Source organism: Enterobacter sp. SA187, assembly GCF_001888805.2.
Taxonomy (GTDB): Bacteria; Pseudomonadota; Gammaproteobacteria; order Enterobacterales; family Enterobacteriaceae; genus Enterobacter_D.
This window is the reverse complement of sequence record NZ_CP019113.1, coordinates 2,471,700-2,527,550: the sequence shown is the minus strand read 5'-3', so window position 1 is coordinate 2,527,550 and position 55,851 is coordinate 2,471,700. Positions and strand designations below refer to the sequence as shown.

The 55,851-nt window shown below is 57.9% G+C and carries 59 protein-coding genes (1 of these 59 cut by a window edge); 23 read left to right on the top strand and 36 right to left on the bottom strand.

The window, feature by feature from the left end:
- A protein-coding gene (gene potE / locus BMF08_RS12090) for a putrescine-ornithine antiporter (RefSeq protein WP_072567820.1) crosses the window boundary here: on the top strand, positions 1-967 show its 3' portion. It extends 347 nt beyond the left edge of the window; only the last 967 of its 1,314 coding nucleotides appear in the window; the start codon falls outside the window, past its left edge; its stop codon occupies positions 965-967.
- Between the two features lie 170 nt (positions 968-1,137).
- On the opposite strand, the gene pgm is transcribed toward potE, so the two are convergent.
- Both pgm and seqA read right to left on the bottom strand, forming a co-directional pair.
- Positions 1,138-2,778 (bottom strand): phosphoglucomutase (alpha-D-glucose-1,6-bisphosphate-dependent), encoded by a 1,641-nt coding sequence (gene pgm / locus BMF08_RS12085; protein WP_072567819.1) that lies wholly within the window; start codon positions 2,776-2,778, stop codon positions 1,138-1,140.
- A 24-nt stretch (positions 2,779-2,802) separates the two neighbouring features.
- On the bottom strand, positions 2,803-3,348 hold the full coding sequence (seqA, locus tag BMF08_RS12080; RefSeq protein ID WP_072567818.1) for a replication initiation negative regulator SeqA: 546 nt from the start codon (positions 3,346-3,348) through the stop codon (positions 2,803-2,805).
- A 183-nt stretch (positions 3,349-3,531) separates the two neighbouring features.
- Here seqA and ybfF point away from each other — a divergent pair, with 183 nt between their 5' ends.
- The 4 genes from ybfF (at position 3,532) to fur (ending at position 6,150) form a co-directional block, all read left to right on the top strand.
- Positions 3,532-4,305 carry an esterase gene (gene ybfF, locus BMF08_RS12075; protein WP_072567817.1) on the top strand — a complete coding sequence of 258 codons (774 nt, stop codon included), beginning with the start codon at positions 3,532-3,534 and terminating at the stop codon, positions 4,303-4,305.
- A gap of 133 nt (positions 4,306-4,438) precedes the next feature.
- A complete protein-coding gene (ybfE, locus tag BMF08_RS12070) occupies positions 4,439-4,732 on the top strand; it encodes a LexA regulated protein (RefSeq protein ID WP_072567816.1) in 294 nt (97 codons plus the stop codon).
- 150 nt (positions 4,733-4,882) lie between these two features.
- On the top strand, positions 4,883-5,413 hold the full coding sequence (fldA, locus tag BMF08_RS12065) for a flavodoxin FldA (RefSeq protein ID WP_181683537.1): 531 nt from the start codon (positions 4,883-4,885) through the stop codon (positions 5,411-5,413).
- A gap of 287 nt (positions 5,414-5,700) precedes the next feature.
- A complete protein-coding gene (gene fur, locus BMF08_RS12060) occupies positions 5,701-6,150 on the top strand; it encodes a ferric iron uptake transcriptional regulator (protein ID WP_072567814.1) in 450 nt (149 codons plus the stop codon).
- A gap of 95 nt (positions 6,151-6,245) precedes the next feature.
- Here fur and acuI read toward each other — a convergent pair whose 3' ends face one another.
- The gene (acuI, locus tag BMF08_RS12055) at positions 6,246-7,226 is read right to left on the bottom strand and encodes an acrylyl-CoA reductase (NADPH) (protein WP_072567813.1); all 981 of its coding nucleotides are present in this window, start codon (positions 7,224-7,226) and stop codon (positions 6,246-6,248) included.
- Between the two features lie 274 nt (positions 7,227-7,500).
- Here acuI and BMF08_RS12050 point away from each other — a divergent pair, with 274 nt between their 5' ends.
- Both BMF08_RS12050 and BMF08_RS12045 read left to right on the top strand, forming a co-directional pair.
- Entirely contained in the window at positions 7,501-8,373 is an 873-nt protein-coding gene (locus BMF08_RS12050) for a winged helix-turn-helix domain-containing protein (protein WP_072567812.1), read from the top strand.
- The gene (locus BMF08_RS12045; protein WP_072567811.1) at positions 8,351-8,824 is read left to right on the top strand and encodes a hypothetical protein; all 474 of its coding nucleotides are present in this window, start codon (positions 8,351-8,353) and stop codon (positions 8,822-8,824) included. The genes BMF08_RS12050 and BMF08_RS12045 overlap by 23 nt, the downstream gene beginning before the upstream one ends.
- On the opposite strand, the gene BMF08_RS12040 is transcribed toward BMF08_RS12045, so the two are convergent.
- The 12 genes from BMF08_RS12040 to BMF08_RS11985 all read right to left on the bottom strand — a co-directional run bounded on the left by BMF08_RS12040 (position 8,821) and on the right by BMF08_RS11985 (position 18,625).
- Entirely contained in the window at positions 8,821-9,780 is a 960-nt protein-coding gene (locus tag BMF08_RS12040; protein WP_072567810.1) for a hypothetical protein, read from the bottom strand. The two genes, BMF08_RS12045 and BMF08_RS12040, sit on opposite strands and share 4 nt — an antisense overlap.
- A 23-nt stretch (positions 9,781-9,803) precedes the next feature.
- Positions 9,804-10,727, bottom strand: coding sequence for a flagellar hook-associated protein FlgL (flgL, locus tag BMF08_RS12035; protein WP_072567809.1), 924 nt, complete (start codon positions 10,725-10,727; stop codon positions 9,804-9,806).
- Positions 10,728-10,747: 20 nt separating this feature from the next.
- On the bottom strand, positions 10,748-12,121 hold the full coding sequence (gene flgK, locus BMF08_RS12030) for a flagellar hook-associated protein FlgK (protein ID WP_072567808.1): 1,374 nt from the start codon (positions 12,119-12,121) through the stop codon (positions 10,748-10,750).
- A gap of 82 nt (positions 12,122-12,203) precedes the next feature.
- Positions 12,204-12,512, bottom strand: a complete 309-nt coding sequence (locus tag BMF08_RS12025; RefSeq protein ID WP_072567807.1) for a rod-binding protein — start codon at positions 12,510-12,512, stop codon at positions 12,204-12,206.
- A complete protein-coding gene (locus BMF08_RS12020) occupies positions 12,513-13,577 on the bottom strand; it encodes a flagellar basal body P-ring protein FlgI (protein WP_234007228.1) in 1,065 nt (354 codons plus the stop codon). It lies immediately after the preceding gene.
- 64 nt (positions 13,578-13,641) lie between these two features.
- Complete coding sequence (flgH, locus tag BMF08_RS12015; RefSeq protein WP_072567805.1) at positions 13,642-14,307, bottom strand: flagellar basal body L-ring protein FlgH; 666 nt, start codon at positions 14,305-14,307, stop codon at positions 13,642-13,644.
- Between the two features lie 48 nt (positions 14,308-14,355).
- A complete protein-coding gene (gene flgG / locus BMF08_RS12010) occupies positions 14,356-15,141 on the bottom strand; it encodes a flagellar basal-body rod protein FlgG (protein ID WP_072567804.1) in 786 nt (261 codons plus the stop codon).
- A 24-nt stretch (positions 15,142-15,165) separates the two neighbouring features.
- Positions 15,166-15,903 carry a flagellar basal body rod protein FlgF gene (locus tag BMF08_RS12005; RefSeq protein WP_072567803.1) on the bottom strand — a complete coding sequence of 246 codons (738 nt, stop codon included), beginning with the start codon at positions 15,901-15,903 and terminating at the stop codon, positions 15,166-15,168.
- 3 nt (positions 15,904-15,906) lie between these two features.
- A complete protein-coding gene (gene flgE / locus BMF08_RS12000; protein ID WP_072567802.1) occupies positions 15,907-17,100 on the bottom strand; it encodes a flagellar hook protein FlgE in 1,194 nt (397 codons plus the stop codon).
- Between the two features lie 27 nt (positions 17,101-17,127).
- A complete protein-coding gene (locus BMF08_RS11995; protein ID WP_072567801.1) occupies positions 17,128-17,847 on the bottom strand; it encodes a flagellar hook capping FlgD N-terminal domain-containing protein in 720 nt (239 codons plus the stop codon).
- Positions 17,844-18,275 (bottom strand): flagellar basal body rod protein FlgC, encoded by a 432-nt coding sequence (gene flgC, locus BMF08_RS11990; protein WP_072567800.1) that lies wholly within the window; start codon positions 18,273-18,275, stop codon positions 17,844-17,846. Before flgC ends, BMF08_RS11995 begins: the two co-directional genes overlap by 4 nt.
- Positions 18,276-18,277: 2 nt before the next feature.
- The gene (locus BMF08_RS11985) at positions 18,278-18,625 is read right to left on the bottom strand and encodes a flagellar basal body protein (protein ID WP_072567799.1); all 348 of its coding nucleotides are present in this window, start codon (positions 18,623-18,625) and stop codon (positions 18,278-18,280) included.
- Between the two features lie 93 nt (positions 18,626-18,718).
- On the opposite strand from BMF08_RS11985, the gene flgA reads away from it, so the two are divergent.
- The 5 genes from flgA (at position 18,719) to BMF08_RS11955 (ending at position 24,570) form a co-directional block, all read left to right on the top strand.
- Positions 18,719-19,483: a flagellar basal body P-ring formation chaperone FlgA gene (gene flgA / locus BMF08_RS11980; RefSeq protein ID WP_083580902.1), complete on the top strand. Its 765-nt coding sequence runs from the start codon at positions 18,719-18,721 to the stop codon at positions 19,481-19,483.
- Positions 19,484-20,291: 808 nt separating this feature from the next.
- Positions 20,292-20,594 (top strand): flagellar biosynthesis anti-sigma factor FlgM, encoded by a 303-nt coding sequence (locus tag BMF08_RS11970; protein WP_072567797.1) that lies wholly within the window; start codon positions 20,292-20,294, stop codon positions 20,592-20,594.
- 11 nt (positions 20,595-20,605) lie between these two features.
- A complete protein-coding gene (gene flgN, locus BMF08_RS11965) occupies positions 20,606-21,034 on the top strand; it encodes a flagellar protein FlgN (protein ID WP_072567796.1) in 429 nt (142 codons plus the stop codon).
- 22 nt (positions 21,035-21,056) lie between these two features.
- Complete coding sequence (locus tag BMF08_RS11960; protein ID WP_072567795.1) at positions 21,057-22,001, top strand: hypothetical protein; 945 nt, start codon at positions 21,057-21,059, stop codon at positions 21,999-22,001.
- 7 nt (positions 22,002-22,008) lie between these two features.
- Entirely contained in the window at positions 22,009-24,570 is a 2,562-nt protein-coding gene (locus tag BMF08_RS11955; RefSeq protein WP_072567794.1) for a glycosyltransferase, read from the top strand.
- Here the strand turns inward: BMF08_RS11955 and BMF08_RS11950 are convergent.
- The 8 genes from BMF08_RS11950 to BMF08_RS11915 all read right to left on the bottom strand — a co-directional run bounded on the left by BMF08_RS11950 (position 24,567) and on the right by BMF08_RS11915 (position 31,486).
- Entirely contained in the window at positions 24,567-24,971 is a 405-nt protein-coding gene (locus BMF08_RS11950; protein WP_072567793.1) for an adenylyltransferase/cytidyltransferase family protein, read from the bottom strand. The two genes, BMF08_RS11955 and BMF08_RS11950, sit on opposite strands and share 4 nt — an antisense overlap.
- A gap of 4 nt (positions 24,972-24,975) precedes the next feature.
- Positions 24,976-25,419: a flagellar FliJ family protein gene (locus tag BMF08_RS11945; protein ID WP_072567792.1), complete on the bottom strand. Its 444-nt coding sequence runs from the start codon at positions 25,417-25,419 to the stop codon at positions 24,976-24,978.
- The gene (gene fliI, locus BMF08_RS11940) at positions 25,416-26,759 is read right to left on the bottom strand and encodes a flagellar protein export ATPase FliI (protein WP_072567791.1); all 1,344 of its coding nucleotides are present in this window, start codon (positions 26,757-26,759) and stop codon (positions 25,416-25,418) included. The genes BMF08_RS11945 and fliI overlap by 4 nt, the downstream gene beginning before the upstream one ends.
- Positions 26,752-27,456 (bottom strand): flagellar assembly protein FliH, encoded by a 705-nt coding sequence (gene fliH, locus BMF08_RS11935; protein ID WP_072567790.1) that lies wholly within the window; start codon positions 27,454-27,456, stop codon positions 26,752-26,754. The genes fliI and fliH overlap by 8 nt, the downstream gene beginning before the upstream one ends.
- Before the next feature lie 11 nt (positions 27,457-27,467).
- A complete protein-coding gene (locus BMF08_RS11930; RefSeq protein ID WP_072567789.1) occupies positions 27,468-28,487 on the bottom strand; it encodes a flagellar motor switch protein FliG in 1,020 nt (339 codons plus the stop codon).
- The gene (fliF, locus tag BMF08_RS11925) at positions 28,465-30,060 is read right to left on the bottom strand and encodes a flagellar basal-body MS-ring/collar protein FliF (RefSeq protein WP_234007227.1); all 1,596 of its coding nucleotides are present in this window, start codon (positions 30,058-30,060) and stop codon (positions 28,465-28,467) included. The genes BMF08_RS11930 and fliF overlap by 23 nt, the downstream gene beginning before the upstream one ends.
- A gap of 61 nt (positions 30,061-30,121) precedes the next feature.
- Positions 30,122-30,466 carry a flagellar hook-basal body complex protein FliE gene (locus BMF08_RS11920; protein ID WP_072567787.1) on the bottom strand — a complete coding sequence of 115 codons (345 nt, stop codon included), beginning with the start codon at positions 30,464-30,466 and terminating at the stop codon, positions 30,122-30,124.
- 39 nt (positions 30,467-30,505) lie between these two features.
- A complete protein-coding gene (locus BMF08_RS11915; protein WP_072567786.1) occupies positions 30,506-31,486 on the bottom strand; it encodes a sigma-54 interaction domain-containing protein in 981 nt (326 codons plus the stop codon).
- Positions 31,487-31,899: 413 nt separating this feature from the next.
- Between BMF08_RS11915 and BMF08_RS11910 the strand changes: the two genes are divergently transcribed.
- The 8 genes from BMF08_RS11910 (at position 31,900) to BMF08_RS11875 (ending at position 38,450) form a co-directional block, all read left to right on the top strand.
- The gene (locus tag BMF08_RS11910; protein WP_072567785.1) at positions 31,900-32,760 is read left to right on the top strand and encodes a FliM/FliN family flagellar motor switch protein; all 861 of its coding nucleotides are present in this window, start codon (positions 31,900-31,902) and stop codon (positions 32,758-32,760) included.
- On the top strand, positions 32,753-33,109 hold the full coding sequence (locus tag BMF08_RS11905) for a FliM/FliN family flagellar motor switch protein (protein ID WP_072567784.1): 357 nt from the start codon (positions 32,753-32,755) through the stop codon (positions 33,107-33,109). The genes BMF08_RS11910 and BMF08_RS11905 overlap by 8 nt, the downstream gene beginning before the upstream one ends.
- Positions 33,106-33,855: a flagellar type III secretion system pore protein FliP gene (gene fliP, locus BMF08_RS11900; RefSeq protein ID WP_072567783.1), complete on the top strand. Its 750-nt coding sequence runs from the start codon at positions 33,106-33,108 to the stop codon at positions 33,853-33,855. Before BMF08_RS11905 ends, fliP begins: the two co-directional genes overlap by 4 nt.
- Before the next feature lie 2 nt (positions 33,856-33,857).
- Positions 33,858-34,130, top strand: coding sequence for a flagellar biosynthetic protein FliQ (locus BMF08_RS11895; protein WP_072567782.1), 273 nt, complete (start codon positions 33,858-33,860; stop codon positions 34,128-34,130).
- A 1-nt stretch (position 34,131) separates the two neighbouring features.
- Positions 34,132-34,911 carry a flagellar biosynthetic protein FliR gene (gene fliR / locus BMF08_RS11890; protein ID WP_072567781.1) on the top strand — a complete coding sequence of 260 codons (780 nt, stop codon included), beginning with the start codon at positions 34,132-34,134 and terminating at the stop codon, positions 34,909-34,911.
- A complete protein-coding gene (gene flhB / locus BMF08_RS11885) occupies positions 34,904-36,043 on the top strand; it encodes a flagellar biosynthesis protein FlhB (protein ID WP_072567780.1) in 1,140 nt (379 codons plus the stop codon). Before fliR ends, flhB begins: the two co-directional genes overlap by 8 nt.
- Positions 36,027-38,120 (top strand): flagellar biosynthesis protein FlhA, encoded by a 2,094-nt coding sequence (locus BMF08_RS11880; protein ID WP_072567779.1) that lies wholly within the window; start codon positions 36,027-36,029, stop codon positions 38,118-38,120. Before flhB ends, BMF08_RS11880 begins: the two co-directional genes overlap by 17 nt.
- Before the next feature lie 105 nt (positions 38,121-38,225).
- Entirely contained in the window at positions 38,226-38,450 is a 225-nt protein-coding gene (locus BMF08_RS11875; protein WP_072567778.1) for a hypothetical protein, read from the top strand.
- A 4-nt stretch (positions 38,451-38,454) separates the two neighbouring features.
- On the opposite strand, the gene BMF08_RS11870 is transcribed toward BMF08_RS11875, so the two are convergent.
- From BMF08_RS11870 to nagE, 13 genes are all read right to left on the bottom strand, one after another.
- A complete protein-coding gene (locus tag BMF08_RS11870; RefSeq protein ID WP_072567777.1) occupies positions 38,455-39,180 on the bottom strand; it encodes a C40 family peptidase in 726 nt (241 codons plus the stop codon).
- Between the two features lie 19 nt (positions 39,181-39,199).
- Entirely contained in the window at positions 39,200-40,138 is a 939-nt protein-coding gene (gene lafU, locus BMF08_RS11865; RefSeq protein WP_072567776.1) for a putative lateral flagellar export/assembly protein LafU, read from the bottom strand.
- Complete coding sequence (motA, locus tag BMF08_RS11860; protein WP_072567775.1) at positions 40,138-41,004, bottom strand: flagellar motor stator protein MotA; 867 nt, start codon at positions 41,002-41,004, stop codon at positions 40,138-40,140. Before motA ends, lafU begins: the two co-directional genes overlap by 1 nt.
- Positions 41,005-41,052: 48 nt before the next feature.
- Entirely contained in the window at positions 41,053-41,766 is a 714-nt protein-coding gene (locus BMF08_RS11855; RefSeq protein ID WP_072567774.1) for a FliA/WhiG family RNA polymerase sigma factor, read from the bottom strand.
- Positions 41,767-41,793: 27 nt separating this feature from the next.
- Positions 41,794-42,273: a flagellar basal body-associated FliL family protein gene (locus BMF08_RS11850; RefSeq protein ID WP_072567773.1), complete on the bottom strand. Its 480-nt coding sequence runs from the start codon at positions 42,271-42,273 to the stop codon at positions 41,794-41,796.
- 6 nt (positions 42,274-42,279) lie between these two features.
- The gene (locus tag BMF08_RS11845; protein WP_072567772.1) at positions 42,280-43,323 is read right to left on the bottom strand and encodes a flagellar hook-length control protein FliK; all 1,044 of its coding nucleotides are present in this window, start codon (positions 43,321-43,323) and stop codon (positions 42,280-42,282) included.
- The gene (locus BMF08_RS11840; RefSeq protein WP_072567771.1) at positions 43,320-43,640 is read right to left on the bottom strand and encodes a flagellar protein FliT; all 321 of its coding nucleotides are present in this window, start codon (positions 43,638-43,640) and stop codon (positions 43,320-43,322) included. Before BMF08_RS11840 ends, BMF08_RS11845 begins: the two co-directional genes overlap by 4 nt.
- Positions 43,641-43,643: 3 nt before the next feature.
- Positions 43,644-44,036 carry a flagellar export chaperone FliS gene (gene fliS, locus BMF08_RS11835; protein ID WP_072567770.1) on the bottom strand — a complete coding sequence of 131 codons (393 nt, stop codon included), beginning with the start codon at positions 44,034-44,036 and terminating at the stop codon, positions 43,644-43,646.
- A gap of 28 nt (positions 44,037-44,064) precedes the next feature.
- On the bottom strand, positions 44,065-45,381 hold the full coding sequence (fliD, locus tag BMF08_RS11830) for a flagellar filament capping protein FliD (protein ID WP_072567769.1): 1,317 nt from the start codon (positions 45,379-45,381) through the stop codon (positions 44,065-44,067).
- A gap of 197 nt (positions 45,382-45,578) precedes the next feature.
- On the bottom strand, positions 45,579-46,484 hold the full coding sequence (gene lafA / locus BMF08_RS11825) for a lateral flagellin LafA (RefSeq protein WP_072567768.1): 906 nt from the start codon (positions 46,482-46,484) through the stop codon (positions 45,579-45,581).
- A 143-nt stretch (positions 46,485-46,627) separates the two neighbouring features.
- Positions 46,628-48,025: a chitoporin ChiP gene (gene chiP / locus BMF08_RS11820; protein ID WP_072567767.1), complete on the bottom strand. Its 1,398-nt coding sequence runs from the start codon at positions 48,023-48,025 to the stop codon at positions 46,628-46,630.
- 383 nt (positions 48,026-48,408) lie between these two features.
- Positions 48,409-50,076 (bottom strand): glutamine--tRNA ligase, encoded by a 1,668-nt coding sequence (gene glnS / locus BMF08_RS11815; RefSeq protein WP_072567766.1) that lies wholly within the window; start codon positions 50,074-50,076, stop codon positions 48,409-48,411.
- Between the two features lie 159 nt (positions 50,077-50,235).
- Positions 50,236-52,272, bottom strand: a complete 2,037-nt coding sequence (nagE, locus tag BMF08_RS11810; protein ID WP_072567765.1) for an N-acetylglucosamine-specific PTS transporter subunit IIBC — start codon at positions 52,270-52,272, stop codon at positions 50,236-50,238.
- A gap of 331 nt (positions 52,273-52,603) precedes the next feature.
- Between nagE and nagB the strand changes: the two genes are divergently transcribed.
- The 3 genes from nagB to nagC all read left to right on the top strand — a co-directional run bounded on the left by nagB (position 52,604) and on the right by nagC (position 55,846).
- Positions 52,604-53,404 (top strand): glucosamine-6-phosphate deaminase, encoded by an 801-nt coding sequence (gene nagB, locus BMF08_RS11800; RefSeq protein ID WP_072567764.1) that lies wholly within the window; start codon positions 52,604-52,606, stop codon positions 53,402-53,404.
- A gap of 64 nt (positions 53,405-53,468) precedes the next feature.
- On the top strand, positions 53,469-54,617 hold the full coding sequence (gene nagA, locus BMF08_RS11795) for an N-acetylglucosamine-6-phosphate deacetylase (RefSeq protein WP_072567763.1): 1,149 nt from the start codon (positions 53,469-53,471) through the stop codon (positions 54,615-54,617).
- 8 nt (positions 54,618-54,625) lie between these two features.
- Positions 54,626-55,846: a DNA-binding transcriptional regulator NagC gene (gene nagC, locus BMF08_RS11790; protein ID WP_072567762.1), complete on the top strand. Its 1,221-nt coding sequence runs from the start codon at positions 54,626-54,628 to the stop codon at positions 55,844-55,846.
- Positions 55,847-55,851 lie beyond the last annotated feature (5 nt).

The following is a 55,851-nucleotide window of genomic DNA, read 5'->3' as shown; positions in this document are numbered from 1 at the left end:
GCTCAGCCCGGTGCAGATCGGTATCGCCACTATTTGCGTGCTGTGGATCTGCACGGTGGCGAACTTTGGCGGCGCGCGCATTACCGGGCAGCTCAGCAGTATCACCATCTGGGGAGTGATCATTCCGGTGATCGGCCTGTCGGTGATCGGCTGGTTCTGGTTCAGCCCGGAGATGTACGCTCAGTCCTGGAACCCGCATCAGGTGCCGTTCTTTGATGCTGTGGGGTCGTCCATTGCCATGACGCTGTGGGCTTTTCTGGGGCTGGAATCCGCCTGCGCCAATACCGAGGTGGTGGAAAATCCGGAGCGCAACGTGCCCATCGCGGTGATGGGCGGCACCCTGGGGGCGGCGGTGATTTATGTCGTCTCCACCAACGTTATCGCGGGAATTGTGCCGAATATGGATCTGGCAAACTCCACTGCCCCGTTCGGGCTGGCTTTTTCGCAGATGTTCACGCCCGGCGTCGGGAAAGTGATCATGGGGCTGATGGTGATGTCCTGCTGCGGTTCGCTGCTTGGCTGGCAGTTCACTATCGCGCAGGTGTTCAAATCTTCCGCTGATGAAGGCTACTTCCCGAAAATCTTCTCGAAGGTGAGTAAAGCGGATGCGCCGGTAAAAGGAATGCTGACCATTGTCATTATTCAGAGTGGACTGTCGCTGATGACCATCAGCCCGTCGCTGAACAAACAGTTCAACGTGCTGGTGAATCTGGCGGTGGTGACCAACATCATTCCGTATATTCTATCGATGGCGGCGCTGGTGATCATTCAGAAGGTCGCGAAGGTGGAACCGCGTAAAGCGAAGGCGGCTAACGTGGTGGCGCTGATGGGCGCGCTCTACAGCTTCTATGCGCTCTACTCCTCCGGGCCGGAAGCCATGCTGTATGGCGCGATCGTGACCTTCATGGGCTGGACGCTGTACGGGCTGGTGTCGCCGCGCTTTGAGCTCAAAGATAAGCACGGCTGAAAAAAAGCCTCCCGGTAAAGGGAGGCTTTGGTGTTTTTCGCCCGGCGGCGCAGGCTTGCCGGGCCTACAGGTCATGTAGGCCGGGTAAGGCGAAGCCGCCACCCGGCAACAAGATCACGCGTTTTTCAGCCATGTAGGCCGGGTAAGCGCAGCGCCACCCGGCAACAGGATCACGCGTTTTTCAGAACTTCGCTGACAATCTCTACCGCTTCTTTCTCGATCAGCTTACGGTGCTCTTCACCGAGGAAGCTTTCGCAGTAAATCTTGTACGCATCTTCCGTACCGGACGGACGCGCCGCAAACCAGCCGTTTTCGGTCATCACTTTCAGCCCGCCGATGGACGCGCCGTTACCCGGCGCCGCCGTCAGACGTGCGGTGATCGGATCGCCTGCCAGGGTGTCGGCGCTGACCATTTCCGGCGACAGCTTCGACAGCGCCGCTTTTTGCGCTGAAGAGGCAGACGCCTGTAAACGGTTGTAGCTCGGCGCACCAAAGCGCGCGGCCAGCTCGTCATAATGCTGCTGCGGGTTTTTACCCGTTACCGCGGTGATTTCCGCCGCCAGCAGGCACATGATGATGCCGTCTTTATCGGTGGACCACGGGGTGCCGTCGAAACGCAGGAAGGACGCGCCCGCGCTCTCTTCGCCGCCGAAGCCGAAGCTGCCGTCGTACAGACCATCCACGAACCACTTAAAGCCCACCGGCACTTCCACCAGCTTACGGCCCAGCGCGTTCACCACGCGGTCGATCATCGCCGAGGACACCAGGGTTTTACCCACTGCGACATCCTGGCCCCACTGCGGACGGTGCTGGAACAGATAGTTGATGGCGACCGCCAGATAGTGGTTCGGATTCATCAGGCCGGCTGGCGTGACGATACCGTGACGGTCATAGTCCGGGTCATTGGCAAACGCCAGATCGAACTTATCGCGCAGGGCCAGCAAGCCCGCCATCGCGCACTCAGAGGAGCAGTCCATACGGATCGCGCCGTCTTTATCAAGGTGCATAAAGCGGAAGGTCTGATCGACCTGATCGTTCACGATGGTCAGGTTCAGATTGTAGTGGCTGGCGATGCGTTTCCAGTATTCGATACCGGAGCCGCCCAGCGGATCGACGCCCAGCGTCAGGCCCGCTTTCTGGATCGCCGCCATATCCACGATCTCCGCCAGCCCTTCGATAAACGGCTGCACCAGATCCTGTTCTTTAATATGACCGGACGCCATCGCGGCATCCAGCGACAGGCGCTTCACGTCTTTCAGGCCATCGGCCAGCAGCTGGTTGGCGCGATCTTCCACCACTTTGGTGACGTTGGTATCGGCCGGGCCACCGTTAGGCGGATTGTATTTGATGCCGCCATCTTCCGGCGGGTTGTGCGACGGGGTGATGACGATGCCGTCGGCCTGAGCGCCACCCTTTTTGTTATGCTCCAGGATCGCATTGGATACGGCAGGCGTCGGCGTATAGCCGTTATTTTCCTGCACCACCACGTCCACGCCGTTGGCTGCCAGCACTTCCAGCACGGAGTTAAACGCAGGCTCTGACAGCGCGTGGGTATCTTTACCCACATAGCAGGGACCGGTAATGCCGTTTTTCGCGCGGTTTTCCGCAATCGCCTGGGCGATAGCCAGAATGTGCGGCTCGTTAAAGCTGTGACGGGCAGCGCTGCCACGGTGGCCTGATGTGCCGAATTTGACCGCATGTTCTGCATGACCCACTTCCGGTTTCAGCACATAGTACTGAGAGGTAAGTTGGGCGACGTTAATCAGATCGCTCTGCTGTGCAGGTTGTCCTGCACGGGGGTGGTTAGCCATTGCCTGGTCCTTCTTATGCAAGGATTAAATTGTGCCGCAAACCTTTTCGATCAATTCCGCCGGGAACTGCATCGACTGCATGATGTGTTCGATCATGCCGCATTTACGGCCCGTATTAGTGTTGGTGATCACCCAGTAAGGTGTGCCTGGCACTTCTTTGGGTTTGGTCTGGTTTCCGCTTTGCAGCAGTGTTTTCGCATCTGCGGCAAAGTAGACGCGCGTACGGCCATGTAATGACTCGGTGGCGTCGGCGAAACCTTTTGCATCCAGTGAATACAGTGTAGACAGCACCAGCATAAAACGATTAACCGCGCGCTTCTGATCGGCATATTCGTCAGACAGCAGCAGTTCACGCATGGCGCGGACTTTATCTTTTACCGGGTTGGATACGACATCAGGGGCAGGGCTGACAGCGGCAGCCGGCGCGGCTTTGGTCACAGGGGCCGCAGACTGCGCGGCGGCAGAAAACTTCAGCATGCGCCTTAAAATGTCGGATGCACTCTCGCCAATGTGTTTCGTGTGGCTGGCAATGTAGGTGTAGAGTTCATCATCAACTTCGATCGTTTTCATCTTAATCCAGTGAGGTCACTTTTCTGAATACAAGTCATTGAGATTATAGGGGCAAATCTCAACAGCGGATAGCGGCCAGGCTTTTCTGACGCAAAAGTCAGATAAAGATGATCCCTTGCAGCCGGGCGGCAGAATGGTCAACATGATACCCTAACCTGAGAGAGCGAAAAAAAGAACTTTGCCATGAAATTGAATACCCGCGCGCAAACTGCACAACAATCGCACAACAATTCTCCCATCGTCCTTGTTCACGGTCTGTTTGGCAGCCTGGACAACCTCGGGATCTTAGCCCGCGACCTGATTAACGACCACGATGTGGTACAGGTGGATATGCGCAACCACGGTCTTTCCCCGCGTTCGCCTGAAATGACCTACCCGGCGATGGCGCAGGATCTGCTGGATACCCTTGACGAATCAGGGATCGAAAAAGCCACCTTTATTGGTCACTCCATGGGCGGTAAAGCGGTGATGGCGCTGACCGCGCTGGCCCCCGAACGCATCGACAGGCTGGTGGCGATTGATATGGCGCCGGTCGCTTATCCGGTGCGCCGCCACGACGAGATTTTTACCGCCATCAATGCCGTTACCGATGCCGGGGTGAGCACCCGCCAGCAGGCCGCCGCCGTGATGCGCGAGCATCTGGACGAAGAAGGCGTGATCCAGTTTCTGCTTAAATCCTGGGCCGACGGCGGGTGGCGCTTTAACGTGCCGGTACTCTGGGATCAGTATGAGAACATCATCGGCTGGAAAACCGTCCCCGCCTTCGATAAACCGGCCCTGTTTATTCGCGGCGGCAACTCCCCTTACGTGACCGATGCGTACCGTGATGCGCTGCTGGCGCAATTCCCGCAGGCGCGGGCGCATGTGGTCGCCGGTGCCGGGCACTGGGTGCATGCGGAAAAACCCGATGCCGTACTGCGGGCGATCCGTCGCTATCTTGCTGATAATGCCAGTTGATTAAAAACCCGGCGACCGAGCGCCGCGACGCGCCCGGTCGTTGGCGTGCCCCTCTCCCTGATGTATGATGGCGCGCTAATTGCGCAGGGCCTCCACCAGGCAGCTTGTTTTTCCCCCGACGTCACTCAAAATCATGGCTAAAGAACAAACGGACCGCACGACACTCGATCTGTTCGCGAATGATCGTCGCCCAGGACGACCGAAAACGAATCCGCATTCGCGTGACGAACAGTTGCGCATTAATAAGCGGAATCAGCTGAAACGCGATAAGGTTCGTGGCCTCAAACGCGTCGAGCTAAAACTAAACGCGGACGCCGTCGAAGCCTTAAATGAACTGGCCGAGGATCGTGACATCAGCCGTAGCGAACTGATTGAGGAGCTTTTAATGGCTCAGCTCGCGCTGCTGCGCGGCCAGGGGATAGTCTGAAAATCCCGCTAAATATCACTTTCATGTAGCACAGAGTGCAGTCTGAGGCGTTTGCAGTTTCCGCGTCCTTCTCTGTTCTGCTATGATTGCCCTTATCCGTGGGCATTGCGCCACCACCATATCATTAAGTTTCAAGAGGTTATTTTACTCATGGCAATCACAGGCATTTTTTTCGGCAGCGACACGGGTAATACCGAAAATATCGCGAAAATGATCCAAAAGCAGCTTGGTAAAGATGTTGCGGACGTGCATGACATCGCCAAAAGCAGCAAAGAAGATCTCGAAGGTTACGATATTCTGCTGCTGGGCATCCCGACCTGGTACTATGGTGAAGCGCAGTGCGACTGGGACGATTTCTTCCCGACGCTGGAAGAGGTCGATTTCAACGGCAAATTAGTCGCCCTGTTCGGCTGTGGCGACCAGGAAGACTACGCGGAATATTTCTGCGATGCGCTGGGCACCATCCGCGACATCATCGAGCCGCGCGGCGCGACTATCGTCGGTCACTGGCCGACCGCGGGCTACCATTTCGAAGCCTCCAAAGGTCTGGCGGACGACGACCACTTCGTCGGTCTGGCCATTGATGAAGACCGCCAGCCGGAACTGACCGCTGAGCGCGTGGAAAAATGGGTGAAGCAGATTTCTGAAGAACTTCATTTAGATGAGATCATCAACGCCTGATTTTTGTGCGGCGTAACCTGTTGGCTGCGCCGCATTAATAGATATAACCAATCAAAATAATTGCTACAATTTTTTAACTTTCGCACGCATACCTGTACAATATCCCCTGATTGAACGTGATTGCTTACGGGTTTGTTAGTGACACCACGTTTTATACGCATACTTTGCTTGAGGACTTGCAGTTTTCATTTAGACATGGCAGTTCTATAATGAGACGCATTAACTCAACGTCATTCTCATTAACTTCCATTTGGAAGTGAATCGTTTAGCTACAGGACAGATTCCGCATGACTGACAATAACACCGCACTAAAGAAGGCTGGCCTGAAAGTCACGCTTCCTCGGTTAAAGATCCTTGAGGTACTCCAGGGACCTGACAACCACCATGTCAGTGCGGAAGATTTATACAAACGACTGATCGACATGGGCGAAGAGATTGGCCTGGCGACGGTCTACCGTGTACTTAACCAGTTCGATGACGCCGGTATTGTGACCCGTCATAATTTCGAAGGCGGTAAATCTGTTTTTGAACTGACGCAGCAGCATCACCACGATCACCTGATCTGCCTCGACTGCGGCAAGGTTATTGAGTTCAGCGATGACTCCATTGAATTACGTCAGCGTGAAATCGCCGCTCAGCACGGGATCCGCCTGACCAACCACAGCCTTTACCTCTACGGCCACTGCGCCGAAGGCGATTGCCGCGAAAACGACACCGCGCACGATATTCGCAAATAACGTTGCTGCAAATTGCCCGGCGGCGCAAGCTTGCCGGGCCTACGTTATATTGTAGGCCGGGTAAGCGTCAGCGCCACCCGGCAACCCCGCCAGAATTAAATCTCAATCACCGCACGGCCACGGATCTGCCCGTTCAGCAGTTTTTCCGCCACGTCAATGGCATCGCTCAGCGGATAAGTAGCGCTCAGTTTTTCCAGCGCCGCAGGCGTTAAATACTGACAGGCTTTCTCCCAGATCGCCGGACGTTTTTCGCTGCTCACCATCACGCTGTCGATACCGCGCAGCGTGACGCCGCGCAGGATGAAAGGCGCCACTGTCGCCGGGAGATCCATGCCCTGCGCCATGCCGCACGCCGCGACTATGCCGTCATAACGGACGCTGGCGCAGACGTTGCTCAGCGTATGGCTGCCGACGGTATCAATCGCCGCCGCCCAGCGCTCTTTCTGCAGGGGTTTACCCGGCGCGCTCAGCTCATCACGGTTAATAATGTCGCTGGCCCCCAGCTGTTCGCGCATCCATCCGGCTTCCTGCGGACGCCCGGTCGACGCCACCACCTGATAGCCCATGGCAGACAGAATGATCACCGCGCAGCTGCCCACGCCGCCGCCCGCGCCGGTCACCAGCACCGGGCCGTCTTCCGGCTTCACGCCGTGATCCAGTACCGCCTGCACGCACAGCATGGCGGTAAAGCCCGCCGTACCGATAGCCATCACCTGTTTTGCATCCGCGCCGGACGGCATTTTCGTCAGCCATTCGCTTTTGACCCGCGCCTTGCCTGCCAGTCCGCCCCAGTGACGCTCGCCCACGCCCCAGCCGGTCAGCAGCACGCGGTCGCCCACGGCAAACGCCGCGCTGTCGCTGGCGATTACGGTACCGGCGAAATCAATACCCGGCACCATAGGGAACTGGCGCACAATCGGGCCGCGACCGGTAATAGCCAGCGCATCTTTATAGTTAATGGAGGAGTATTCCACCGCGACGGTGACGTCCCCGTCCGGCAACGCCTGCTCGTCCAGCTCCACCAGGGATGCCGAATACTGTCCTTCCGCTTTATCGATCTGAATGGCTTTAAACATGATGACCTCATTACATTAATCAAACTTGCCAGTCGCGACGGCCTTTGCGGGCCGATCGTCTACAATTACCAGCGACGTTAATACCCCCAGGCGCTGACGGCAAGCTTTATCAATCCGTTAGCTTAGAAATTAATTAATTATTAATTTATGAGTTAAGACTATTCTTAGATTGATGGGGTGATAATCATCCGATACATTTACCCTCCCTGCGGCTAAGTGGAATCTTACGTTGTGAAAAATAAATTATTACTCACCAATTTATTAACAGATTACTATGCAGATCATTGTTAATAACTGGAAAGTTGAACCGTCGTTAAACGGTCTGGTACACCGGGAAACGGGGGAGATCCGCCGCCTCGGCGAATTCCATTTTATTATGCTCGAAACGCTGGTTAATCATGCCGGGGAGGTGGTGTCGCGTGATTTTCTGATGAGCGAGGTATGGAAAAACCGCGTCGTCGGAAATAACAGCCTGCTGACCGCTGTCTATGCTCTGCGGGTGGCGCTGGGGGACGATGGCCGGGTACAGGAGATCATCAAAACCATCCCGAAAAAAGGCTATCTGCTGAACAAAGACTTTATCGTCCTGTTACCGGATGAGCCGCTCCCTGCGCCCCAGCCCCTGACTCAGCCCAATCCTGAACCGGTTGCCGACGTGACGGATGCCCCGCCCGCCAGCGCGCCTGCGCCGCGCAATAAACCCCGCCTGATCGCCCTGGCGGCGCTGTTGCTGCTGCTTGGCTGCGGGCTTATCTGGCTGATTTATCCCGGGGGGCAGAATTCTGCGCCGCTTGCCACTTCCCGTCTGTCGATTAAAGAAGAGCTGTCGCCGCAAAATGACAAAATTAAATTATTTCGACTGCACCGCACGGGGGTGAATACATCAGGCGCGGTATTGTCGTCGCATATTGCGGAGTCGCTGGAAGGCATCAATATGCTGCTTACGGCGCATAAGGCAACGCTGACGATTTATTATTACGGGGCGGTACAAAAAATGTCGGTGATCCTGCTGGTGCAAAATCAGTGCGGTAAAGAATATCAGTTGTTAATGGAAATTCGCAGCTGGCAACAGGATGTTAAAAAACTGGGTCAATTAATTCACAAGGAAACGGAGCGCACGCTTAATGAAATGCCTGCCTGTTCGTAATGTTATCGCGGGTCTGCTGCTCGCCGGTCTCGCCGGTAGCCTTCAGGCCGCGCCCGTTATTGCCCGCACCCAGGTCGGGATTTACGATCTGGCAACGGCTGAACACGCGGTTTATAACCTGACCACCGCCCCCGCGGAGCGGGGAGCGCGCCTGGTCCTGACCCGGCCAGGGGATGAGGCTTTTGCCCTGCAGATGCAGCTGATCGCCTGTACCGCCCCCGGCGGCGAGCAGAGCGGCGAATCGTTTTTACGTCTGCAGAATGCTCATGTCACCGGCACGGACGCCACGCTGTTCCCGGTGCTGGGCTTTATCAATGATAACGATCTGCAAAGTGTGAGCGTGCCGCTGGGCGACGCTCGCCAGCTGCTGTTTAATCAGGACAGCGCCACCATGTTGATCACCGAAAAAGGCCTGCTGCAACCTGACGGGCAGCCCTGCCCGAAACGTTAATCCAGCAGGCTGCGCACCGTCAGCTTCGACAGATTCGCCTGGCCGTTAATCGCCTGCGCCAGCACCTCATAATTATGGCTGGCCGCATCCAGGGTTCCCGCCAGCCGCGCGGAGGCCTCCACCGCACTCTGCGACTGCGCAAAACGCGACATATCATCAATACGCTGGCGGACTTTCTCCTGCTGGAGCGCCAGCTGCTGACGCTGTGCGCTTACCTGACTGAGCGTCTCCTGCACCACGCGCTGCGCCTGCTGCCCGCTGGGGAGCGCGGCGGCAAGGGTTTCCGTCTGCGCCGGATGCGCCGCCACCGCAATGGCGATTTTCTGCCCCGCCCCTTCCCGCTGCACGGCGAAGCTGTTTTGCAGCTGCGCCCAGTGCTGCTCACTGGCAGTAAAGCCCTCCTGTCCTTTCAGGGGCTGCACGCCGACGCGGCGTAATGCGGTGCTGATTTTCGTCGCCCGCTGCCCGGCATCGCCGTCGCCGTTAATATTTAGCCCGGACAGCAGGGTTTTCCGCCCGTGCTGTACGCTGAACAGCAGTTTCTGCGGGCCATCCGCCGCCAGCGCCTGGCTCAGCTGCGGCGCATGAAAGCGCACCTGCGCCTGCCCCTGTAGCACCGGTTGCAGTTCCCGGTCCACCGCGCCGCCGGTCAGCGCCAGACGACCGTCGAGCAGCGACTGCACGGTCGCCGGATCCCGCTGCCCGCCGTGGCGATAATCCACCAGCGCGCGCTCCAGTTGCCCCAGCCAGTGATCCGCCTGCTGTAACGTGGTGAGCTGATCGTTAAGCTGTACGCTGTAGCGCTGCGGACGGGTGGCGATGAGCGGCGACGCCGGGTAGTCGCCAGACGGCGCTTTATCGCTGACGGGCGCGGTGCGCACGACGCCCGGCTGACGAACGGCAGACGTCAGTCCGCCGGTACGGGTATGCGTTGAAGTTTGTAAACCAACCTGCATGATGATCCTGGGCGTGGAAGTCGTTAAATAACGCTAAAAAGGTTCAGCTCACTCACTTTCGAGTAAGTCTTCATGGTGGCTTCCATGGCCATTTCCAGTCCGGTAAAGGTGATGCTGGCCGGGCCGTAATCCAGATCGCCAAGCTGACCAATCAAATCGGCATTGGCATCGGAAATGCCGGTCTGGGCGTCGCTCAGCATACTCATAGTGTTCTGCCGCTCGCCGAGGCTGGCGATGGCGGTGTTCAGCGAGTCGGCGCTTTCATCAATCACGTTGATAGCATGGGAAATATCATCCTGCATCGCCACGGGATCGACCGTGGGATCCTGCATCTCCTTCGCGAGGTCATCAAGGGTGTTGAAAAGCGCCAGCCCCTGACCAAAAATCTCCCCCACCGAGACGTTAGTGTCCATCACCACGCCGTTCGAGACGGTGGCGGTGCGGTGATTCATATTGCCGTGATAGACGTATTCATCCCCTTCCCCGTCGCCATCGGTATCGTCATAGGTGATGGGCGGGGTGTCGTTCACCGTGCCGCCAAAAATATAGTGACCGTCTTCATCCTGATAGTTGAGCGCCGCCACCATAGATTCGGTCAGCGACTGGATCTCCTGGCCGTAACCCGCCAGGGATTCGGCGGTATTGGTGCCGTTGGCCGCTGCCAGCAAGTCATCGCGGATCGCCAGCAGGCTGTTGTTGACGCCGTCCAGCACGCTCTCCTGCTGGCTCATACTGGCTGAGACGCTGTTGATATTGCTCTGATACTGTTCGATGGCCGCCTGCTGGCGATCGAGCTGGGTGATCCTTGCTGCGGCAATGGGGTCATCTGACGGCAATATAATGCGTTGCCCGGTGGCCATCTGCGTCACCACATGCTCCAGCTGCGCCGACAGGTTAGTGAAGCGGGTGGTCATGGTGCTGTAGGATTGTTGAGTGCTTACGCGCATAGTCTGTCGTTTCCGGTTGCTCAGAACATCTCAAGTACGGAATCAAAAATCTCCGCACCGGTAGAAATCACTTTCAGGTTGGCCTGATAAATCTGGGTATAGGTGATGAGGTTAACGGCCTCCTCATCCATGCTGACGCCGCTGACGCTCATCTGCTGGTTCTGCGCTTCGTTGTAAACGTTGCCGGCAGACTGCGCCTCCGTCTGGTTCTGGCGGCTGTAAATACCGATATTGCTGATCAGCGTCGAGCAGGCGTTGCCGACGGTAACGTTGCCGAGACCCTCAATCTCCATAGGCTCGGTGGAGATGTTAATCAGCGCCTGTAAGTTGTCGCTGTTGCCGGATTCATCCGGTGAACTGGAAAACGCCAGTTCGTCTTCGCTGATGTCCGGGTTAACCAGCAGCGGGCCGTCCGGATCGGTGGGATCGTAAATAAACAGCGGCGCGCCGGGATTGCCATTCAGATCGTAACCCGCCGCCAGCTGGCTGTTGACCGCGCTGGTAAACTGTTCGGCGATGCTGTTGATGGTGGCGGTCAGCGGATCCAGCACGTCGCTCTGGTAGGTAAAAAGCGCCCCCAGCGAGCCGCCGGTGTCTTCCGTCATGCTGTAGGTCGTCCCGGCGAAGGTCAGTTCCATGCACGGTGTGCCGTCTGCGTTGCTGCTCATCGCAATGGTCGAGCAGTCCTGGCCGCTGACCAGCGGCTGGCCGTTCGGCAGAGAGATGTTGTAATTACCGCGATCGTCTATCTGCACCTGCACGTCCACCAGGCCGCTCAACTGCTGCACCATCTGGTCACGGGCGTCATAGAGCGCGGAGGCGTTATCGCCATTAGCTTCTGCTTCGGCGATCTGCTGGTTATAGCCCGCGATGCCGGAGGTCAGGCTGTTGATCTGCGCGATGGTCGCCTGCTCCTGACTGAGCAGTTCATCGCTCTGGGACTGAATGTAGTCGCAGGTATTGTTAAAGCGCAGCGCCAGCGCGTTCGCTTCGCTGATCACCTGCTGACGCAGGGCGGAGTCGTCCGGGTTGGCGGACGCCTCATTAAGCGCGGCAAAAAAGTTATCGAATCCGGCGCTCAGGCTGCTGTTCGGATCGCTTAACACGGTTTCCAGCTGCGTCAGGTACTGCTGCTGGGTGCTGTAAAAGCCGTTGTCGCTGGCGGCATACCAGACCTGATTGACCAGATACTGATTCGACACGCGGCAGATGCTGTCCACCTGCACGCCATTGCCCGCGCTGTTTACCGCGCCGCCGCTTGCGCCAATGGTGCTGGTCATCGCCACCTGCCGGGTATAGCCCGGCGTCATGGCGTTGGCGGTGTTCTGCGCCGTGACGTTCAGCTGCACCTGAGCGGCGGATGCCCCGCTGTAACCGATATTTATCATGTCCATCTGGTACTCCTCGTCGGGCCAGGCCCGGCTAAAAATTCGCGTTTGCTACCTAAAGCGACCGGACCGCGCCCGTTCTTAAACCTTAATCGTGACGCTGTGCAGACAGCTGCTTTACCAGCATCTCCGCGATGCCGATCCCCTGGTGTTTAGCCAGTTCGTCGCACAGGGCGTCGTCGTAAAAACCCTGCATGGTGCGCACCGCATCGCTGTTAAACGGGTTGTCTTTCGAGTCGAACAGCGCATTAACCTTGCGCATCTCTTTCATCAGGCTGCGCATGAAAATCGCTTCAAACTGGGCTGATGCTTCTTTTATGTCATGGTCACGCACCGCCGCCGCGTCGGGGCTGTCAGGGGCGCGCAGGGCGTGGGTAATGGCGTTAAGGTTTTCCATTTAAATCACCTCCAGATCGGCATCCAGCGCGCCCGCCTCATGCAGCGCCTGCAAAATCGACATCACATCGTCCGGCGAGGCGCCCAGACCGTTCAGCACGCTGACCAGGGTTTTCAGGCTGGTGGACTCCGGCAGCGCCACCATTTGCGGACGCGCATGATCGACGTTGACGTTGCTGTCCGGCGACGCCACGGTGCGGCCACGGGACATGGCGTTCGGCTGGCTGACGCGGGTGGTTTCGGAGATCGACACCGTCAGATTGCCATGAGACACCGCCGCCGCATGCAGCGCCACGCCGTCACCCATCACCACCGTGCCGGTACGGGCGTTAAACACCACTTTCGCCCGTACCCGCTCCGCCTGCACCTGCACATCCTCCAGCTGCGACATAAAGGCCACGCGCGCACCGGCGTCGGTGGGGGCGATCACTTCGACGTTAGTGGAACTTTTCGCCGTCGCCAGGCCACCGCCAAAGGCGCGGTTGATGGCCGCCGCAATGTTATTGGCATCCTTAAAGCTCGGACGCTTGAGGTTAAGCATCACCGCATTGCTCATGCCGAAGTCGCTGGGAATTTCCCGCTCCACCGACGCGCCGTTAGGGATGCGCCCGCTGGTGGGCGTGTTGACCGTGACGCTGGAGCCGCTGGCCCCGCTGGCGTTCATGCCGCCGACCACCACGTTACCCTGCGCCAGCGCGTAAACTTCGCCATCCGCGCCGTGCAACTGCGTCAGCAGCAGCGTGCCGCCGCGCAGGCTTTTTGCATCGCCAATGGACGACACCGTCACATCAATATTCTGTCCGCGGGCGTACATCGGCGGCAGCGTGGCGCTCACCGCCACGGCGGCGACGTTTTTCACCTTCGGATCGATTTTCGATGGCAGCTGCACGCCGAACTGACGCAGCATATTGGTGATGGTCTGGTTGGTGAACTTCACCTGATTTTTATCGCCGGTGCCGTCAAGACCGACCACCAGGCTGTAGCCGATGAGCTGGTTGCCGCGCACGCCCTGAATATCCACCAGCGACTCCAGCGACTGAGCATGGACGGTAAACAGCGTCAGCATCAGGGTAATGAGCAGCAGCCAGCGCCCCTGTGGACATGTAAAACACTTCATAAACAACTCCGGGTTACAGCGGGAACAGAGGATGGTTGAACAGCCGCGTCAGCCAGCCTGCGGCATTGGCGTCGCTGAGCGCCCCGCGCCCGGCGTAGGAAATACGCGCATTGCCGATCCGCTGCGAGGAAACGGTATTGTCGTTCTGCACATCGTCGGCACGCACCAGCCCGCTCAGGCGGATATATTCATCCCCCTGATTAAGGGTCAGCCACTTCTCGCCGCGGATCTCCATCACGCCATTTGGCAAAACCTGATGAACCGACACGGTAATCGAGCCGTGAAGACTGTTTTGCTGCTGTGAGCTGGCCCCGCCATCAAAGCTGCGGTCAGCGTCAGCAGAGCTTTCCAGTTTGTCTTTGGTTTTGCCAAAAATCGTGGGGGCGGCGATATCCAGACTGCTGCTCTTGTCGAAATTGGTTTTCGCCTGTTTGCTGGACTGGGTGGATTCATCGAGGATCACCGTCAGAATATCGCCCACGCGATAGGCACGGCGATCCGCGGTAAGCGACCAGTTATAGCCCGCCTGAAAGACCCCGCCCGCGCGCCCTTCCGGCGTCGGCGCTACCGCCGCGTCAGGCGGCGCAAAGGCGGCGTCGTCTTTGCTGACCAGCATCGCCTGCGACTCGCAGCCGCTTAACAGCGGCAATGCCATGATTAACCACAAATATTTTTTCACTTTCGTTCCTGTTACTTCAGACGGGCCGCGCGCAGGCGGCCCTTAGCCCTACATGTTCTGATTGATGTACTGCAACATCTCGTCGGCGGCGGAGACCATTTTGGCGTTCATCTCATAGGCCCGCTGGACGGTGATCATCGCCACCATTTCGTTAACGATGTCGACGTTAGAGCCTTCCAGCGCCCCGGCCTTCAGGGTGCCCAGCGCGTCCTCGCCCGGCGTGCCTTCCGTCGGCTGGCCGCTGGCGGCGGTTTCCAGATAAAGGTTGTCCCCTTCCGCCATCAGCCCCGCCGGGTTGGTAAAGTTCACCAGCGTGATCTGCCCCAGTTCAGTCGGCTCGGCTTCGCCCGGCATCATCGCCATCACCGTGCCGTCTTCAGCGATGGTGATGTCAGTGGCGTTGGCGGGCACGTCGATTTCCGGCTGGATGGGCAACCCCTGGGCGTTGGTCAGAACGCCGTCGGCGTTAACCTGCAAATTGCCGTCGCGACTGTAGGCGCTGTCGCCGTTGGCTTTCTGCACCTGAAAAAAGCCCTGCCCCATAATGGCGACGTCCAGCGGGTTCTCGGTGGTCTGGATATTGCCTTCGGTGAAGGTTTTCTGCGTGCCGACCACGCGCACGCCGGTGCCGTACTGAATGCCGGTGGGCGCAATGTTGTTCTGATCGAGCATTGCCCCCGGCGCACGCTGATTCTGATAAAACAGATCCTGAAACATCACCCGGTCACGCTTGAAGCCGTTGGTGTTGACGTTGGCGATGTTGTTGGCGATAGCGCTCATTTCGGAGTCTTCCGCCGCCAGACCGGTTTTACTGATCCATAAAGCTGCGTTCATTTTTTATCCTGATCACGCGGCCCCTCAGGAGCCACGAAGTAAACGGTTACCGGATTCGCTCAGTTCTTCCGCCGCCTTCATCATTTTGATCTGCGCTTCGAACTGGCGGTTTAAGGAAATGGAGGCCAGCATTTCCGCGACGGCGGAGACGTTGCTGCCCTCCAGAAAGCCGCCGCTGACCCTGACGTTTTCATCGGGCTGCGCGGGCTGGCCGTCGCGGGTGATCATCATGCCGCGCTCATTTTTGCTGAGGTTGTTTTGCGCAATGGTCACCAGCTTCAGGCGGTCGATATCCATGGTGGCGGTAACATCGCCGTCGTCCGGAGTGATGGACAGGGTGCCGTCGCTGCCAAAGGAGGCGATGGCGTTCGGCGGCAGCACAATGGGGCCGCCGTCGCCGAGCACCGGATGTCCGTCGATGGTCAGCTCGCCCTGGTCGTTCTGCTGGATATTGCCGTTGCGGGTGTAGACCTCCTGGCCGTCGTCATCCAGCACGGCGATGTAACCATCGCCCTGAATGGCCACGTCCAGCGGCCGCCCGGTTTCCTGAGCATCGGCAGTGGCGCTGTTCACCCCGCCGGGCGTCTGTTGGCTCATCACGCGAGTGGCGAAACCGTTGCCGTTCACCGGCAGGCTTTGCGACAGCGCCAGATCGGCGCGAAAACCTGTGGTACTGGCGTTCGCCAGGTTATTGGCGCTGATCGCCTGCCCCTGCAACGCATGGGTCGCTCCGCTCATGGCGGTAAAAAGTAAACGGTCCATGTCTTACATCGCCTGGAACAGCGCCTGATCCAGCTGGGTGCTGGTGGAGATCACTTTGGTGTTGGCCTGATAATTACGCTGCGCCGACATCAGCGCCACCAGCTCGCCGGTAATATCGACGTTCGAGCCTTCCAGCATGCCGGTGCTCAGCGTGCCGCAGGCCCCGGATCCGGGCACGCCCAGCAGCGGGGTGCCGGATTCGCCGGTCTGTACCCATGAGGTACCGCTCACCGCTTCAAGGCCGTTTTCGTTCGGGAAGGTCGCCAGCACCACCTGCCCCTGCAACATGCGCTCGCCGTTGCTGTAGGTGGCATAAACTTTGCCGTCGCTGTCCACCTGCACGCCGTTCTGCTCCGCCGAGGCGTAACCGTTGGCGCTGTTGGTACTGACAGCGAATTCCGAACCGAACTGGGTGCAGGTGCCGTAATCCATGGTCAGGGTCAGCGGATCCGCTCCCGGCACGTCAAAGCTCAGTGCCACAGGCGTGGTCGGGCTGGTGAGCTTACCGGCGCTGTCGAAGACCAGTTCGGTGGTGGTGCTTTGCGTTTCGCCATCAAAGCTGTAATGCACCTGCCAGGTGTTATCCGCCGTTTTGGTGAAGTACTGGCTGACGGTGTGCTCGTTGCCCAGCGAGTCGTAAACCGTGGTGGTGTAGGTGTCGTTGTAAGACGCGGCATTGGTGGCATCAAAGGGCACCGCGGCGGTGTCGATGGCCTCGTCGCTGGCGTCGAAGTTGGCGCCGAAGCTCACGCTGTCGGTAGCTTTCGCCGGAATATTGCCGGTCTGGATTTGCAGATCGGTTACCGTACCGGTTTGCAGCGTACCGCTGTCATCCACCGGATAGCCCTGCAAATAGTCGCCGGAGGTGTTGACGATATAGCCGTCTTTATCGGTGGTAAATGAACCGGAGCGGGTGTAACAGACGTTGCCCGCGCTGTCGCAGGTGACGAAAAAGCCGTCGTTGTTAATCGCCAGATCCAGCGCATTGCCGGTGGAGACCATTGAACCGCCGCGGGAGATGCTCTGCGCCGTGCCGCTGACGCTGACGCCCATCGCCTGGCTGCCGGCATACATCGCCGAGAACTCGGTGGTCATGGATTTGTAGCCCACCGTCCCGGCGTTGGCGATATTGTTACTGATGCCGTCCAGCTGTTCGTTAACTGCGTTCAGCCCGGTTGCTGCAATTTCATAACTCATAAAATAATCCTGTGTTCCTTGTAAGGGTTAAACCAAAACGTCATCGGCAGGCGCGACATCATCCGGCACGCCGAACTGGCTGATCATGGTGAAAGGCACCTCGCCGATGCCGCTGACGTTGAGCACCGGCGTGCTGCCGTCCAGCGGAATGCGCACGTCGTTGACCACGCCCGCCACCTCAACCGGTACTTCTTCTTCCCCGGTGTTGGTCACCACCGACACTTCGTAATCACCGGGGGGAATGCCGTAATCCGCCGGATCGATATCGAAGCTCACCTGGCCCGGCGACTGCGTGCCCAGCGGCACCACGTAGTCGTTACCGGCTTCGTCGGTGAAGTGGAGATCGACGGTGGTACAGGCATCATCAATGGTTACGCGACCGTGAATGGCGCTGTCGTCAACGCTCAGCGTGGAGGTCTGCACCATGATCGGATCGCCCACCAGATTGCCGAGGGCCATCACCTGGATGTTGCTCATCAGCACCGCGTTAGTATTCATCTGCACCGACATCTCCTCCGCCATCGCCACCTGCGCCATCGACGACAGCTGGGTGATGTATTCCGTCGGGTCGGTCGGATTGGTCGGATCCTGGTTCTGGATCTCCGCCACCAGCAGGGTCAGAAAGGTGTCCGCCATCGAGCTGCTGGTGGAGGTGGTGGTCTGGTCACCAGGGTTACTGCTCACCGTTGCAGCACTTTCCTGCGTCGTTGCGCCCGGCTGGGTGCTGTTTACTGCCGTGGCGCTCATGCGTTTTCTCCCAGCCGCAGCAGGCTTTGCTGCATACTTTTCACGTTATTGAGCACATCGACGTTGGTTTCGAAATCCCGCGACGCGGACATCATGTCGGCCATCTGTTCGACGACGTTCACGTCCGGATACCAGACGTAGCCGTTCTCATCCGCCATCGGATGATGCGGCTCGTAGCGACGCACGGCGGTGCCGGTTTCCACCACATCCTCCAGCCGCACGCTGGCGCCGGTCATCTCATGATGCCCCGCCGCCGCCAGGCTGCTGTGGTACTCCGCCGCAAACACCGGGCTGCGGGCTTTGTAGGTGGCGGCCTCGCTGGCGGCAGGCGAATCGGCGTTGGCGATATTGCTGGCGACGGTATTCAGACGCACCGTCTGGGCGCTCATCGCCGAACCCGAAATCTGATAAATGTCAGCAAAAGACATGGTTACTTCCCTTCAATAGCGGCGCGCAGGCCGCTGATTTGCAGATTTAAAAACGTCAGGCTGCTCTGATAATCCATACTGTTTTGCGAAAACCGCGCCTGCTCCGCGTCCAGATCGACGGTATTACCGTCCTGACTCGGTTGCAGGGGCACGCGGTACATCGCCACCGCCTTTGCCGCAGGCTGGTGAAAATTTGCCCGTTGCATCTCGGCGGCAAAATCAATATCTTTAGCCTTGAAATTTGGCGTATCCACGTTTGCCAGGTTGGCGGTGATTAGCTCGGTCCTCTCAAGACGTAACGCCACTGCCTGCGGATGTACACCAAATGCTTGCTGAAAACTGATGCCCATTCTTCTGCAACTCTCCTTCACTAAATTCTGACTGGCTGGCCCTTTAAGCAATTGGCGTGCCAATTTTTTAATTTATTGAAAGGTAAAGTTTTTATGAAGAATACCCCGTCGCCGCGGAAAGCCTTTTTCCGCCTTCCTTTTCCGCTGGCGGAAGCCCTGACGGCGGCCCTGCTGCTGCTGACATTCCCCGCCTGCGCGGTGATAACCGACAGCGCGCGACAGCAAATTAACCAGGGCGCGATCCAGCTTGCTGAGCAGACGGTAAAGAACCTGGCCGCGCAAAAGCAGTGGCCCGATTACCATTCCCGCTTCAACGTCTTTATGCCCGCCGCCGTCGCCAGCGCGGCCCCCTGCCCGCAACCGCCGATCTTTACCGCCAGCGCGAAAACGCTGCCGCGCCTCGGCTACAGCGTGCTCTGTCCTGGGGCGGCAGGCTGGCGCTTTACCGTGACGGTGAAAGCGGATATTTACCTGCCGGTAGTGATGCCCGCGCGGGAGATCGCGCGTGGCGAAACCCTGACCGCTGACGCGCTGACGCTGAAAAAATTTAATATCAGCAATCAACGTGGTGAGCTGGTGATGAAGATGGAAGAGGTGCTCGGCCTGACCGCCCGCCATGCGCTGCGGGTGAATACGCCGGTGAAGGCGAACGATGTGGTTCGGCCGCTGTGGGTGAAGCGGGATCAGGCGGTGACGCTGGTGTCGCGCAACGGGGAGATCACCGCGCAGACCAGCGGGGTGGCGCTGAAAAGCGGGCATCAGGGGGAGGTGATTAAGGTACAGAATGCGAGCAGCCAGCGGGTGGTGAGTGCGACGGTGGAGGCGCCAGGGGTGGTGGTGGCAGCGGTGGCGCAGTGAGCGGGGTGGTTAAGTGTGGTGGAATGTTCCGTTCACTTTGCGTTTCGTGTCAGGCGTGACGCCGCTGACGGTGAACGTGCTAAGGGGGCCACCGCGGCCCCCTTAGCAATCCCCGCGGCCCCGCACAGAAACCGGTGCTGCGCACTGCGCTCACCTCCCGGCCGTCTGCCCGCGGTCGGCTCGATTCGGCATCCTGCCTCATTTCGCCTCTGGCCGCCATCCATGGCGTCCAGCCCTTGTCATCCGGCCTCCGGCTCGCCGGTTTCAGCGGGGACTCAACCCCTCGCGTTAATTACGATGACGGTTTGTTACGACTGAGTGGCTTGAAGTTTATTTGAACTTACAGGAACCGCGATATTGGGTTTATAAAAAATCTGGAAGTGTGGGGAGTCCGGCTGAAAATCGCTGAGGCGTTCACTTACGGCCGGGGCAGCCCGCATGGATGCGGGCTGAGGGCGCGACTTGCAGGGACGCTGCATCGCGCCCGACCCGAAGCCGGAAGGGATAAGCCGAGGGCACCGCGAAGCGGCGATTTTCCTGCCGGGAGCCCGGGGGTGCAGGGGGCGGCGGCGACTGGCCGCCCCCTGCGCGCTCTGTGCACCCACTGTTAAAGCCGTACTAAGAAGTCAGTAAGAGCGCAACCTACCCGGTACCAAACGCAATAGTCACCAGAGCGCAATCTCCCCCCAGAAAAAAATCCCCTCCCCCCGTTTAAGTTTTCCTCGCTCCGCGCCGCTTTACACCAGCATACAGGGCATATCACCGCCCGCCGCCAGGACAAACCCTGCTTAATCAACGAGTAAACACCATGGCCATCACTAACGAGTCAGGTATTAAAATCAGACAGCTGCCGCTGGCCTCGCGCCCGACGACCACCTCGTCGCAAAAAAAATCTGCGGACGCGGCGGCGCAAACGATCGCCACCCTGCCGGGCGCAGAGGACATCACCCAGCAGGGGTTGCACACCGCGCAGTCCAGCCTTGACGGCGACGACAGCGAAAACGTCGACACGACACGCGTCGCAGAAATGCAGGCGCTGCTGGCTTCAGACGATTTTACCGTCGACACCGACGCGCTGGCCGCCTCGATGCTGGCCTTTTTCCAGTCGTAAGAGACATGCCCATGACCACCCGACTTGAGCAGGTAAAAAGCCTGCTGCGCGGCATCCGTCAGGATGAAGAAGATTACCGTCAGCTGCGCGCGCAGCTCGACGAACAGCGCCTGTGCATGATCCGCCGCGACAGCGACGCCCTGCTCGCCGTCAACGACGCCATCCACCAGCGCTATCAGCGTCTGAGCGACAGCGCCCGCGCCCGCCGCGAGACGCTGCTAAACCTTGGCGTCAGCGCTGACCGCGACGGCATCGCGCAGGTGTTCAGCTGGCTGCCTGCGGCACAAAAACACGCGGCACAACAGAGCTGGCAACAGCTGGAGCGCCAGGCGGCGTCCTGTCAGAGCTGTAACGAAAAAAACGGCGAACTGCTGACCATGCAGTACGAATTTGTGCAAACCTTCCTCGGCACGGGGCCCGATTTTATCTACCGCGGCTAGTCCCGGCGCGTATGAGAATCCTATGAACCAGATTGAGTGTTACGAACCGGCGTTTATCCGCCACTACCGGGCGCAGCATCCCGCTGCCATCCGCCAGCCGCTGGTGATCAACTGGCAGCATGAAGCGCGTTGTAGCCTGCTGTTAGACGATCCCGACTGCTGCGAGGCGGTGCTCGGCTCGCCGGAGGCGTTCGTTTTGCAGGTCAAAATGACCGAGCCGGTGCCGGGCGTGGCGGCGCTGCCGCAACATTTACAGGTGCTGAATCAGGCGGCGCTGGATATTGTCACCCTGCCCGATCTGAGCATTGACCTGCGCCTGTACGCCCTCGGCGTGATGCTCTCTTACGCACAAAAATTGCCTGCCGACAGTGATGATGCGCTGGAAACACTGAAATCGCTGCCGCAGACGCTGGCGGGTTACGCCGCCCGCGGCACGCTGGCGGAGATGTTCGCGCAGTTGCCGGTGATTGCCGGACCGCAGCGCCAGCTGATCGGCAGCCTTGGGCGTCTGCCTTTTGACTGGGATCGCCTGGTGGACTGCACGCGCAAAATGAGCCTGCCGTTGCAGCTCAGCCTGCTGGCGCTGGCTGATGCCAACAGCGAAGCCCTGATGCAGCAACAGCTGCTGGACGTGTGGGCGCGTGAAGGCCAAAAGGCCTTTGCGGACAGGCCGTGGATCTGGACCAACTATCTGGTGTATCGCCTCTATCATGAGACGTTTCCAGGCCAGGATCATCACGACATGCTGACCTGCTATCTGCACCTGGTGAGCGACTATTTTCTGCTGCGTTCGCTGTTCAGCCTGTGGCTGATGGATGGCTCGACCATCAGCCATGCGCAGGCCATCAGCCTGTTCAGCGTTTTCGAAGCCTGGCGTCTTGATGAAAAAGCCACCGCTGAACGCGCGGCGCTGCTGGCGGATCAACCGGATCCGCTGCTGACGGCGATCTCCCTGCTGGTCAGGTGATACCGCTATGTCACATCTCTCGCCAAAACCCAGTCTGATCGCCACGCTGCTGGACAACGCCGCGCCGCGCGGCGCTCGCCCGCTACCCTTTGTCAGCGTGGTGACGCCCACCTGGAACCGCGCCGCCTTTCTGCCTTATCTGCTGTATATGTTCCGCTATCAGGATTATCCGGCGGATCGGCGCGAGCTGATTATTCTGGATGACTCCGACACCAGCCAGATCGACACTATTAATGCCCTGACGAACAGCGATCCGGCGCGCTTTAATATTCGCTATATCCATCACCCTGAGCGGCTGGCGCTGGGCAAGAAACGCAATATGCTTAACGAGCTGGCGCGCGGGGAATACATTGTCTGCATGGACGACGACGATTTTTATCCGTCGGATAAGCTGTCGTATACCGTCAGTATGATGCAGCGTCATGGCGCGCTGATTTCCGGCTCCGATCGGATCCCCATCTGGTACAGCCATATTAATCGCATCTTTAAAACTCACGCCTTCGGCGAGCAGCATATTCTTAACGGCACCTTCGCTTATCACCGTAACTACCTGAAAAAACACCGTTACGACGATAACTGTAACCTCGGCGAGGAGCAGGCCTTTACCGATAATTTCACCGTCAACCCCTTACAGCTGCCGTGCGAGCGCACTATTTTGTGCATCTCTCACAGCCAGAACACCTTCGATAAAGATTTTATCCTCGGCAGCAGCCAGCCCGTCAGCCAGACGCTGGAAGAGGTGGTGACGGATCCGCTGCTGCGGGCCTGGTATCAGAGCCTGCACAATGCCACCGGCGGGCAGCCGGTGCAGTGGTCGCGTATCGACAAAATCCTTGTCATCAACCGCGATGCCCGCACCGACCGCTGGCAGCAGATGCAGCAAACACTGGCGGCGCTTCAGGTTCCGGCAGATAAAGTGCGGCGCGTGAGCGCCTGCGAGCATCCGCAGCCAGCGCTGGGCCGCACGCGCTCGCATCAGCAGGCGTTGCAGATGGCGCAGGATGAAGGCTTTGCCAGCGTGCTGGTGCTGGAGGATGACGCCCTGCTGCTCAGGCAGGAAAAACATATCAGCGGACTGAACGCGCTGCTGGCGGCGCTGCCGCATCTTGCATGGGAAGTGGTGCTGCTCGGCGCGCAGGTGACAAAGGGCCAGCCGATGAAAAGCCTGCCGGGGATGGTACGCGCCAGCGACAGCGAAAAAGTCTGCGCGTATCTGGTCAACCGGCCTTATTACCCGGCGCTGCTCAAACAGCTGCAGGAAGATCCGGCCATCCAACTGGAAGCGCGCTGGCAGCCGTTACAGGCGCGCGGAAAGTGGCTTTCCTTCTACCCGTGCATCAGCTATCAGCGGCCTGGCTTCAGCGATATCGAGCAAAAAGATACTGACCATATCCATTTCTATTTCAGCAAAATGGGCGGTAACCACCTGGCGGAAAAACGTAAAGCGCAACAGCCGCCGGTGGCAAACCGGCTGGGGAAAACCATCGGTTTTTTTCTGGAAACCGCCTTTCATTATCAGCTTTATCAGCCGATGATCGCTCCACTGCTTGCGGCCGGTTATCCCTGCGATCTGCTGGTAAGCGATCAGGTGCCGCAGGGATTGCGTCATGAACTGCAGCAGTTGCTGGCGGCGCTGGATGAGCCGCGCCTCAGCGGCAGCCGCCTTAGCGAGGCGATCAATCGCCGCCAGCAGTATGCCTGCCTGGTCAGCCCCTATTACACGCCGATGCTGAAATCGCTGGCAAAGGTGCAGGTTCGGGCGATGTATGGTCTGGCAAAAGAATCCTGGAATCATGCCTGGTGGAACGCCTTTTATGACCATATTCTCTGCTTCAGCCACTACAGCCAGCAGGCGCTGAACATCAATGGCAATGCAGTGGTGGTGGGCAATCCGCGCTTCGATAAATGGCATCGGGGTGACGTGGATCTGTCGGCGCTGGCAGGCCTGCGGCTGGATACAAAAAAACCGACGCTGCTGTATGCCCCCAGTTTCGGCACGTTAAGCTCTATACCGCACTGGGCGGGATCGTTGTCACGTCTGAGCCGTGAATATAACCTGGTGGTGAAACTGCACCACGGCACGCTGCACCGCGTCGAAGAGGCGGATGACCTGGCGTTAATCAAACGCCATTTCAAAAAATGCGTCACCCGCCATGATTTAACCCTGCCGTTGCTGGCGTGCGCCGACTATGTGCTGACGGATAACAGCGGATTTATTTTCGATGCCATCCACGCCGGGAAACGGGTTATTTTGCTCGACTGGGCGGGGATGGACGATCTGCTGGCTCAGGATGTGACTTACAGCAATCCACACAGCGCCGAGCAAAAGATCCGCGCGCTGCTGCCGGTGGCCGGCGATATGATCCAGCTTCGCCAGCAGCTGTCCGCTGACTCTGACTGGGCCTCGCGGGAGGCGGCGCTTGCTGACATTCGCCATCATTATTGTGACGCCTTCCGGGATGGTAACGCCGGGCAACGCGCCGCGGCGTGCCTGATGGCCGCCGTGGATACGCCAGCCGATCCGCAGGCCTTCAGCCTGCTGCACAGCCTGCGGCAGAAACTGTTTTAAGGATGGCTGAGAACGCGTCCGGCCAGTTCGATTATGGACGTGGTGGAAACCGAAGGGGTACGTGGCAGGTAAATTACCTGACACATATCCCTGAGATCGTCAAAGCGCCCCTGCCAGTCATCCCCCATCACCAGAACGCTGGCCTGGTGCTGGCGGATGTAAGCGCGTTTTAATTCCAGCGCCTGTTCAAGAAAGACCGCATCGACGCATTTTAACGCGCTGATGATTTGCAGCCGCGCCTGCTCATCATAGAGCGGGGCGCGCGACTTTTTTTGCCGGTTCAGTTGATCGGACGACACGCCCACCACCAGCCGATCCCCGAGCTTTCTTGCCCGGTTAAGAATATGCAGGTGGCCGATGTGAAAGACATCGAAGGTGCCAAAAGTAATGACGGTGCGCATGACTTTACTCCGGCCGCTTACGCTGGCGCAGCCAGCACTGGCTGGCGATCTCATCGAGCGATTTCTGGGCGTGGGTTTGCTGTTCCTGCCTCAGCGCCCGGCGCTGGTCGTTGAGGGTCAGTGCGACGATTTTTTCGTCGCAGGCGGCGCGAACGAGGTTTTTCTGTATGCGGTTGGCTTTGATTTTCGCGAGGGTTTTTTCCTGCTCCTGCCAGGCGATCACCCGTTGCAGACTGCCTTTGTAGCCGGTGACGTTTTTGAGAACTTCCACCGATGGCGCGTCGCTGCCGTTAATCTGCGTTTTATCGAACAGGTAGCCGAGCGCTTTGATATTGCTGTCGTAACGGGCGCACAGCTGCTGCTGTTCGGCGAGCTGTACGGTGATGTCTTTCACTCTGCGGTCGCGCAGCCGCTGAAGCTGCGCAAGGGTGGCGATCATTGGCTTCATTTTTTCACCTCTGCCTGTTTAGCGGCGGGAAAGAGCGCGCTGAGCTGCGCCTGTACGGCGTCGAGAGGCGCCGCCTCGTGCATCTCCTGACGCAAAAACCGCTCGATGACCGGAAAGAGTTTTACCGCTTTATCCACGGTAGCGTCGGCCCCGGCGACATAGCCGCCGAGGGGGATCAGCGGTTTGATTTCCATATAAGCGGCGTAATGCTGTTTAAGCAGCCGGGCGGCGCGCTGATGGGCAGCGGGAATAATCTGCGTCATACAGCGGCTGATGGACTGGCTGATATCAATGGCGGGATAGTGCCCCGCTTCCGCCAGTTTGCGCGTCAGCACAATATGCCCGTCGAGCACCGCGCGGGCGCAGTCGACGATGGGATCCTGCTGGTCATCCCCTTCCGCCAGCACGGTGTAGATCGCCGTCATCGAGCCATGACTGTCACTGTTGCCCGCGCTCTCCACCAGACGGGGAATAATGCCAAAAGCCGACGGCGGATAGCCTTTGGTGGCGGGGGGCTCGCCGAGCGAGAGGGCAATTTCCCGCTGCGCCATGGCGTAACGGGTGAGCGAATCCACCAGCAGCAGCACGTCATAACCCTGGTCGCGAAAAAACGCGGCGATGGCGTGGCACAGTTCGGTGGCCTTGAGGCGCATCAGCGGCGAGGCATCCGCAGGCGCCGCCACCACGATGGATTTTGCCAGGCCCTCGTCGCCCAGCGAGTGTTCGATAAACTCGTTAACTTCGCGTCCACGCTCGCCGATAAGCCCGACCACCACGATCTGCGCCCGCGTCTGACGGGTGATCATGCCGAGCAGCACGCTTTTGCCGACGCCGCTGCCTGCCATCAGGCCGACGCGCTGGCCTTTGCCGATGGTCAGCATACCGTTGATGGCTTTCACGCCCACATCCAGCGGTTCCGCCACCGGCTGGCGCGTCAGAGGGTTGATGGCGGGCGCGAGCGGCGCTAACAGATGGCTGCCGCCGGTTTTGCCTTTGCCATCAATCGGCTCGCCCAGCCCATTCACCACCCTGCCGAGCCAGCTTTCGCCGATCAGGATCTCCTGCGCTTTCTCTTCGGGGAAAACGCGCGCCCCGGCCATCAGCCCGGAGGGCGTTTTAAAGGGCATCAGATAGGTGATATCGCGGTTAAAGCCGACGGCCTGAGCCTCGATCAGCTCGCGATTAGCGCTTTCCACCCGACAGAGTTGCCCGGTGGCCAGCGGGCAGCCAACGCTCTCCAGCAGCAGGCCGTTCATGCGCACCAGCCGTCCGGCGACGCGGGCGAAAGAAATGGATTCAATGGAGCGCAGGGCGCTGTCAAACAGCGGATCGTCACGCATCCGGCGCATCCGGCACCAGCGTGTCGGTTAACACGCTCATGCACTGTTCGAGGCGGTGTTCACAGCCGACGTCCAGTTCGGAGGTGGGCGTCACCACGCGGCACTCTCCCGGCTGGAGATCGGCGGAGGGGGCCAGCCCCCACTCTTTCACTTTCGCCGGGGCGACGCTCTGAATGCGGGCGAACTCCTCGCTGCTTAAATAAACCTGTAGCGACTCCGGCACGGCGGGCAGCGCGGTGATCGCCTCCTCCACCAGCGCCAGCAGTTGCGTCGGTTGCAGCGCCAGTTCACAGCGGATCACCTGGCGGGTGACTTTTTCCACCAGTTGCAGCAGGTCGTCCCGTTGTTTGCGTTCGCAGTGCGCCAGATAGTCGTTCAGGCGGGCGGCAATTGCCTCCAGCGGCGCGGCGGCCTGATTAAACTGGCTCCGCCCTTCCTGCTGACCGGCGAGACTGCCCTCCGCGAAACCCTGACGATAGCCTTCTTCCTGACCCTGTTGCAGCCCTTCTGCATGTCCCTGCGCCTGGCCTTCGCTGAGGCCCTGGGCAAAGCCTTTTTGCAGCCCTTCCTGAAAGCCGTCCATCAACTGACGCTGAAAGTCAGCCGCAGAAAGCCCTGCGGCGGCGGGCGCAGTGGCAGAAATGGTGTGGCGCGGCGGGAAACGGTATACCCGGTAGCGGCCGCGAAGCGTATCCATTGGCGTGTCTCCTATTCTGCGGTCTGTTCGGCAAACAGCTGAAGCTGAATGTCGCCCGCTTCTTCCATTTCCCGCGCCACCGCCATGATCTCACGGCGTACCTGATCGATACGGCTGACCGGAACCGGCCCGAGGCGGGAGGTGATGGTTTCCAGCTGCTGCGCCTGGCGTTTGGGCATGACGGCGAAAATCGAACGCCGCAGCGCCGCTTCGGTGCCCTTGAGCGCCACCGCCCAGTCTTCCATCGGGATCTCATCCAGCAGGCGACGGCGCACCTCTTCGCTCTGGCGACTGAGGATAAAGAAGTCGTACATCTCATCCTGCAACTGCTCCAGCACCTCCTCATCCAGATCGCGAAGCTGTTCGAGGATCTGCTGCTGGTTGCCCTGAATACGGTTGACGATGTCGGCGGCCTGCTTGATGCCTTTCACCTTCGAGCCGTGCTCCGCCAGCACCGACAACCCGCGCTCGATCAGCCGATCCAGCTCGTCCACCACGTCACGGTTCACGTCGCTTAAGCGGGCGATGCGGTAAAGGATCTCGTTCTGCACCGCGTCAGGCATAAAGGCCAGCACGGTGGCGGCGATTTCCGGCGTCAGAAAGGCGAGGAATACCGCCTGCAATTGCAGATGTTCTTCGGCGATCAGCGCCGCCAGCTGGCGCGGCTCCACCCATTGCAGGCGCGCCATCCGCGAGCGGATCTCATCGCCGTAAATACCGTTAATGACGCTGCTGGCGATTTCGCCCCCCAGCGCTTTATTAAGAATGCCCTGCAACAGGCTGCGGGACGCGCCGTTGATGCCGCTCTGCTCGCGGAATTCGTCGAAAAAGTTGTTGATCACCCGCCGGGCGTGGCTGGTTTTTACGCCGGACAGACGCGCCATGTTTTCACTTAAACGCACCACTTCTTCGCGGCTGAGTTTTTGCATCACGGTGGCGGCGGCTTCTTCACCGAGGCACAGCAGCAAAATCGCCGCCTGCTCCAGATAGCTGCCCGCGCTGCCGGGCTTATTTATTGTCAATTCGCTCATTACTGGTAATCCATTGTCTGATCACTTCGGCAACGCGATCGGTATCGCTGATCGCCAGTTTCTGGAGGAACTCCAGCTTAATTTCCAGGCCGGAACTCTGCGCCGGTAAGGCGTCATCCCCGCTAAACGTCGGCAGCTCGATACTTTTGCGCTCGTCTTCGCCGGTGGCGGCGATCGCGGGCAGCGTGGCGTCGTCCGGTTCGTTGACCGGGCGCGCCGCCAGTTCCGCACGGCGTTTCTGGCTGGCGATGGTCTGACGCACCAGCGGGCGCACTACCATCAGCAGCAGTAACAGGCCGAGCAGTATCAGACCGCCGAGCTTCGCCCAGCCGAGAATGCTGTCGTTCTGCCACCATTTTTCCGGCGTGATGACCGGCGCGGCCTGGGGGATAAAGCTCAGCATCGACAGCGAGAGTTTGTCCCCGCGCGCCGGATCGATACCGGCGGCGTTATTCAGCATGGTGGTGACCTGGGCTATCTGTTCCGGCGTCCAGCTTTTGATGCTGGCGGCGCTCTGGTTGAGCACCACCGCCACATTGAGATGTTTAATGGCAAAGCCCGGATGCTGAATGTGCTGGATGGTGCGATCCCAGCCGTAATCGCGATCGCTTTCGCTGCGCTCGGAACGGGCGCTGTCATTTTTTGCGCTGTCGGTCCGGGGTTCAGCCAGCGGCGGGCGGTTGCTCAGCGAACCGGGAATACCCGCCGCCTGCGGATCGATAGTCTTGTCGGATTCCAGCCGTTCGTGGCTGACTTTCGGCGCATCCCCCAGCCGCTCCTGGGTTTCATCAATGGCGCTCAGGTCCAGCTCCGGCATCACGCTGATGCGGAAGTTGTCTTTACCCACCAGCGAGGTCAGCACATTGGCGAGGCTGGCGTGGGTTTTATCCTGAATATTTTTCAGCAGTTCGTTGTTTTTGCGCGTCATGGCGCCGGTGCGCGAGTCTTCGCCGACCTCTTCCGACAGCAGATTTCCCGCCTGATCCACTACGCTCACCTGCGAGGTTTTCAGTCCCGGCACGCTGCCGCTCACCAGATGCAGAATAGCGTTCACCTGCTCAGGGGTCAGCGTGCTGCCATAATGCAGACGCAGCACCACCGAGGCGCTATTTTGCGGTTCGGCGCTGACCACGAACGAGCTGCTTTCGTTAAGCGCCAGATGGACGCGGGCGGTTTCCACCGCGTCGAGGGTCATGATGCTCTGCGCCATTTCCCCTTCGAGGCTGCGCTTGTAGCGGATGTTCTGTACAAACTGGCTGCTGCCCAGCACTTCGTCTTTGTCCATCAGCTCATAGCCGGTGGGACTCAGCGCCTGCACGCCCTTCCCGGCCAGCGTCATGCGGATCTTAGAGAGCTGGGTTTCCGGCACCAGAATTTGTCCGGAACCGGGATCAATGCGGTAATCCACTTTTTCGCCGTCGAGCACCGTGATGATCTGCGACAGCGGCAGATGTTCCTGCGCGCCGTACAGCGCGGTATAACCCGCCTGGCTGTGCCACAGGCTGCCGACGATCACCGCGGTCAGCAGTACCGCCGCGCCGCCAAGCAGCGGCCATTTTTTATTGCCGCCCATCAGCGTCGTAAGGGCGGACAACGGGGCGGAAAAGCGTTCAGAGAGTGAGAGTTTCATGGGCTTATACGGACATGTTCATCAGATCGTTAACGCCGCTCGCCACTTTATTGCGTACCTGCACCAGCGCGGAAAAAGAGAGCGCCGCCTGCTGGCTGGCGATCATCGCGCCGACCAGATCGTCGCTGTCGCCCATTTCCACCGCGTTCTGCTGCATTTCGGCGTCCTGTTGCAGGCCGTCCACGCGGGATAGGGCCTGGCTGAAAATCTGATGGAAGGAAACTTCGCTGCCCGGCCGCATCTCGCCTGCGGCAACGGGAACGCCATTCGCAAGATCCTGCATCCGGTTCATCTCCTGCATCATATGGAGCGGCGGGGCGTTCGGGGTGAGGCGGGTGATCGTATTCATTGCATACTCTTGTTGATAAATAGGGATGGATAGCGGCAGTTAAAAGCAGAGGTCGATGCCCTGCTTACGCATTGAGGCCAGCCGGTAACGCAATGCCCTGGGGGTAATGCCGAGGAAGTCAGCGATTTTGCTGCGGTTGCCCTGATACTGGCGCATCAGATCGGCGATGTACTGATATTGCGCGTGACGGCCATGCTGTTGCAGGTTGTCCTGATTCAGGCAAAGGACGTCGCTGAGGTTGCGCGCCGGCGCCTGCCCGTGGTCCTGCGCCAGCGGAATGCCCAGCGTGCTGGCGTGGATCACCCCGTCCTGGCTTAAAATCATCCCGCGCTGAATGGTGTTTTCCAGCTGGCGCACGTTACCCGGCCAGCGGTACTGCAAGAGGGCGGTTTTCGCCCCTTCGGACAGGCGGATGGATTTGCCCACCATGCGGGAATATTTTTCGATAAAGGCCTGCGCCAGCGGCAGAATGTCGCCCACCCGTTCACGTAAGGCGGGCACGCTGATCGGCACCACCGAAATGCGGTAAAACAGATCTTCGCGAAAACGCCCGGCGGCCACTTCCGCTTCGAGGCTTTTATTGGTGCAGGCGATCAGCCGGAAATTGAGTTTGATGGCGCGATTGCTGCCCAGGCGTTCCACCTGATGCTCCTGTAATACGCGCAAGAGTTTGGCCTGCAACGCCAGCGGCATATCGCCAATTTCATCTAACAGCAACGTGCCGTTATTGGCCATTTCCAGTTTGCCCGGCACGGCATTAACCGCGCCGGTAAAAGCGCCTTTTTCATAGCCGAATAACGTCGATTCGAGCATGGTTTCCGGGATGGCGGCGCAGTTAATGCCAATAAAGGGCGCGTCTTTATCTTCGCCAAAGGCATGAGCGTGAATATATTTCGCCACGCACTCTTTACCTGCGCCAGTTTCGCCCTGGATTAATACCGGGATATTAAAACTGGCAACGCGTTTTGCTAATGAAAAAGCTTTCCTGCTGGCGGAGGCTTCAGCAATAAGAGTCGGCATTTTTTCTCTCACAGTTATGTATAAAGGTGATAGCGGGTGGAATATAAATCACGAGAGAACAATATCATTAAGCGGAAGGAAACAGCGGAAATTAATAAATCAAAAAATAATTAATGCTTAAAAATCAACCAATTAATTAATAAAACAGCAGAGCAACAGGCATAACAAAGGCGCAGCAATAATAAGCCACCCTGATTAATAACAGATTAATAATAATATTGACCGCAGGCGCTATTGTGATTTTTACCTCATTCCGGTTAAATGCGACTTCTCTTTTATGTACGGCCTGATAAGTACAGGCGACAATCATAAAGAGAAAATTAAAGGTCAGACTGTTTTAATTATCAGAATGTGAGCTTGTTCTCATAAACAGTTTTTCTGTGCGCCGGTATTCACCAAGAGATATAACACCAATGTTGAAGTACAGCCAAACCCGTGGAATATTCACGCTGGAGGGAAACCGTCTCGGTCGTCCCTGGCATCGCCTGCCGAATATGTTCACCCGCCGCTTTGACATTATTGAGTCGCGTATCGGTAGCTATTTCCTGAAAAAACACCGCTCCAGCGTCAGCCTGAAAAAAATCGGCTGCAAAATGGATGTCAGAAATAAACAGGCGGACCTGCTGGCCTCGCCGGTGGGTAATCTGGCCTTTGATATCGATCGCCCGCTGCTGCTCACCCTGCTGAATAATTTTTATGGCCTGGAGACGCAGCTGGAAAACGCCGCCAGCGGCGAGCGGCTGCCGACCAAAACGGAGATCCGCCTGCGCAACCGGCTGGCGCTGGATATCTGCCAGATGCTGTTCAGCGAGGACGCCCTCGGGCTGCCGCTGGCCATCAAAGCCGATAACAGCAATATTTGCAGCCAGTGGGCGTGGCAAATCACCTTCCAGCTGGACGACGACGGCAAGCGCAACTTTTATCTGCTGCTGGATAACGCGCACACCGATTACATCCTCAATATGCTGCGCAAAACCGAAAAACCGCAGCACACCGACACCCATGCCGAACGGCAGGCGGCGCAAAAAGCGCTGGTGCGCCAGGTGATCGATACCCTGCCGCTGTGCCTGAATGTGCGGGTGGCGGATTTAACCCTCAGCGTCGCGGATCTGACGACCATCAAAGCCGGCGATATTTTCCCGGTAGCTTTACCTGACAAATTCCCTGTGTTCATCGGCCAGTCAGAGCTGTTTAAGGCGCTGATTGTCGAAGATCACGACAAGCTTCTGCTATCTGACATTCGCGAAACCCTCGCCGGAAAATCCTATGACTAACGAGATCGATTTACTTGAACAGGGCTTCGAGCTGGCTGACGACGCCGGTGAAGCCGCCCCTGCCGCCCCTGCCGCGCCCGCCGCGCCGCTCACCGATTCCATGGGCCTGCTGAAACGCATCCCCGTCACCCTGACGCTGGAAGTGTCCTCTGTCGAGGTGATGCTGGCGGATCTACTGAACATTGATGATGACACCGTTATTGAGCTGAACAAGCTGGCGGGCGAGCCGCTGGACATCAAAGTGAACAATATTCTGCTGGGAAAAGCGGAAGTGGTGGTGGTCAACGAGAAATATGGTCTGCGGGTGCTGGAGTTTAATACCCGGGACATCAACGAACTGACGCCATGAAACGCTCACTGATCTGGCTTTCCGGCAGCGTGCTGCTGCTCTCTCCGGCCGTCTTCGCGCAGGGGGGCGACATCACGCTGTTGCAGGTGGCGACGCACGGCGCGACCCAGGATATGACCGTCAAGATGCAGGTGCTGATCCTGATGACGCTGGTCGGGCTGCTGCCGACCCTGCTGTTGATGATGACCTGCTTTACGCGCTTTATTATCGTGCTGTCGCTGCTTCGCCAGGCGCTGGGCCTGCAACAGACGCCGCCGAACCGTATTCTCATCGGCATCGCGCTGTCCCTGACGCTGCTGGTGATGCGCCCGGTATGGCTGAATATTTACGATCATGCGGTGGTGCCCTTTGAAAACGACCAGATCACCCTGCCGCAGGCGCTCTCCACCGCCGCCTCGCCCCTCAAGCGCTTTATGCTGGCGCAGACCAATAAAAAGGCGATGGCGCAGATCATGACCATCGGCGGCGCGAAGGGTGAAGCGGCGGATCAGGATCTGTCGATTGTGGTGCCTGCCTTCGTGCTGAGCGAGCTGAAAACCGCTTTCCAGATCGGCTTTATGATTTACATCCCCTTCCTGGTCATCGATCTCATCGTCGCCAGCGTGCTGATGGCGATGGGCATGATGATGCTGTCGCCGCTGATCGTCTCCCTGCCCTTTAAGCTGATGCTGTTTGTGCTGATTGACGGCTGGGCGCTGACCGTAGGCACGCTCACCAGCAGTATTCGCGGACTGGGGCTGGGCTGATCATGATAACTGTTGATGTGGCGGCGGATCTCGTCGCCAGCGGTATTAAGGTGGTGATCGTTCTGGTTTCGGTGCTGGTGGTGCCGAGCCTGCTGGTCGGGCTGTGCGTAAGTATTTTCCAGGCGGTCACGCAGATCAACGAGCAGACGCTGAGCTTTCTGCCGCGCCTGATTGTCACGCTGATCGTACTCGGCGTCTGCGGTAAATGGATGATCGTGCAGTTAAGCGATCTCTGTACCCACCTGTTTGCCCAGGCCGCGCTGCTGGTGAACTGAGATGACCACGCTCACTATCACGCAACTGATGAACCTGGTACTGGGGCTGTGGTATCCCTTTGTGCGCATTATGGCCTTTTTCCACTATGGCCCGGTGTTCGACAGCAAAGCCTTCAGCGTGCGCATCCGCATTGTGATCTCCCTGGCGCTGGCGGTGATGATCACCCCGCTGGTGCCGCATCCGGTGCCGGAGGGGTTGCTGACGATGTCGATGCTGATCCTGACGGTGGAGCAGATCCTCTGGGGCCTGCTGTTCGGCCTGATGATGCAGTTTGTCTTTCTGGCGCTGCAGCTTGGCGGGCAGATCCTCTCCTTTAATATGGGGATGAGCATGGCGGTGATGAACGATCCCAACAGCGGCGCGTCCACCACCGTGCTGGCGGAGTTTATCTATATCTATGCCGCGATCCTGTTTTTCGCTATGGACGGGCATCTGCTGCTGGTCAGCATTCTTTATAAAGGCTTTCTCTACTGGCCGATTGGCAACGCCCTGACGCCGCAGACCCTGCGCAGCGTGGCGCTGGGCCTGGGCTGGGTGTTTGCCTCCGCCACCCTGCTGGCGCTGCCGACCACCTTTATCATGCTGGTAGTACAGGGCGGGTTTGGCCTGCTCAACCGCGTGTCCCCGGCGCTGAACCTGTACTCCCTCGGTTTTCCCATCAACATGCTGGCGGGACTGGTGTGCTTTGCCGCACTGCTCTACACCCTGCCGGATCACTATCTGCATCTGGCGAATTTTGTTTTAAGCCAGTTTGACGCCCTGAGAGTGCCCCATGGCTGACGCCTCGCAGGATGAAAAAACAGAAAAGCCCTCGGCGCAGAAACGCCGTAAGGCGCGACAGGACGGGCAGTTGCCGCGCTCCAAAGATATGGGGCTGGCGGCCAGTCTGCTGGCGGCGTTCATCGTGCTGTTGAACAGCTTTCCCTGGTACTGCGATTTTGTGCGCGAAGGCTTTATTACCGTCCATCAGTACGCGCAGGAGATCAACAATCCGGATGTACTGGGGCAGTTTTTGCAGCATAACCTGCTGATCCTGATGAAGTTCATTCTGACCCTGACGCCGATGCCGCTGGCGGCGCTGGCGGCGTCGCTGGTGCCCGGCGGCTGGCTGTTCGTGCCGAAAAAGATCTTACCGGACCTCAATAAGATCAACCCGATCAAAGGCGTCGGGCGGCTGTTTTCCAAAGATCACCTGATTGAAACCGGCAAGATGGTGCTGAAAAGCCTGGTAGTGCTGGCGCTGCTGTGGTTCAGCGTGCGCCACAATTTTGCCGCCTTTATGGCGCTGCAATCACAGCATTTTGCCAGCGCCGTGCACCACGGGCTGTCGTTATACGCCAGCGTGATGCAGAACATGGTGATGCTGTTCGTGCTCTTTGCGGTGCTGGATATTCCGCTGGCGAAACATTTGTTTACCCGCGGGCTGAAGATGACCAAACAGGAAGTGAAAGAGGAGTACAAAAACCAGGAAGGGAATCCGGAGATCAAAGCCAAAGTGCGCCGCATGCAGCGCCAGATCGCCATGGGGCAGATCCGCCGTACGGTGCCCGCGGCAGACGTGGTGATCACCAACCCGACCCATTACGCCGTGGCGCTGAAATATGACACCACCCGCGCCGCCGCTCCCTTTGTGGTGGCGAAAGGCACCGACGACATCGCGCGCTTTATTCGCGAGGTGGCGCAGGAGCACAAGATTGAGATCGTCGAATTCCCCACCCTGGCGCGCTCGGTGTACTTCACCACGCAGCTTAATCAGCAGATCCCTCATCAGCTTTTCCGCGCCATCGCCCACGTGCTGACCTATGTCCTGCAACTTAAATCCTGGCGCGCCGGAATGCAGGACAAGCCGCAACTTAACCGACATATTTCCATCCCTAAAGAGGTTCTGAAACAGGATGCAGAAAAACATTAAGCAACTTCTGACGACCGTGCGGGCCGGGCATCTCGGCGTGCCGCTGGTGCTGTTGTCTATTCTGGCGATGGTGATTTTGCCGCTGCCGCCGATGCTGCTGGATATTCTTTTCACCTTTAACATCGTGCTGGCGGTGCTGGTGCTGCTGGTGAGCGTCTCGACAAAACGCCCGCTGGAGTTCAGCCTGTTCCCAACGGTATTGCTGATCACCACCCTGATGCGCCTGACGCTGAACGTCGCCTCCACCCGCGTGGTGCTGCTGTTCGGTCATGAAGGGATAGGCGCAGCCGGTAAGGTGATCGAGTCGTTTGGTCAGGTGGTGATCGGCGGTAACTTTGTGGTCGGTTTTGTGGTGTTCATTATTCTGATGATCATCAACTTTATCGTCGTCACCAAAGGCGCAGAGCGTATTTCTGAAGTGTCCGCGCGCTTTACCCTCGACGCCATGCCCGGTAAACAGATGGCGATTGATGCCGATCTGAACGCTGGTCTTATCAATCAGGCGCAGGCGCAGGCCTGCCGTAAAGAGGTGACCAGCGAAGCGGATTTCTATGGTGCGATGGACGGGGCCTCGAAGTTTGTGCGCGGCGACGCCATTGCCGGGATGATGATCCTCGCCATCAACCTGATCGGTGGCGTGTGCATCGGCATCTTTAAATACAATTTAAGCGCTGACGCGGCCTTCTCTCAGTACGTGCTGATGACCATCGGTGACGGCCTGGTGGCACAGATCCCGTCGCTGCTGTTATCGACGGCGGCGGCGATCATCGTCACCCGCGTCAGCGACAGCGGCGAGATCGCAGGCGAGATCAAAAAGCAGCTGCTGGCCACCCCATCGGTGATTTACACTGCCAGCGGCGTGATGTTTATTCTCGCCATCGTGCCGGGGATGCCGCACCTGCCCTTCCTGGCGTTTTCAGCGCTGCTGGCCTTCGCCGCCTGGCGTCAGAGCAAGCAGCCCAAAGCCTCAGAAGCCGAAGTACAAAGCCTTACCACGCTCAGTAAAACCCTGACGGAAGCGCCGGAGCAGCAGGTGAGCTGGGAGACCATCCCCACCATTGAGCCGGTGAGTATCAGCCTTGGCTATAAGCTGGTGTCGCTGGTGGATAAAAGCAAAGGCAGCCCGCTGACGCAGCGCATTCGCGGCGTGCGGCAGGTGATCTCCGAGAGCAACGGCATACTGCTGCCGGAGATCCGCGTGCGTGAAAACTTTCGCCTCAAGCCCACCCAGTACGCCATTTACATTAACGATATTAAAGCCGACGGCGGCGATATTGTCGCCGACCGCCTGATGGCCCTGCCCTCCGGCGAAACTTATGGCGAAATCGACGGCGTGCTGGGTAACGATCCGGCCTACGGTATGCCGGTCACCTGGATCACCCCGGCGCAAAAAGCGAAGGCGCTGAATCTGGGGTATCAGGTAATCGACAGCGCCAGCGTGATCGCCACCCACCTTAATAAAGTGCTGCTGAGCCATATTCCCGATCTGTTTAACTATGACGATGTCACCCAGTTGCATAACCGGCTGGCGGCGCAGGCCCCGAAGCTGGCGGAAGATCTCAGCGGCGTGCTGAATTACAGCCAGTTGCTGAAGGTCTATCGCAGCCTGCTGATGGAGCGCGTGTCGCTGCGGGATATTGTCACCATTGCCACCGTGCTGGTGGCGAGCGGCGCGGTGTCGAAAGATCCGATTTTACTGGTGGCCGATGTGCGTCTGGCGCTGCGGCGCAGTATTACCCATAACCTGGTGCGTAATGGGGCGCTGGCGGTCTATACCCTCGCCGGTGAACTGGAAAATCTGCTGCAAAACGTGGTCAATCAGGCGCAACAGGGCGGCAAGGTGATGCTGGACAGCGTGCCTGTTGAGCCGAATATGCTCACCCAGTTCCAGGAAAATATGCCGCAGGTGCAGGAGCAGATGAAAGCCGCCGGAAAAGAGCCGGTGCTGCTGGTCGCGCCGCAACTGCGACCGTTGCTGGCCCGCTACGCCCGACTGTTCGCGCCGGGACTGCATGTGCTTTCCTATAACGAAGTGCCGGATGAGCTGGAACTGACTATCCTCGGCCACCTGAATTAATTATCAATTCGTTATCATTAATCGGGCCATCGCTATGGCCCTGAAGGTAAATCTGAGACAATCCAGGGAAAAGGATCTCAGTAATATCATCCAGGGATGAGGATAATGTCAGAGAAAAATAAGGACCCGCACCGCATTCCGACCGATCGATACTATAAATCGATGGAAGAATTTGTCCGCGAGCAGGAAGTGAAACGCCTGCGGGAAAAAGCCCGTGCGGAAGAAGCGGCGCAGGCCGCCGCGGGCGGCGTGGTAAGTCTGGTCGACGTGGTGGTGATTATCCTCATCTTACTGTTCTTCGTCTGTCTGCTTCCCCTTGTCGACGTTTAATTGATCAGCGCACGGTGTTATTCATAATCACCCGACGCCCGCCCAGAAAATGCCGCTGCCAGTATTCGGTATTGAGATCGCTGATGCGGATCCGCTCCCCGGTACGCGGCGATTCAATAAAGCGCCCGTCCCCCAGATAGACGCCCATATGATCCGCTTTATGATCGCTGTGAATGCGGAAAAAGAGTAAATCGCCGCGTTGTAAATCCCGGTCGGCGATATTTCGCGCCTGCGGGAAGTGGTACATCTGATCGGCGGTGCGCGGCAGTCTGGTCGCCAGCATGCTGTTATAGGCGTAATAGACCAGCCCGCTACAGTCGAATCCCTCCTCCGGCGTCTCGCCGCCCCAGACATAAGGCTTGCCCAGCTGCTGTTGCAGACGGTTGATGATGGTATCGGTCACGTGCAGCAGGTAGCTGTTGCTCACCAGTCCGGTGCCGTCCTGCAAATGGGCGCGCATCGGGGTAAACCATTCCGGATGCTGCTCCAGCCTGCGGCGGTTTTGCGCGCGCAGGGCCGCTTTTGCCTGCGCATTACCCCGCACCACCGGCGTGGTATGGGCGATTTTCAGTTGCTGCCTTGTGCGTAACAGTTCGCGGTTATGCTGGCGCTGGCGCGCGGCATAGCTGAGAGTTTTCTTCACCGGCGGCGCGTGAGGGGCGGAAAAGGCGTTACCGCTGGCGACAAGCGTCGTCAGCAGCACGAGGGTTTTTACTCTGAATGCGAACATAAGCGTTTAAGGTGATAACTCAGGGATCTTTGGGGAGTTGCTGGTCAAGCTTCGCCGCCAGCGGTTTCACCACCTTCTCCCCCTGCGAGCCAAAGAACTGGTACAGGGTGTCGGCGGCGGAGTGGGTCAGCACCATGATTTCGATGCGGCGGTTATCGGCCCCGGCAGGATCTGCCGCGTTAAGCAGCATCTGATCCGCCATGGCGCTGACCTGCATCACTTTACCTGAGGGCATACCCGCCTGCTCCATCACCCGTCGTGCCGACAGCGCCCGATCGCCGGAAAGATTCCAGTTGTTATACTGCCGGGCATCGCCTTTATAGGGCATGGCGTCGGTATGGCCGGTGATAATGATTTTGTTATCCAGCGAGTCAAACACCGGCGTCAGCTCGCTGAGCAGTACGCGGAAGAACGGCATGATCTTCGCGCTGCCGCGCTCAAACATATTGCGGTTCTGGTTGTCCTTGATCAGAATGCGCAGCCCCTGGGGGACGATCTCCATCTCCAGGTTGCTCTCCATGTGCGCCTTCAGGGCGATCTCATTGATGCTGTTCGCCAGCTCGCCCAGTTCGCTGGCGGATTTTTGCTTCATCTCCGCCATCTTTTTGCTGGTTTCCCGCGCTTTTTCTTCGCTCTCTTTATCAATGGCGGCATTTTTGTTCTCGCCCGGATGCGGAATGGGTTTGCTGTTGATTTTCTTCGCCAGGCTGCTTAACGGCGAAATACCATTGCCGCTAAAAATGGAGTGGCCGTGCAGCGCGGCGACGATATTTTCGCGATCGGTCTGGCTGACGCTGTTGACGATCCACAGCGTCATAAACAGCGCCATCATCGCCAGCGTAAAGTCGGCAAAGGCCACTTTCCATGCGCCGCCGTGGTGTCCGGCGTGACTCTTTTTGATCTGACGGCGGATGATGGTGGTTTGCGTGCCACGGTTGCGGCGGTTGGCAGGGCGCATTACTCCTCCTGCTCCAGCATGGCGTTCACCCACGCATCCAGATTGGCGAACGTCGGTTTTGACGCCAGGTGCAGCAATTTACGGCCGGCATCCACCGCCAGCAGGGTCGGTTTGCCGCCCGCCTGCGCCACCAGCACGGTACGCACGCATTCCAGCAGCGAGTGTTCGGCGCGCGCCTGCTGCTCCATGGCGTTTGCCAGCGGATCCATAAAGCAGTAGCAGAAGAACACGCCGAGGAAAGTCCCCACCAGCGCCGCCGCCACTTTCAGGCCGATCAGCGCAATGGAGCCGTCAATGGACTGCATGGTGATGATAATGCCGAGTACCGCCGCGCAGATGCCGAAGCCTGGCATGGCCTCTGCGGTACGTTGCAGGGAGCGGGACGGCGCCATCAGCTCGCCTTCAATGGTCACCAGTTCCTGGTCGAGAATGTTTTCCAGCTCGTGGGCGTCGATTTTACCCATCGCCATCAGGCGGAAGTTATCGGCGATAAACATCACCAGCCGTTTTTGCTTAAGCACCAGCGGGAATTTTTGAAAAATAGTGCTCTCGTCCGGCTGTTCGATATGCTGATCGAGGGTGCGCAGGCCGCCGGTCTGTACCGCTTCCAGCAGTTCATACAGGCACATCAGCAGCTGGCGCTGAAATTCCGCGCCCATATTTTTTTTGCTGATCACGCCCTTAATCTGATGGACGATCTCTTTTAAGACGTGCAGCGGATTACCGATGATCATGGCGCCAAAACCGGCCCCTAAAATAATGACGATTTCCGCGGGCTGCCAGATAGCAATTAACTGCCCGCCCGCTTCGAAATAACCGCCAAATACGCAACCTAAGACAATGAGTAAACCAAATAACTTTTGCATAACACCTCTGCGAACCTGCGCGGCAGGCTCTTATTACGTAAAGAAGAATTAATGTGTGGCGAAATAATCTTTAAGTTTTTGCGCGATCTTTTTATTCAACTGGCAAATGCGCGCTTCCGTCAGCCCGAGCACTAAGGCGATCTCTTTAAAATTCATATCCTGCTGGTAATAAAGAAACAGGATCTGCTGCTCTTTTTCGCTAAGGCTGCCGAGCGCTTTACCGAGCATATGCTGGGTGATCACCTGCTCTTCCAGCCGACGGCTTTCCAGCGGTACGGCGCTCTGATCGGCATCCAGCAATTCATCCAGGCTTGCGAGGCTGCCCGCCCCTTCCAGACTCAGGTATTCCCGGTAATCCTCCGCCGTGATGCCTTCAGCCGCCAGCTCATGCGCCTCAGGTTCGCGCCCGAGGGTTTTACGCACCGCGCGGATGGCGTCATTGACCTGATGGAATTTTTGTCGCAGCGAGCGCGGACGCCAGTCCAGACTGCGCAGTTCATCCAGCACCGCGCCGCGTATGCGCTGCACCGCGTAGCCGCCAAATCCCGTATCCGGCGCGCCGTAGCGCCGGATCGCTTCCAGCAGGCCCATCAGCGCGATCTGTTCCATATCCTGCCGGTCCATCACCGCGCTGCATTGCGGCGCGAGCTGGCGAACCACTTTGCGCACCAGCGGCAGGTAAGCCTGTAAATAGTGGCTCTCCTCCGCGGGCGTTAATGAAGGCAGGGTCTGGAAGTCCTGCATTTCCCAGGCAAGTGTCATGGTGTTATTTCCGTTATTTTCCGGCGATCACTGATAAACGACTTTTTTCAGTAAGACATCGCTGTAGGGCGCGGAAATATCCCGGGCTTTTAACTGCGTTTTCAGGGCGGTGAGCAGGGTTTGTTTTATTTCACTGACTTTTAATTTACGCACCTCGTCGTATTCCATATCCGATAAGGTGGACACAATGATGCTCTGATATAACGGCTCGTCGGCGAGGATTTTTTTCGAGGCTTTTTCATCGTCGGCCACCATCGCCACTTCCAGCAACATATAACGATCGTTGCCGCTATTATCGTGCAGCGTGATCAGCGATTCCGGCAGGGTGACAAAGACGTCATCACCCTCTTTTTTCGCTTTCAGTTTCGTTGCGCTGGCAGCCGCCGCGTCACCTGACGCCTGGGGGGCCTGGTCTTTCATATAATAAATCGCGCCGACGGCAGCGCCGCCGCCGACGAGGATCGCGAGAGTGGCGGCAAACATGCCGACCATAAGCGTTTTTTTCATGGGCCTCTACACTTTGATCAGGACAGAATCATTCTGTCGGGTGGGGGTATCTTCTTCTTCCAGTTCGACGGCAGAGCGGATCTGCGCCGACTGCTGCTGTGACTGTCTTTCCTGCTGCTGTTGCGACTGCCCATCCTGCGAGACGTGCACCTCAACGCCGACAAAGTTCTGCCCGGTGAGCTGCTGGCGCAGGTTGTCGCTGAGCTGTTGCAGCGAGCGGCAGACATCCGCCTGGCTGGCGCCGATGTGCACCACCAGCTTGCCCGCCTCCATATGTATGGCGATCTCAATCTTGCCGAGCGACGGCGGATCCAGACGAATGGTGGAGCTTTGCTGCTGCTGACCGATCTGAAAGTGGATGCGATCTTTCAGCAGGCTGGTGAGCTTATCGCCCCACTCCGCGCTGTCGGTTGACAGGTTCAGCGGCTGCGTCCGCGCATCGAATTCCTGCGGCGGACGCATTTCACGGGTAAAGGTGGTGCTCGCCAGTACGGACGGCGTGAGCTTGTCGTGGCGCGGCGGCGCGGCAGTCTCCACGCGGGGAGCGCTGCGCATGACGCGGGGCTTCGCGTCGGCCTGCGGCGCAGCCGTCTGGCGCGGCGCGATAGCCTGCAAATTTTCCGCCGCGCTGCGCGCCAGCGTGGCCTGCTGCTGCAGGGTGTCGCCGGTGAGCGGTTGCGCAGCAAGCAGCGTCGCCATCACCGCCTGGAGTTTTGGCGAGTCGGTCAGCAGACTGGCGAGCGGATCGATCATCGGCTGCGCGTCGGTTTTGCTCTGCTCTCCCGCGCGGGCGGCCATCTGCATCAGCGGCGCAGCGGCGTCGGGCCTGGGATCTGTGGCAGAGGGCGTCAGGAAGTGCGCCAGCAGCAGATCCAGCTGTTCCCGCGGATCGGCAATGATTTTCTCCGCCGGATGCGGCTTTTCAGCGTGCTTGCGATGATGATCGTCAGGCAGCGAAAAGCCCGCCGCGCTGCCCTCCCCTTGCGGCTTCACAGGGAGCGCGGAAAGCAGTTGCCCCATGGCTTCGGAAAGTAATGACAGGGTTTTCATGATTTTTGCTCCGCCACCAGATTGACCATCGAATAGGCCAGCCGCCCCTCCTGCTGCTGACGGTGCTTTTCCATCCGCGCCGCAAGCTGAGCGGCACGCGCCTCGCGGCGGGCGATTATCTGCGCGAAGCCGTCGCGCAGGCGGGATTTCACCTGCGCCAGTTCGTCAGGGGAAGGCGCGGCGTCGCGGTACTGCGCAAACAGCATCATCAGCCGCTGGCGCAGCGCGGGCAGGCGCCGCCAGCGCTGTTTGTCGAGGCTCTCGTTCATCGCGTCCAGCAGACTCTCTATTTGCAGGCGTAGTGCGTTGCTTGTCATAGATCAGCCCAGTTTTTGCGCCAGGCCTTCCCAGCCTTCGCGCAGGTTAGAAAGGATCAGCACCACTTCGTCGACTTTCGCCGTCGACATCTGGCCGCTGGCTTCATACAGGCGGTAGACGCAGTGGTCATAAAGCCGCGCGAGGTTGAGCACCAGGTCGCCGCCGTTTTCAAACTCCAGCGAGCTGGTCAGGGCATTGAGAATGTCGATGCATTTGTTGATGCTTTGCGCTTTGCGCTCGTAGCGTTTGTTTTCGATATGGCTCTTTGCCCGTTCCAGCTCGTCCATCAGCCCGGCGTAGAGCACCAGCACCAGATCCAGCGGCGAAGCTGACGCGGTGCGGGCGGCCAGATCCATCTCTTTGTATTGGGTGTAACCATTATCTGAAGCGTACATCGTTGTTTTGACCTTTTCGGACGGCGACTTACATGAATGCCGCCATGCTCATTTTCATGCTTTCAATTTCAACCAGCGTGGAGGTGAACTCCTCCAGATAGCGTTCGTAAGAGGTGTTGTAACGGGTCTTCAGGTCATCCACGCTGTTGGTGACTTTTTCCTGTTTGTCGTCGAGGTTGCTCTGCCGCTGCGAGATGATGCCGTCGGTGTCGTCAAGCCAGGTCTCCATCAGGCTGTCGAGCTGGGCGGTCATGCTGTCCGGGCCGACAAAGAGCGCGGTCAGACCGTCCGGGTTTTCTTCCATTGCCTCGTCGAATTTTTCGCTGTCGATTTGCAGGTGCCCGTCAGGATCCAGCGTGATGCCGTAGTCGACGATGGACACGCCGTTATAGCTGGCGTGGGTAATGTCCTCGATCTGGCGCTCCAGCGAGGAGATCCCCGCGTCCCCCGCCAGCGGCCCGGCCGATCCGGTGCCGCCGCCGTTGGTGGTCAGCGCGTCCAGGGTATCCACCAGCGTGTTATAGGCATCGACAAAGGTCTGCACCTTTTCCTGCGAGGCGCCGGAATCGTTTTTGACGTTGAAAGTCAGGGGTTCACCCTCGGCGGATTCTTCGGCGAAGGTGATGCTGACGCCGGGAATAAGATCGGTGTAGGTGTTGCTGCTGCTGGTGATCATCACGCCGGTTTCCGGCGAGCTGCCGAGATACACCACCGAGTCCTGCGCCACCGCCAGATCTTTCTGGTTGCTGATGTCGGTGGCGAACGCCGACGCCGGATCGACGCCGCTGGCGGAGACGGTAAAGGCGTTTTCCGCCCCGGTTTCATCGGCGGTAAGCATCAGGGTGGTGCTGCCATCGGTGTTGACGATGGTGGCGGTGACGCCCGGATTGTCCGGCGAATCGTTAATGGCATCCGCCAGCTCTGCCACCGATACGCTGCCATCGCCACTGGAATCGACCGTGCTGAGATCGATGTCCATTTCACTGTCACCCATGGTGATGGTGAAAGTGCCGCTATTCGGAATATCGCCGTCGGCAAAGGCCAGCGTGGACTGCTGCGCGGTGGCCAGCTGGTCAACGAAGAAGGTGTAAGAGCCTTCCGCGGCGGTGGAGTCGGCGGTAATGGTCGCCGAGTCGTTGTTGGCGGTAACGGTGTTAACCACCGGGCCGCCCGTCTCGCTGTTCAGCGCATCCACCGCGCTCTGGAAGGCGGTCAGGGCGCTGTCCAGACTCTCCAGCGCGCTGGTCTGGGTATCGATGTCGTTTTGCTGGCGCGCCAGCGACGATGCCTTGGTGGAGATATCCATCAGGGCGAATTTTTTCGCAATCTGCTGCGGGTTAATCATTTTTTGCTCCGTTCAGATTTCATGGCTCATAATTAGCAATTGCCATGCCAATAATTTTACCCATTAAAATCAATAAGATAATTACAGGCGGAAAGGCGTTTTCCGCTTCGCGCGGAAGGTTTTTTCCCTCTGTGCGGCAGCGGGCGGCAAAAAAAAACACCGCCCGAAGGCGGTGCTTTGACTGGACGTCAGGCCGATTACTGCAGCAGGCTGGAAACCATGCCGGACATGCTGTTGGACTGTTTCAGCATGGTGATGCTGGTCTGCATCAGCACCTGCTCTTTGGACATGTTGGACGCTTCCGCCGCGTAGTCGGTATCCATGATGTTACCGATCGCCACGTTGGTGTTGTCCTGCATGCTTTGCAGGTTGTTCGCGGTGTCGTTCAGACGGTTGATGGACGCACCCAGGGTGGACTGGATTTTGCCAACCGCGCTCATCACGTTCTGAATGCTGTCGATCGCGGCGGTCGCAGAAGCAGAAGACATCAGTTCAGTGCCGCTTACGCCGGTGCCGCCGCCTGCGCCGTCAGTACCGAAGTCATCCGCAAAGGAGGCGCTCAGGGCGCTCAGGGACGTGGTCAGCGCGTCAACCTGGGAAGAGATGTTGACGGTCATCTGGTCAGTGGCTTCAGAACCCACCTGGAAAGTCACGCCGGATGCCTGGGTGAACAGACCGCTGGCGGATTTGTTGAACAGGTTGGTGCCGCCGTAGGTGGTGTTCTGCATCATGTCAGACATTTCCTGACCCAGTTCGTCGAACTCGGACTGCATGGCTGCACGGTCATCATCGCTGTAGGTTCCGTTCGCTGCTTGTGTTGCGAGGTCTTTCATGCGACCCAGAATGTCATTCATCTCGTCAAAGGTGCCGTCAGCGGTTTGCAGCATCGCAGTTGCATCGGCGATGTTGCGCTGGGCAACCGCCATGCCGTCAGACTGTGCAGTCAGGCGGTTAGCAATCTGTTTGCCTGCCGCATCATCCGCAGAGGAGTTGATACGGTTACCGGTGGCCAGGCGTTCCATGGACTGGCTCAGAGAGGCATTGCTTTTGTTGATGGCGTTGACAGCGGCCATAGAGGCGGCGTTGGTATTAATAGATAACATTTTCCTGCTCCTTGAATTTTATGGGTCTCAGTCGAGATGTAGTGGTAAAGCGACCACCGGGAGCAAAAATTAAATGGCGGGAAAAAAAATTTAAAAAAAACCCGCTCAGCGGAGCGGGTGAGGAAATCCGGCAACTGCCGGGGTCAGAAAATGGTGAATGGCGCGATAACGATAAATTTCACGTCACGCTCATCCTGGAAAATGTTGCCATAGCCACCGCTGTAGCTGGGGATGTCGGAGTGGTTGTCGTACTGGGTGAAGTGCAGCTTAAACATCGTGCCTTTGGCGCGACCGTCCTGCAGGGTATAAACCGCATCCAGGCTGTAGGCCGACTCTTTCAGGCGATAATTCGGATCGTAGTATGCATCCGGCGTCGCCATCTCTGCCGGTTTCGCGTCCCAGGCATAAACATAAGACGCGCCCACCTGCCAGCCCGGCAGATTGAAGTTTTTCAGATCGTACATCGCACCGAAGAACACCGCTTTTTCACCGTCGGCGTTAAAGTCGGAACGGTTATCCCACCACACGTCCAGTCGACCATTCGATGAAGCATAGGTTGGCGTCATACGTTGCAGGAAGAAGCCCTGCTGCCCTTCCGCTTTCACCCAGGTACCTTCGAGACGCAGATCGACATCCCCTATTTTATAGCCGAAGGTCAGCGCCTGTAGCCAGGCGGTGCTGTCGTAGATATCGTTGACGCTGCCGTCGCTGACCTTATCGCGGGTGCCGTAGAACTGGTATGAGGTGGAGAGCGGGCTGCCGGCAATATCAAACTTGTAGCTGGCTTTCGCGAAATACTGATCGATATAGCCTTCAGCCTGCCCGAAGGCGGCTTCCAGCAGCAGATCGTTTTTAAAGTCATACTTCGCGCCCAGCGAGTGCAGATAATCCACTTTGGTTTTCTGATCGTTCTGGTAGAAATCGTCCATCTCCAGATGCCAGGGCGCTTTGTACTCGTTGGTCCACATGTACGAGAAGCTCAGCGCGCCCGCGTCGCCATAGTCGAAGTTAGCGCCCGCTTCCGCGCCTTTATAGGTGCCCGGCATAAAGCTCCAGTGTGGGGCCAGCAGCGTTTGTCCGGTGGGCTGAATATAGCCCGCCCGCGCCCAGACCGGGCCGTATTTAAACTTAGCGGCGGCTTTGTACAGGCTGACCCCGCTCTTATCGCCGGACCAGTCTTCGTCGTAGGCTTTGTTGCTGGAGGAGAACGCGATTTCGTTCGGGTGGCCGCTGTCGCCGTTTTCCGCCATTTCGATGGCGGTAAAGGCCGCAACGTCGATACCAAACATATCGGCGGCATAGCCCGACTGGAAATCGAGGTTGGCGTTCCAGGTGGAGTGCGAAAGGTTGGTTTTGTATTTGTCTTCGTTAACGTCTTTCCGGTCGCGCTCACGCTGCCAGTAATAGACGCCGCCGGTAAGGGTGGAGTCGTCAATAAATCCGGCGGCGCTCGCCTGCCCGGATAGCCCCCAGCCCGACATTGCGGTGACGCCGGCAACAGCCAGCGCCAGCGTACTACGTTTGCCACTGAATGTACGCATAATGGTTCCTCTTTGACATAATAAAATTCGCCTGCAAGCGCAGAAGCGATAAATAAAAAAAGTTAAATATAACCGTCGCTTATGAGTCATAAACTCGCCGTTCCGGTGCCATAAAGATTATTTTTCGCGTCGCGAATTATCAACACAATTTACCGGGGAAAAGATGAGACTATGACGCAGTGCACATAAAAAGTTACATCTGGCAACAGGCGGCTGAGCGGTACGCTGTACGGGGGATGTTCAGACGGAAAATAAGCCCGCTCGGAAAGGAAACGCTGAGTTTAATTTGCAGCGCGAATGGAAGAGAGTGAGAAGATCATGGCCATAAAAAATGCCGGTCAGCGTTCACTGACCGGCATTCTGATAGCCTGAGATTGACGCGATTACTCGCCGACTTTCGCCCAGGTATCGCGCAGACCTACGGTGCGGTTAAACACCATTTTGTCGGCGGTGCTGTGGCGACCATCGAGGCAGAAATAGCCTTCGCGCTCGAACTGGTACGCTTTTTCTGGCTGCGCGGCCTTCAGACCTGGCTCCGCAAAGCCCTGTTTGATCACCAGCGATTCCGGGTTGAGAGTGGCGAGGAAATCTTCGGCCGCGCCCGGGTTCGGCACGCTGAACAGACGATCGTAGAGGCGGATCTCAACCGGCAGCGCATGGGCGGCGCTCACCCAGTGGATCACGCCTTTCACCTTGCGGCCGTCCGCCGGATCTTTACTCAGCGTCTCCGCATCGTAAGAGCAGAAGATGGTGGTGATGTTGCCTTCCGCGTCTTTTTCCACGCGCTCGGCTTTGATCACATAGGCGTTACGCAGACGCACTTCTTTACCCAGCACCAGGCGCTTGTACTGTTTGTTGGCTTCTTCGCGGAAGTCAGCGCGATCGATCCAGATTTCACCGCTGAACGGCACCTCACGGCTGCCCATTTCCGGTTTGTTCGGATGGTTCGGCATAGTGACCATTTCGCTTTCATTCTGCGGGTAGTTTTCGATAACCAGTTTAACCGGGTCGATAACCGCCATCGCGCGCGGCGCGTTTTCGTTCAGATCTTCACGAATGCAGGACTCCAGCGACGCCATTTCAATGGTGTTGTCCTGTTTGGTGACGCCGATACGTTTGCAGAACTCGCGAATGGCCGCAGCGGTGTAGCCGCGACGACGCAGACCGGAGATGGTCGGCATACGCGGATCGTCCCAGCCTTCAACGTGCTTGTCCGTGACCAGCAGGTTCAGCTTACGCTTGGACATGACGGCGTATTCCAGATTCAGACGCGAGAACTCGTACTGACGCGGGTGAACCGGGATGGTGATGTTATCCAGCACCCAGTCGTACAGACGGCGGTTGTCCTGGAACTCCAGCGTACAGAGCGAGTGGGTGATCCCTTCCAGCGCATCGCTGATGCAGTGGGTGAAATCGTACATCGGGTAGATGCACCACTTGTTGCCGGTCTGATGGTGTTCCGCAAACTTAATACGGTACAGCACGGGATCGCGCATTACGATGAACGGCGAGGCCATGTCGATTTTGGCGCGCAGGCAGGCGGTGCCTTCTGCGAAGCCGCCGGTACGCATTTTTTCGAACAGCGCCAGGTTCTCTTCCACGCTGCGATCGCGGAACGGGCTGTTTTTGCCCGGCGCGGTCAGGGTGCCGCGGTATTCGCGGATCTGATCGGGGGTCAGTTCGTCAACGTAGGCAAGGCCTTTGTTGATCAGCTCAACCGCATACTGATGCAGTTGATCGAAATAATCAGAGGAGTAGCGCACGTCGCCGGACCAGTGAAAACCGAGCCACTGCACGTCATTTTTGATCGAGTCTACGTATTCGATGTCTTCTTTTACCGGGTTGGTGTCATCGAAACGCAGGTTGCACTGGCCCTGATAATCCTGGGCGATGCCAAAGTTCAGGCAGATGGATTTCGCGTGGCCGATATGCAGATAACCGTTCGGCTCCGGCGGAAAACGGGTGTGCACGGTGCTGTGCTTACCACTGGCCAGATCTTCATCAATAATCTGGCGGATAAAGTTACTCGGGCGGGCTTCTGCCTCACTCATCGCGGATTCCTCAAAGCGTCAATAACGTATAACGGGATATGATCTTATAAGCCGGACGCCGAGACAACCTTTAAGTTGCACAAAAAGCGCGATTACGGGAATGACAGGCAAAAAAAAGCGGCGGGATGATCCCGCCGCCTTTATCACTGCGTGGTGTGATTAGCCTTTGATTTCAAACAGCGGCGTTTGACCCGCCACCACATGACCTTCGGCGTTGATCACCAGACCACGGAAATCGTCGATGTTGCTGCACACGACCGGGCTAATCATGGAGCGCGCGTTAGCGTTCAGATAGTCCAGATCCATTTCCAGCACCGGCTGACCAGCCGTGACCGTTGCGCCCTCTTCCACCAGACGGGTAAAGCCCTGACCGCCCAGCGCCACGGTATCAATACCCATGTGCACCACGATCTCAGCGCCTTTGTCCGTTTCGAGGCAGAACGCATGGTTGGTGTTGAAGATTTTCACAATGGTTCCGGCCGCCGGAGAGACCACCAGTTTATCGGTTGGTTTCACCGCCACACCGTCGCCCACCGCTTTGCTGGCAAAGGCTTCGTCCGGCACCTGATCCAGCGCCACGACTTCACCCGTTACCGGCGATACCAGCTGCGCGATAGTCGCGGCATTCGGCACGGCCTGGGCTGCGGCAACCGGCGCGGCAGCAGCAGGGGCGGTGCTGGCAGCGGCACCGGTTGCCGGCGCTGCCGGAACATCGCCGGTGGTTTTCATAGCATTGGCAATTTTTTCCGCCACAAACCCGACGATAATCTGCACGCTGGTTTTGTTCAGACGGATCACGCCGGTTGCGCCGAGGCGTTTTGCCAGCGCTTCGTTGACCTGCGAGGAGTCTTTCACGTTAAGACGCAGACGGGTGATACAGGCATCGATACCGGTCAGGTTGGCAGAGCCGCCGACCGCCGCGATGTACTGACGCGCCAGGCCGTTAATGTCCTGATCTTTACCATTGGTGCTGATATTCACGTCCTGACCATCGGATTCATCACCGGCAACCGCCAGTTCACGACCCGGGGTCATCAGGTTGAATTTGGTGATCGTGAAGCGGAACACCACATAGTAGATCACGAAGAACACCAGACCCTGCAGGATCAGCATGTACCAGTGCGTGGCCAGCGGGTTGCGGGACGAGAGCACCATATCCACCAGACCGGCGCTGAAGCCGAAACCGGCAATCCACTGCATGCTGGCGGCGATGAATACAGAGATACCGGTCAGCACGGCGTGAATAACGTACAGCACCGGCGCCACGAACATGAAGGAGAATTCCAGCGGTTCAGTGATGCCGGTAAAAAAAGCGGCAAAGGCGCCGGCCATCATGATACCCAGCACTTTCGCTTTGTTCTCCGGACGCGCGCAGTGATAAATCGCCAGCGCTGCCCCCGGCAGACCGAACATCATGATCGGGAAGAAGCCCGCCTGATAACGACCGGTGATACCGACAACCGCTTTACCTGCTTCGATAGACTGTGCGCCGCCGAGGAAGTTAGGGATGTCGTTGATGCCCGCCACGTCGAACCAGAACACGGAGTTCAGGGCGTGGTGCAGACCCACCGGGATCAGCAAGCGGTTAAAGAAGGCGTAAACGCCCGCGCCCACGGAGCCGAGTTTCTGGATCTGTTCACCGAAGTTCACCAGGCCATCAAAAATCACCGGCCAGATGTACATCAGAATGAAAGCGACGATGATCATCACAAAGGAAGTGAGGATCGGCACCAGACGGCGACCGCTGAAGAAGGAGAGCGCCTTCGGCAGTTCTACGCTGCTGAAACGGTTGTACAGCTCAGCGGAGATAATACCCACCAGGATGCCCACAAACTGGTTGCTGATTTTGCCGAATGCCGCCGGTACCTGGTCCAGAGGGATTTTCTGGATCATGGAAACCGCAGCGGGCGAGCAGAGCGTGGTTAATACCAGGAAACCAACAAAGCCGGTTAACGCCGCCGCGCCGTCTTTGTCTTTTGACATGCCATACGCCACGCCAATGGCAAAGAGTACGGACATGTTGTCGATAATGGCCGACCCGGATTTAATGAAGAACGCCGCCAGTGCGTTATCACCACCCCAACCCACGGGGTCAATCCAGTAGCCGACACCCATTAAAATTGCTGCGGCAGGCAGCGTGGCGACCGGCACCATAAGCGCGCGGCCAACCTTTTGCAGATAGCCTAAAATACTCACTTTTATTCCCCCTATGAAACCCTGTCAGGCTTCATCACAAGCAGTTTTTTTTATAGTCCGACCAGCCTGAAGCAAAGGCTATTTTTCACTTACTGAATGAGTGTGTAAAAAATTAATTCGCCCCGCAAATTAAACACCCTTTTTTTGTGATTAAAATCACCAAATATCGTTATTTACCCTCCCTTCCGCTGGCTAACAAACAAAACTTATTTTATGATTCAAAAAATCAAGACGGATTGTTGCCACTCGACGGCTATACTGCGTTACCCTTACAAGAGCAGGCAGAATGCCCAACCCGTCCATTTATTTATCTAAATTGTAGAGGTGAAACATGAGACTGATCCCCCTGGCAACCGCCGAACAAGTCGGAAAATGGGCTGCCCGTCATATCGTTAATCGCATCAATGCCTTCAAACCAACGGCGGATCGTCCGTTCGTGCTGGGTCTGCCAACCGGGGGCACTCCCCTCACCGCGTATAAAGCTCTGGTAGAAATGCATAAAACGGGCCAGGTTAGCTTTAAGCACGTGGTCACCTTTAATATGGATGAATATGTCGGCCTGCCGAAAGAGCACCCGGAAAGCTATCACAGCTTTATGCACCGCAACTTTTTTGATCACGTTGATATTCCCGCAGAAAATATCAACCTGCTGAATGGCAATGCGCCAGATATTGACGCAGAATGCCGTCAGTATGAAGAAAAAATCCGCGCGTACGGCAAAATTCACCTGTTTATGGGCGGCGTGGGCAACGATGGGCACATCGCGTTCAACGAACCGGCGTCCTCACTGGCTTCCCGTACCCGTATTAAAACGCTGACCCACGATACCCGCGTGGCGAATTCCCGCTTCTTTGATGGCGATGTGGATCAGGTGCCAAAATATGCGCTGACCGTGGGCGTGGGTACGCTGCTGGATGCGGAAGAAGTGATGATCCTGGTGCTCGGCAGCGTGAAAGCACAGGCGCTGCAGGCGGCGGTGGAAGGCAACGTCAACCACATGTGGACCATCAGCTGTCTGCAACTGCACCCGAAAGCGGTGGTGGTATGCGATGAGCCGTCCACCATGGAGCTGAAAGTTAAAACGCTGAAATATTTCAACGAATTAGAAGCTGAAAATATTAAAGGTCTGTAATTACGTTTCCGTCCTTCCTCTACGATCTGTGAAGGACGGAACGCCATTTTTACCGGGGGTCGTTATGTATGCTTTAACCCAATGTCGGATTTTTACCGGCCATGAAATTCTGGATGACCATGCGCTTATTGTCGCCAATGGCCTGATCGACCGTCTCTGCCCGCTGGCGGATCTGCCGCCTGATATTGAGCAGCGTTCACTGGCAGGCGCCATACTGGCCCCCGGCTTTATTGACGTGCAGCTCAACGGCTGCGGCGGCGTGCAGTTTAACGATACTGCGGAAGCCGTCAGCATCGAAACCCTGGAAATCATGCAGCGCGCGAATGAAAAATCGGGCTGCACCAGCTACCTGCCGACGCTGATCACCACCAGCGACGATCTGATGAAACAGGGTGTGCGCGTGATGCGCGAGTATCTGGCGAAGCATCCGCATCAGGCGCTGGGTCTGCATCTGGAAGGGCCCTGGCTGAATATGGTGAAGAAAGGCACGCACAACCCGGAATTCGTGCGTAAGCCGGATCCCGCGCTGGTGGATTTCCTCTGCCAGAACGCCGATGTCATCACCAAAATCACTCTCGCGCCGGAAATGGCGGGCAGCGACACCATCAGCAAACTGGCGGCCGCCGGTATTGTGGTATCCGCCGGACATTCCAACGCGACCCTGAAAGAAGCCAAAGCGGGCTTCCGCGCAGGGATTCGCTTTGCGACGCATTTATTCAACGCCATGCCGTACATCACCGGACGCGAACCGGGTCTGACGGGTGCTATCCTCGACGATGCAGATATTTATTGCGGTATTATTGTTGATGGTTTACATGTTGATTACAGTAATGTGCGTCTCGCTAAGCGTCTGAAAGGCGAGAAACTTTGCCTGGTGACGGATGCCACTGCCCCGGCAGGCGCAAACATTGAACAGTTCATTTTTGCTGGTAAAACAATATACTACCGGAATGGACTCTGCGTTGACGAAAACGGCACGCTGAGCGGTTCTGCCCTGACGATGATCGAGGGGGTTAAGAATCTGGTGGAGCATGTGAATATCGCGCTGGATGAAGCCCTGCGCATGGCCACGCTCTACCCGGCTCGCGCCATTGGCGTTGACAAGCAGTTAGGCAGTATCGCGCCGGGGATGGTCGCCAACCTGACCGCCTTCACCCGCGATTATAAAGTAATCAAGACCATCGTTAATGGTAACGAGGTCGTCACCGGGTAAGTAAAAGAATGACATCAGGCGGACAAGCTCAAATTGGTAACGTTGACCTCGTTAAACAACTTAACAGTGCGGCCGTTTACCGCCTGATCGACCAGCACGGGCCTATCTCGCGTATTCAGATCGCCGATCACAGCCAGCTTGCGCCCGCCAGCGTCACCAAAATCACCCGCCAGCTCATTGAGCGTGGGCTTATCAAAGAAGTCGACCAGCAGGCCTCCACCGGGGGCCGCCGGGCGATTTCCATCGTTACCGAAACCCGCAATTTTCACGCCATCGGCGTCCGTCTGGGCCGTCATGACACCACCCTTACGCTGTACGATTTGAGCAGCAAAACGCTGGCAGAAGAGCATTATCCGCTGCCGGAACGCACCCAGGAAACGCTGGAACATGCGTTGCTGAATACCATCGCTTCCTTTATAGAGAGCTGTCAGCGCAAAATCCGCGAACTGATCGCCATCTCGGTGATCCTGCCGGGGCTGGTGGATCCGGAAAGCGGCGTGATCCGCTATATGCCGCACATTCAGGTGGAAAACTGGGCGCTGGTGGAGGCGCTGCAAAAACGTTTTAACGTCACCTGTTTTGTCGGTCACGATATTCGTAGTCTGGCGCTGGCGGAGCACTATTTTGGCGCAAGCCAGGACTGTGAAGACTCCATTCTGGTGCGCGTGCACCGTGGCACCGGGGCGGGGATCATCTCCAACGGGCGAATTTTTATTGGCCGTAATGGTAATGTCGGCGAGATCGGGCACATCCAGGTGGAACCGCTGGGGGAGCGCTGCCACTGCGGTAACTTTGGCTGCCTGGAAACCGTCGCCGCCAACGCCGCTATCGAACAGCGCGTGCGTCATCTGCTGGAACAGGGCTATCAGAGCCGCGTGACGCTGGATGACTGCTCCATCAAAGCCATCTGTAAAGCCGCCAACAAAGGCGATCCCCTCGCCTGCGAAGTGGTTGAATATGTTGGCCGTCATCTCGGAAAAACCATCGCCATCGCCATTAACCTGTTTAATCCGCAGAAAGTGGTGATTGCCGGTGAGATCGTTGAGGCGGAAAAAGTGCTGCTGCCGGCCATTGAAGGCTGCATTAATACCCAGGCGTTAAAAGCGTTCCGTAAAAACCTGCCGGTGGTGCGCTCGACCCTCGATCACCGCTCGGCGATCGGCGCCTTTGCGCTGGTTAAACGTGCCATGCTTAACGGCATTCTGCTGCAACGGTTGCTGGAAAGCTGAGGCGA

Coding starts and splice junctions, on each gene's coding strand:
- pgm (WP_072567819.1), bottom strand. CDS start 2,778: ATGGCTAACCACCCCCGTGCAGGACAACCTGCACAGCAGAGCGATCTG.
- seqA (WP_072567818.1), bottom strand. CDS start 3,348: ATGAAAACGATCGAAGTTGATGATGAACTCTACACCTACATTGCCAGC.
- ybfF (WP_072567817.1), top strand. CDS start 3,532: ATGAAATTGAATACCCGCGCGCAAACTGCACAACAATCGCACAACAAT.
- ybfE (WP_072567816.1), top strand. CDS start 4,439: ATGGCTAAAGAACAAACGGACCGCACGACACTCGATCTGTTCGCGAAT.
- fldA (WP_181683537.1), top strand. CDS start 4,883: ATGGCAATCACAGGCATTTTTTTCGGCAGCGACACGGGTAATACCGAA.
- fur (WP_072567814.1), top strand. CDS start 5,701: ATGACTGACAATAACACCGCACTAAAGAAGGCTGGCCTGAAAGTCACG.
- acuI (WP_072567813.1), bottom strand. CDS start 7,226: ATGTTTAAAGCCATTCAGATCGATAAAGCGGAAGGACAGTATTCGGCA.
- BMF08_RS12050 (WP_072567812.1), top strand. CDS start 7,501: ATGCAGATCATTGTTAATAACTGGAAAGTTGAACCGTCGTTAAACGGT.
- BMF08_RS12045 (WP_072567811.1), top strand. CDS start 8,351: ATGAAATGCCTGCCTGTTCGTAATGTTATCGCGGGTCTGCTGCTCGCC.
- BMF08_RS12040 (WP_072567810.1), bottom strand. CDS start 9,780: ATGCAGGTTGGTTTACAAACTTCAACGCATACCCGTACCGGCGGACTG.
- flgL (WP_072567809.1), bottom strand. CDS start 10,727: ATGCGCGTAAGCACTCAACAATCCTACAGCACCATGACCACCCGCTTC.
- flgK (WP_072567808.1), bottom strand. CDS start 12,121: ATGGACATGATAAATATCGGTTACAGCGGGGCATCCGCCGCTCAGGTG.
- BMF08_RS12025 (WP_072567807.1), bottom strand. CDS start 12,512: ATGGAAAACCTTAACGCCATTACCCACGCCCTGCGCGCCCCTGACAGC.
- BMF08_RS12020 (WP_234007228.1), bottom strand. CDS start 13,577: ATGCTGACGCTGTTTACCGTCCATGCTCAGTCGCTGGAGTCGCTGGTG.
- flgG (WP_072567804.1), bottom strand. CDS start 15,141: ATGAACGCAGCTTTATGGATCAGTAAAACCGGTCTGGCGGCGGAAGAC.
- BMF08_RS12005 (WP_072567803.1), bottom strand. CDS start 15,903: ATGGACCGTTTACTTTTTACCGCCATGAGCGGAGCGACCCATGCGTTG.
- flgE (WP_072567802.1), bottom strand. CDS start 17,100: ATGAGTTATGAAATTGCAGCAACCGGGCTGAACGCAGTTAACGAACAG.
- BMF08_RS11995 (WP_072567801.1), bottom strand. CDS start 17,847: ATGAGCGCCACGGCAGTAAACAGCACCCAGCCGGGCGCAACGACGCAG.
- flgC (WP_072567800.1), bottom strand. CDS start 18,275: ATGTCTTTTGCTGACATTTATCAGATTTCGGGTTCGGCGATGAGCGCC.
- BMF08_RS11985 (WP_072567799.1), bottom strand. CDS start 18,625: ATGGGCATCAGTTTTCAGCAAGCATTTGGTGTACATCCGCAGGCAGTG.
- flgA (WP_083580902.1), top strand. CDS start 18,719: ATGAAGAATACCCCGTCGCCGCGGAAAGCCTTTTTCCGCCTTCCTTTT.
- BMF08_RS11970 (WP_072567797.1), top strand. CDS start 20,292: ATGGCCATCACTAACGAGTCAGGTATTAAAATCAGACAGCTGCCGCTG.
- flgN (WP_072567796.1), top strand. CDS start 20,606: ATGACCACCCGACTTGAGCAGGTAAAAAGCCTGCTGCGCGGCATCCGT.
- BMF08_RS11960 (WP_072567795.1), top strand. CDS start 21,057: ATGAACCAGATTGAGTGTTACGAACCGGCGTTTATCCGCCACTACCGG.
- BMF08_RS11955 (WP_072567794.1), top strand. CDS start 22,009: ATGTCACATCTCTCGCCAAAACCCAGTCTGATCGCCACGCTGCTGGAC.
- BMF08_RS11950 (WP_072567793.1), bottom strand. CDS start 24,971: ATGCGCACCGTCATTACTTTTGGCACCTTCGATGTCTTTCACATCGGC.
- BMF08_RS11945 (WP_072567792.1), bottom strand. CDS start 25,419: ATGAAGCCAATGATCGCCACCCTTGCGCAGCTTCAGCGGCTGCGCGAC.
- fliI (WP_072567791.1), bottom strand. CDS start 26,759: ATGCGTGACGATCCGCTGTTTGACAGCGCCCTGCGCTCCATTGAATCC.
- fliH (WP_072567790.1), bottom strand. CDS start 27,456: ATGGATACGCTTCGCGGCCGCTACCGGGTATACCGTTTCCCGCCGCGC.
- BMF08_RS11930 (WP_072567789.1), bottom strand. CDS start 28,487: ATGAGCGAATTGACAATAAATAAGCCCGGCAGCGCGGGCAGCTATCTG.
- fliF (WP_234007227.1), bottom strand. CDS start 30,060: ATGGGCGGCAATAAAAAATGGCCGCTGCTTGGCGGCGCGGCGGTACTG.
- BMF08_RS11920 (WP_072567787.1), bottom strand. CDS start 30,466: ATGAATACGATCACCCGCCTCACCCCGAACGCCCCGCCGCTCCATATG.
- BMF08_RS11915 (WP_072567786.1), bottom strand. CDS start 31,486: ATGCCGACTCTTATTGCTGAAGCCTCCGCCAGCAGGAAAGCTTTTTCA.
- BMF08_RS11910 (WP_072567785.1), top strand. CDS start 31,900: ATGTTGAAGTACAGCCAAACCCGTGGAATATTCACGCTGGAGGGAAAC.
- BMF08_RS11905 (WP_072567784.1), top strand. CDS start 32,753: ATGACTAACGAGATCGATTTACTTGAACAGGGCTTCGAGCTGGCTGAC.
- fliP (WP_072567783.1), top strand. CDS start 33,106: ATGAAACGCTCACTGATCTGGCTTTCCGGCAGCGTGCTGCTGCTCTCT.
- BMF08_RS11895 (WP_072567782.1), top strand. CDS start 33,858: ATGATAACTGTTGATGTGGCGGCGGATCTCGTCGCCAGCGGTATTAAG.
- fliR (WP_072567781.1), top strand. CDS start 34,132: ATGACCACGCTCACTATCACGCAACTGATGAACCTGGTACTGGGGCTG.
- flhB (WP_072567780.1), top strand. CDS start 34,904: ATGGCTGACGCCTCGCAGGATGAAAAAACAGAAAAGCCCTCGGCGCAG.
- BMF08_RS11880 (WP_072567779.1), top strand. CDS start 36,027: ATGCAGAAAAACATTAAGCAACTTCTGACGACCGTGCGGGCCGGGCAT.
- BMF08_RS11875 (WP_072567778.1), top strand. CDS start 38,226: ATGTCAGAGAAAAATAAGGACCCGCACCGCATTCCGACCGATCGATAC.
- BMF08_RS11870 (WP_072567777.1), bottom strand. CDS start 39,180: ATGTTCGCATTCAGAGTAAAAACCCTCGTGCTGCTGACGACGCTTGTC.
- lafU (WP_072567776.1), bottom strand. CDS start 40,138: ATGCGCCCTGCCAACCGCCGCAACCGTGGCACGCAAACCACCATCATC.
- motA (WP_072567775.1), bottom strand. CDS start 41,004: ATGCAAAAGTTATTTGGTTTACTCATTGTCTTAGGTTGCGTATTTGGC.
- BMF08_RS11855 (WP_072567774.1), bottom strand. CDS start 41,766: ATGACACTTGCCTGGGAAATGCAGGACTTCCAGACCCTGCCTTCATTA.
- BMF08_RS11850 (WP_072567773.1), bottom strand. CDS start 42,273: ATGAAAAAAACGCTTATGGTCGGCATGTTTGCCGCCACTCTCGCGATC.
- BMF08_RS11845 (WP_072567772.1), bottom strand. CDS start 43,323: ATGAAAACCCTGTCATTACTTTCCGAAGCCATGGGGCAACTGCTTTCC.
- BMF08_RS11840 (WP_072567771.1), bottom strand. CDS start 43,640: ATGACAAGCAACGCACTACGCCTGCAAATAGAGAGTCTGCTGGACGCG.
- fliS (WP_072567770.1), bottom strand. CDS start 44,036: ATGTACGCTTCAGATAATGGTTACACCCAATACAAAGAGATGGATCTG.
- fliD (WP_072567769.1), bottom strand. CDS start 45,381: ATGATTAACCCGCAGCAGATTGCGAAAAAATTCGCCCTGATGGATATC.
- lafA (WP_072567768.1), bottom strand. CDS start 46,484: ATGTTATCTATTAATACCAACGCCGCCTCTATGGCCGCTGTCAACGCC.
- chiP (WP_072567767.1), bottom strand. CDS start 48,025: ATGCGTACATTCAGTGGCAAACGTAGTACGCTGGCGCTGGCTGTTGCC.
- glnS (WP_072567766.1), bottom strand. CDS start 50,076: ATGAGTGAGGCAGAAGCCCGCCCGAGTAACTTTATCCGCCAGATTATT.
- nagB (WP_072567764.1), top strand. CDS start 52,604: ATGAGACTGATCCCCCTGGCAACCGCCGAACAAGTCGGAAAATGGGCT.
- nagA (WP_072567763.1), top strand. CDS start 53,469: ATGTATGCTTTAACCCAATGTCGGATTTTTACCGGCCATGAAATTCTG.
- nagC (WP_072567762.1), top strand. CDS start 54,626: ATGACATCAGGCGGACAAGCTCAAATTGGTAACGTTGACCTCGTTAAA.